Raw genomic sequence first — 57,671 nt, forward strand, 5'->3', positions numbered from 1 at the left:
TGCGGGACGGCACGGAGGTCGTCTACACCGAGTGGATCTCGGGCCGTTCGGCGGTCGGCGTGCACATCCGGGTGGGCGCCCGCTGGCCGCTGCACGCCACCGGCGTCGGCCTCGCGTTGCTGGCCCACGACGAACCGGATCTCCAAGAGGCCTACTGCGCGGGCCCGTTGGCGTCCTTCACGCCGTACACGATCACCGGTCCGGTACGGCTGCGGAGGGTACTGGCCGAAGTGCGGCGCGCCGGCGTGGCGGTGAGCGACCGTCAGGTCACGGACGACGCGCTGTCGGTGGCCGCTCCGGTGCGCGGGCCGGGCGGTGCGGTGGTGGCGGCCGTATCGGTCGTCGTGCCCCAGGTCGACGCCCAGGTACCGGCGTTGATCCCGGCGGTACGGCTCGCGGCGCGCGGGATCTCGCGGGCGCTGGGGTGGCGGCCGGAGCCGACCAGCAAGCCCGGGCCCTGGCGGCGATGAGCTCGGAGCACCGCCGTATCACCGCCCTGCTCACCGGGCTGCAGACGCTCGCCCGTGGCGACGCCCACGCGCTGCCCGGACGCACCCGGGTCGTCGTGGGCGAACTCCTCGACACCGCCGTCGCCCAGGCGGCCCGCCGCCATCCCACCACGACCTACCGGTTGACGGCCGACACCCGCACGCCCGTCCAGGTGGACGGCTGGCCGGTGGGTCTGCGCCTGGCCGTCGACAACCTCCTCGACAACGCGGCCCTGCACGGCCGCCCCGGCGGTGACGTCGAGGTCCGGTTCACCCGGGACGCCGGCACGGTCCGGATCGGCGTCGGCGACGACGGTCCGGGCATCCCCGCCGATCAGCGGCACGCCATGACGGAACGCTTCACCCACGGCGCCCGCACCCGCTCCCCCGGCTCCGGCCTGGAGGCGACGCTCGCGCTCCCGGCGGCGGAAGGGGACGGGCCGGACGGGGAGCCGACTCAGGACTGAATGCCGGCCATCGCTTCACCCGTCCTGCCCGTCCCGCCCGTCCCGCCCGTCTCACCCGGCCAACCCCGCCAGCATCCGCCGGTCCCGAGGCGCCGCCTTCCGGTCGAGTCGGGCGTCCAGCAGTCGCCGTGCCGTCGCACCGCCCCGCGGATACGAGCGCGTACAGCAACGTCTCCTCGACGACCTCGCGTTGGGCCGCGCTGCCGCCCACCTTGCGCAGGACCGGAAGCAGTGCGTCGAGGCCGTGGGCCGCGTCGTGGAAGCGGTGTTCGACGAGGGCGGCGAAGGCCTCGCAGAGCGGGGCGATGACCTCGCGCTGCACCGGGTCGGCCCCCGCCGCGTGGTCGCGCAGGCGGCGCAGCGCCGGGAGGTCACCGGCGGCGGCGAGGGCCACCGCCGCGTGCAGCGCGGTGAACGCGGTCGCGGGCCGCTCCAGGACCTCGCAGGCCACGGAGTCCAGTACGTCCGAAGTCGGCAGCTCCCCCTGCCAGTTGCCGCTGAGCCGGGCCCGCCACAGCAGCGACCCCGAGTCGACCAGCGCGCGCACCCCGGTCACCCGGCCGGGCGCCAGCTGGGCGAACCAGCGCCTGCGGACGGCGGCCGGGTCGTCCAGCGCGAGTTCGTGCAGGGCGATGTGCCAGGAGAAGTGGGCCCGGTGGACCGCGCCCCGGCCCTGTCCGGACACCCAGCCGTCGAGCCAGTCCCGGCCCGCCTCGTGGGCGCCGGACTCGTAGTGGACGTGGGCCGGCGCGTGCACGGCGTGACCGGAGGCGGGTTCGACTCCCGATGCCCGGTGGGCGAGTTCGCCCGCCTCGTGCAGCCGGCCCTGCTCCTGGCGCAGGAACGCGAGCAGCGAGGTGTGGAACCAGTGCCCGTCGTAGGCGGGGGACGTGCGCTCGACCAGGCGGAGCGCGTAGTCGTCGTCCAGGTCGGTGGCCCCGGAGAAGGCGATGGTGGGTACGGCGGCGGCGAGGGCGAGCGCGTCGGCGGGGTGGGCGTCGAGGTGCCGTATCAACGCTCGGTCCCCGTCGGTGGACTGGACCCGTCGCGTGATCACGTCCACGAAGGACCGCTCCCGCTCGTCGGCCCGCTCCTGGGCGCAGCGCTGGGCGTCGGCGAGGGCGCGGGGTACGTCGACGGCGGCCCCGCACTCGTGGCCCAGGAGGGCCAACGCCGCGTGGCCCAGGGCGAATCCGGGGTCCAGGGCGACCGCGCGGGCGAAGGCGTCCTCGGCCCCGGCGCGCACTTTGAGGACCCGGTCGAGTCCGCTGCGGTATGCGGTGGCGGCCTCGGCGTGGGTGGAGAGCGGGAGTCCGAGTCCGTCGACGGGCCTGCGGCGGGCGGTGCGGCGGGCCGGGGGTGCGAGCAGTCGCCGGGCCAGGGCGGCGGCCTGGACGCGGATCTCGGGGATCGCGGTGGTCTCCCAGAGTTCGCCGCGCCGTGGGGCGCCGAGGGTGAACAGGGGGCGTGCGCAACGGCCCTGGGCGTCGAGGAGGCGTCCGTCGCGGGTGGCGACGCCCATGCCGAGCGGGCCTGGCACCGCCATTCCCGTCGCGAACAGGCGGCGCCACAGCGGGTCTTCGAGCCGTTGCCCCGGGCCGGTGCAGTCGATGGCCCAACCGACGTGCAGTGTCCGGCCGTTGGAGAGTGTGACTGTCAACCGCCCGCCGTTCTCGACGACTTCGGTGATCGTGCCGGTGTGCACCTGGAGGCGTCGTGCGGTGCGGGCCCGGGTGACCGATTCGGCGGTGGCGGGGGCCATGCGGTGCCGGTGGGTGTTCCAGATCGCGCTCTCGTGGGCGAGGAACTCCCCGCGTTCTGCGGGGGTGAGGCTGTGCCAGAGGCGCGCGGTGTGCGGGCGGAGGCTGTCGAGGGCGGGCCGCCAGTCGCCGTGGGTGCGCACGGAGCGGCCGACGTGCCGGTAGACGGTGCGGCGCAGTCCGCTCAGGGTCAGGTCGCGCGGCCAGCTCGGTGCTTCCATCGGGCCTGCCGGTCCCAACGCGTGCGGCTGCGGCAGGAGTCCGCTGCGGGAGGCGGCGTGCACGGTGCGTTCGGGGCGGTCGAGGGTGAGGGCGAGGTCCACCGCGGTGAGGCCGGTGCCGACGAGGAGGATGTCGGCGGTGTCCTCGCGCACGGCGTCCAACGCACCTGGTGTCCAGGGCGAGTCGACGAAGCGGGGCGAGGAGCGCAGCGCGGGCGGGGCCCAGGCGGCCGTGGGGGCGGCGGGGCCGGTGGCGAGGACGGCGCTGTCGGCGGTGAGGAGTCCCCCGTCGGCGAGGTGGAGTTCCACCGGGCCTGTGGGGGTGCCGGTACAGCTCTCCGCGCGGGTGCGCAGCCTGCGTACGGAGACCGTGCCGTGGGAGCGGACGACGGCCTGGGCGAGGGTGTCGGCGAGGTAGGCGCCGTAGCGGTACCGGGTGGCGAAGTCGGTTCCGCCGACGGTGGGTTCGCCGTGGCGGCAGAGCCAGCGGGTGAAGTGGCCGGGGTCGTCGGGGTAGCAACTCATGCCGCCCGCGGGGACGTTGAGGCGGTGGCGCGGGTCGGGTGTCGCGTACGCGGTGCCGCGGCCGGCCTCCGGGGCCGGGTCGACCAGCACCAGGCCGAGCGGGCTCCGGCGGCGCGTGGCGCTCTCGCACAGCTGGACGGCGGTCAGGGTGCCTGCCGCGCCCGCCCCGACGATCGCCGTGGTGGGCCGCTTGCGGACTTCGGTCACGCATACCTCCGGCGTGGTCTGCCGCGGAGCCGCCGAAGCGGAACTCCGCCTTCAGTTCCTTCCTCACTATTCCGACCGGACAGGTGGGGAAGCCATGGCGGGACGGGGATCTCACCGGATACTCAGGGCACCGGTCGGCGCGTTCATACTCTGTTCACACTCGTGGAGCGTCCGACAACCGTGGTTTCAGGCCTTCTTTCAGGTTCTCTTCACAGGAATCTCAGGTTGGGGCCCTGGGATTCAAAGATTCAACCCATGGAAGTGACGCAGGATGCAACGGCACTGGTGATCTCGTCGCGTACGGCCAGGGGGTGTGCGCGGCATATGGAAGAAGGCCTGCCGTGGGCGTGTCGCACATATCCAACCGGTCCGAGAAGCCGTCGGAGAGGTGGTCCCGGCGTGGGATCCTCACCGTGCTCGGGGTGGTGCCGGCGGCTGTGCTGACCGGTTGCAGCGGCTCGGCGGGCGCCGCGGAGAGCGCCTCGTCCGGCGGTGCGTCGGCGAAGGCGTCGGTGAAGGCCGCGAAGACGCCGACCGTCACGGTCTCGCCCGCCGACGGCACGAAGAAGGCCGATTTCTCGGCCCCGGTCACGGTGACGGTGACCGACGGCACGTTCGCCACGGTGAAGGTGACCGGCAACGACGGCTCCACGCTCGCCGGGACCTTCAACGCCGCCAAGACGAAGTGGACGTCCACGAAGAACCCGTACTCGGGCACGAAGTACACGGTCGCCGCGCAGGCGCAGGGCGCGGCCGCGAAGACCGCGACCTTCACCACCAGGTCGCCCGGCGAGACCTTCGTCGGCTACTTCACCCCCGAGGCGAACTCGACCTCCGGCGTCGGCATGCCGGTGTCGATCAACTTCACGCACGCTGTCAAGGACCGCGCCGCCGTCCAGAAGGCGATCACGGTCACCGCCGAACCCGCCGTCGAGGTCGTCGGCCACTGGTTCAGCGACACCCGCCTCGACTTCCGCCCCGAGACGTACTGGGCGGCCGGCACGAAGATCACGCTGAGCCTGCGCCTGAAGGACGTCGAGGGCCAGGACGGCATCTACGGCATCCAGTCCAAGGACGTCACGTTCGACATCGGGCGCGAGCAGATCAGCACGGTCGACCTCGCCGGCAAGGAGATGGTGGTCAAGCGGGACGGCAAGACCCTCGCCACCTACCCGGTCAGCGGCGGCAACGCCCAGCACACCACCTGGTCCGGGATCATGGTGATCAGCGAGCGGTTCAAGCAGACCCGCATGGAGTCCTCGACGGTCGGGCTCGGCGACGAGTACGACATCTCCGACGTCCCGCACGCCCAGCGCCTGACCACCTCCGGCACCTTCGTGCACGGCAACTACTGGGCGTCCACCGCGGTGTTCGGCAACGAGAACACCAGCCACGGCTGCGTCGGCCTGCACGACGCCAAGGGCGCCAACGACAGTTCCGTGGCGGGCTACAAGTTCTACGACAGCTCGATGCTCGGCGACGTCGTCATCGTGAAGAACTCCGGCGAGAAGACCGTGGCGGCGGACAACGGCCTCAACGGCTGGAACCTGTCCTGGGCGGACTGGAAGGCGGGCAGCGCGGTCTGAGGCAGTACCGCAGGAGAACGCCTGTCCCGTGGGAGAGGCGACCTCATCCGCCGCCCGAGCGGATCCACGGCCACCTGACGAAGCAGACCACGACAGGTGCGACGAGCATGGCCAGCATCCACAGTCCCACGCCGGCCGGCGAGTAGATGTAGTACTGCCACCCCTCGGGCAGAGTCGCCGGCGCGAGTACGAGCACGGTCAGCGCGACCCACGTGGCCAGCACCGATGCCAGCATGCGCACTGCCGTCATCCTCCTCGCCCCTCTCCTGGACCGCCCGGTTCCCGGGGACGAACAATACGACCCGTGGCCCGTCCGCCCACGGCACCCCTCGCGACCCGCCCACCGTCGGCCGCTCGGAAACCTCCTCTTTCACCCGCATTCATCGCCTTCATCACCTGAACTCCCGCAGACCGAAAGGACTTTCCCGGCTTCACCTCTTGACGGCCGGAGTGGCTAAGAGCACATTGACCGCGCACCCCACTGCGTGAGAGCGCTCTCAAGCAGCGGGCGCGGCACCCGCACCCCACTCCGTATCCGAGAGGCACCCATGAGTGAAACCTCCGGCACGCAGCGCAGACCCCGTCCCCTCCGGCGTGTTTTGATCGCCGCCCTCAGCACCCTCGGCCTGGCGATCGCCACCGCCACGGCCTTCACCCTGCCCGCGGACGCCTCCGCGCCCACGCCCCCCACGGGCTGGACGCAGGTCTTCCTCGACGACTTCAACGGCACCGCGGGCACCGGCGTCTCCACCGCCAACTGGCAGTACGACACCGGGACTTCGTATCCGGGCGGCGCCGCCAACTGGGGTACCGGCGAGGTCGAGTCGATGACCTCCTCCACCAACAACGTGGCGCTCGACGGCAACGGCAACCTGTTGATCACCCCGCGCCGGGACTCCTCGGGCAACTGGACCTCGGGCCGTATCGAGACCAACCGCACCGACTTCCAGCCGCCGGCCGGCGGGAAGCTGCGCGTCGAGGCCCGCATCCAGATGCCGAACGTCACGGGCTCGTCGGCGCTCGGCTACTGGCCCGCGTTCTGGATGCTGGGCGCGCCCTACCGGGGCAACTACCAGAACTGGCCCAGCGTGGGCGAGTTGGACATCATGGAGAACGTCCAGGGTCTCAACACCGACTGGGCGACGATGCATTGCGGCAGCAGCCCGGGCGGCCCCTGCAACGAGACGACCGGCATCGGCGGCAACACCGCCTGCACCGGCACCACTTGCCAGGCAGGCTTCCACACCTACGCCATGGAGTGGGACCGCTCGACCAGCCCCGAGCAGATCCGCTTCTACCTCGACGGCGTCAACTTCCACACCGTGAACGCCAGTCAGGTCGACGCGACGACCTGGGCCAACGCCACCAACCACGGCTTCTTCATCATCCTGAACGTGGCGATGGGCGGCGGCTTCCCGGCGGCGTACGGCGGCGGCCCGACCAGCGCCACCGACCCGAACCACCCGATGACGGTGGACTACGTCCAGGTGCTCCAGGCCACGGGCAGTGGGAGCGGTACCACGACCCCGCCGACCGGCAACCGGGACGCCTACGGCGCCATCCAGGCCGAGTCGTACGACAGCCAGTCCGGCACGATCGCCGAGACCACCACGGACACGGGCGGCGGCCAGGACATCGGCTCGATAGCCAACGGCGACTGGGCGCTCTACAAGGGCGTCAACTTCGGCTCCACGGCGGCCACCCAGTTCTACGCCCGGGTCGCGAGCGGTGCGGCGAGCGGGGTCAGCGGTCTGGTCCAGGTACGCCTGGACAGCCCGACCGCGACACCGGTCGGCAGCTTCGCGCTGGCCAACACCGGGGGCTGGCAGTCGTGGAAGACGGTCCCGGCCAACATCAGCTCGGTCACCGGCACCCATGACGTCTATCTCACGTTCAGCAGCGGCCAGCCGGCGGACTTCGTGAATGTGAACTGGTTCGACTTCGGGCACTGACACCGACTCGCCACGGGGGCAAGGGGTTTCACGCGTGTGCGTGGGGCCCCTGCTCCGTCAGCGCGATCATGTGGTGCATGACGGCCACGGGAAGGGCCGGATTCCGGGCGGCGTCCAGGGCGCTGCGCTTGTCGAGGAGCAGCGGCACCAGGGAGGTTGGGGGCAGGACCGGATTGCGCCGGGCCGCACGGTGTACCCGTACCACGTCGTCGTGGGCCAGCCCGGCGGCGGATTCGGGGGACAGTCGCGGATCCCCCGCCGCGCGCGCCCGTACATCGGCGTCGGGGTCACGGCCGGACCGTTCGACGAGTTCACCGGTGGACGCGGGATCGTCGAGTGCGAGGAGACGTATGCGTGGCCGCGGGTCGTCGGCGAAGCGCAGCAGGCCGTCGCGGGGGAAGTCGGGGTGGTTGCGGGGACGGCCGGGGAAAGAGAAGCTGCCCGGCCACCAGGACCACACGTCGAGGAGCAGGTCTCCGGGTGCGTCGTCGCAGGACTCGGTGAGGAAGAGCCGTACGACGCGGTCCTCGTCGTGGGCCGGCAGGTCCACGACGTCGGGGGGAAGGCGTAGGGCGCGGGCCACGCTGCGGCGGATCAACAGGTTGGCGGACGAGGCCAGTTGCCTCATGGCGGCCGGGTCGTCGTACAGGGCCGCGATCCACCACAGGGCGTAGCTGCGGTCGTCCGCCGTGATGTCGGGGACGGTCTCGGCCATGGCGGCGATCTCGGCCGGTGTGGCGGGCGGGCGGGAGTCGGGTGACGACGGGCGGCCCACGCCGACGCGTGCGCCGCGTCGTCGGCTGTCGTCGTGCTCCTCCGCCATCTCGGCCAGCACCCCGTGGAGGGGCAGCCCGGCGGTGGCGGCCAGGAGCCGGTCCCACTGGTCGCGCGAGAGCTTCCCGCTCTCCGCGGCCCTCCCCCAGACGTTTCTCGACGGATGGACCACGGCCGCGTCCAGCACGTCGGCCGGAAGATCCGCACGGTACAGAAAGCTCGCTTCTCCGGCGTCGAAGAGGCTGAGCATCGCGTCCGTCGGGGCGGCCGGGTTCAGGCCCAGTCCCGACAGCCAGTCCCGGGCGACGCGCTCGGTGGGCCGGAAGCCCTCGGACAGCACGGACCAGACATCACTCATGCGTCACCGTAGCTCCGCCCGGAACCCCGCCGGCGTCACATCCGTGTGCTGCTGGAAGAACTTGGAGAAGTTCGCCGCGTCGGGAAAGCCGACTGCCGCGCCGACCCTGCCGATCGGCAGGTCCGTGTGGGCCAGCAGCCGTTTCGCCTCCAGGACGACCCGCTTGTCGATGAAGCCCTTCGGGGTCTCACCCGTGGCGGCGCGGACCGCGCGGACGAGGGTGCGGCGGGAGTAGCCGAGGGCGTCGGCGTAGGCGCTGACGCTGTGGTTGGTGGCGAAGCCCTTCTCGACGGCGTCGCGGAAGAGCGTGAACGTCGTGTCGGCCTGTTGCCGGGCCGCCTCCGCCGAGCTGGCGGCGAGATGCGCGAGCCGTAGCAGGAAGGCTGTCAGGGAGTGTCGCAGGACCGACGTGTGCAGGCTCAGCGGGAGCGTCTCGGTGTCCTCGTACTCGCGTTGGAGCTGGCCGAGGGAGGCGCGGAGGGCGGCGAGGCGGGGTTCGTCGGGGCGCAGGAGGGGCGGGAGGTCGTAGCGGTAGAGGCCTGTCGCCTCGACCGTGGCGCGGGGGAGGAAGCCGGGCTGCATGGCGAGGGCGGTGCCGCGGTACTCGTCGGGCCGGGAGAAGCGGTGGACCTGGCCGGGGCGGATCCACAGGATGTCGCCGGCGTCCGCCTCGTACTCGGCGAAGTCGATCATGTGGCGGACCGGGCCCTCGTCGAAGAGCATCACCACATGGAAGTCGATGCGGTGGACGCGGTGCAGGGGTGCGTCGGCGTGCCAGGCGCGTCCGGGGCTCATCGGGCCGACCTGCATGCCCACGCCGCAGACGCTCAGATCGACAGGGAAGGGAAACGTTCTGATCACGTCGCCGTCACCCGCGACGCCTTGGATGGTTCTGTCCGCCATGTCCTTCTCGTGCCGCCTCAGTACGGGTTCCGGTGTCCCACTTTCACCACAGGCTGGCACACCGACACCTTCCCTCGTAAAAGTCAGACTTTTAGATTTGAAGGCGTCCGAGCAGTTCTGCCGCTCTTACCGAGGACTTCTTGAAGATGAACGCGCACACACCCGACAGCTTCGAGTGGACCGATCTCGACCGTCGTGCCGTCGACACCGCCCGTGTTCTGGCCGCTGACGCGGTGCAGAGGGTCGGCAACGGGCACCCGGGCACGGCGATGAGCCTGGCCCCCGCCGCGTACACGATCTTTCAGAAGGTGATGCGTCACGATCCCGCGGATCCCGAGTGGACCGGCCGTGACCGCTTCGTCCTCTCCCCCGGCCACACCTCGCTGACGCTGTACACGCAGCTGTATCTCGCCGGGTACGAGCTGGAGCTGGACGACCTGAAGGCGTTCCGGACGCACGGTTCGAAGACGCCTGGTCACCCCGAGTACGGGCACACGGCCGGTGTGGAGACCACGACCGGCCCGCTCGGACAGGGTGTCGCGAACGCGGTGGGCATGGCGATGGCCGCCCGCTACGAGCGCGGTCTGTTCGACCCCGAGGCCCCCGAGGGCGAGTCGCCCTTCGACCACACCATCTGGGCGATCGTCTCCGACGGCGACCTGGAGGAGGGCATCTCCGCCGAAGCCTCCTCCCTGGCCGGTCACCAGCGGCTCGGCAACCTCGTCTTCGTCTACGACGACAACCACATCTCCATCGAGGGCGACACCGCGACCGCCTTCTCCGAGGACGTGCTGAAGCGGTACGAGGCCTACGGCTGGCACACCCAGCGCATCGAGCCCGGCGCCGACGGCGACATCGACCCGCACGCGCTGTACACGGCGCTGAAGACGGCGCAGGCCGAGACCGGGCGCCCCTCGATCATCGCGATGCGCACGATCATCGCCTGGCCAGCGCCGAACGCACAGAACACCGAGGCCGCCCACGGCTCCGCGCTCGGCGCCGACGAGGTCGCCGCCACCAAGCGCGTCCTCGGCTTCGACCCGGAGAAGTCCTTCGAGGTCGCCGACGAGGTTCTCGCGCACAGCCGCCGGGCCCTGGACCGGGGCGCCGAGGCGCACTCCGCGTGGGACAAGCAGCTCGACAAGTGGCGCGGTGCCCAGCCCGAGCGCGCGAAGCTCTTCGACCGGATCGTGGCCGGTCAGCTCCCCGAGGGCTGGAAGGACGCCCTCCCGGTGTTCGAGGAGGGCTCCTCGGTCGCCACCCGTGCCGCCTCCGGCAGGACCCTCCAGGCGCTCGGCGCGGTCCTGCCCGAGCTGTGGGGCGGCTCCGCCGACCTGGCCGGCTCGAACAACACCACCATCGACAAGACCTCGTCCTTCCTCCCGAAGGGCAACCCGCTCCCGGAGGCCGACCCGTACGGCCGTACGATCCACTTCGGCATCCGCGAGCACTCCATGGCGGCCGAGATGAACGGCATCGCCCTGCACGGCAACACCCGCGTCTACGGCGGCACCTTCCTGGTGTTCTCCGACTACATGCGCAACGCCGTCCGCCTCTCCGCGCTGATGCAGCTCCCGGTGACGTACGTCTGGACGCACGACTCCATCGGTCTCGGCGAGGACGGCCCCACCCACCAGCCGGTCGAGCACCTCGCCTCGCTGCGCGCCATCCCGGGCCTGAACATCGTCCGCCCCGCCGACGCCAACGAGACCGCGATCGCCTGGGCCGAGATCCTCAAGCGGCACGCCACCAGGCCCGCCCCGCACGGCCTCGCGCTGACCCGTCAGGGTGTGCCGACGTACGCGCCCAACCCCGATGCGGCGCGCGGCGGTTACGTCCTGCAGGACTCCTCCACCGGGACCCCGGACGTCGTGCTCATCGCGACCGGTTCCGAGGTCCACCTCGCGGTCGGGGCGCGCGAGCGGCTGGAGGCGGAGGGTGTGGGCACCCGGGTGGTGTCGATGCCGTCCGTGGAGTGGTTCGAGGAGCAGTCGCGCGAGTACCGCGACAGCGTCCTTCCGCCGTCCGTGAAGGCCCGCGTTGCGGTCGAGGCCGGGATCGGTCTCACGTGGTACCGGTTCGTGGGTGACGCAGGACGCATCGTCTCCCTCGAACACTTCGGCGCCTCCGCCGATGCCAAGACCCTGTTCGCCGAGTTCGGTTTCACCGCCGAGAACGTCGCCGCCGCAGCTCGGGAATCCCTTGCCGCCGCGCGCGGTTGATCCGATCGCCAGAAAGAAGATGATCACAGTGACCGAAGTGACCGCCACCGCGGGAACACTCAAGCGCCTGTCCGACGAGGGCGTCTCCATCTGGCTGGACGACCTGTCGCGCAAGCGGATCGAGTCCGGCAACCTCGCCGAACTCGTCGACACCAAGAACGTCGTCGGCGTCACCACCAACCCGTCGATCTTCCAGGCCGCCATCGGCTCCGGTGAGGGCTACGAGGAGCAGCTCGCCGACCTCGCCGTACGCAAGGTGACGGTCGAGGAAGCCGTACGGATGATGACCACGGCCGACGTCCGCGCCGCCGCCGACATCCTGCGCCCGGTCCACGAGGCGACCGGCGGCCGGGACGGCCGGGTCTCCATCGAGGTCGACCCGCGCCTCGCCCACCACACGGCGGCGACCGTCGCCGAGGCCAAGCAGCTGTCCTGGCTGGTGGACCGCCCCAACGTGATGATCAAGATCCCGGCGACGAAGGCCGGTCTCCCCGCCATCACCGAGGTCATCGGCGAGGGCATCAGCGTCAACGTCACGCTGATCTTCTCCCTGGAGCGCTACCGCGAGGTCATGGACGCCTACCTCGCCGGCCTGGAGAAGGCGCAGGCCGCCGGCATCGACCTGGCGACCATCCACTCCGTCGCCTCCTTCTTCGTCTCCCGCGTCGACTCCGAGATCGACAAGCGCCTGACCGCGCTCGGCACGGACGAGGCCCTCGCCCTCAAGGGCAAGGCGGCGCTCGCCAACGCACGGCTCGCGTACGAGGCGTACGAGGAGGTCTTCGCGGGTGACCGCTGGACCGCCCTCGCGGGCGCCAAGGCCAACAAGCAGCGCCCCCTGTGGGCCTCGACCGGCGTGAAGGACCCGTCCTACAAGGACACCCTCTACGTCGACGAGCTGGTCGCGCCCGGCACGGTCAACACCATGCCGGAGGCCACGCTCAACGCCACCGCCGACCACGGTGACATCCACGGCGACACGGTGACCGGCGGCTACGCGCAGGCGCGCGCCGACCTGGACGCCGTAGAACGACTGGGGATCTCCTACGACACCGTCGTCAAGCAGCTGGAGGACGAGGGCGTCGCCAAGTTCGAGGTTGCCTGGCAGGACCTGCTGGACGCCGTCGCGAAGTCGCTGAGCGGGAAGGGGGTCGACGGGGAATGAGCGCGGATCTTCCCACAACGACAACGGCCGAGCAGGGACTCACCGTCGAGGACATCGCGGACGCCCTCGTCACCGACTGGGACAACCCGCTGCGTGACGAGCGCGACCGCCGGCTCCCCCGTATCGCGGGCCCGTCCGGTCTGGTCATCTTCGGTGTCACCGGTGACCTGTCCCGCAAGAAGCTGATGCCCGCCGTCTACGACCTGGCCAACCGCGGCATGCTGCCGCCGGGCTTCTCCCTCGTCGGGTTCGCCCGGCGGGACTGGGAGGACCAGGACTTCGCGCAGGTGGTGCACGACTCCGTACGCGAGCACTCCCGGACCGAGTTCCGCGAGGAGGTCTGGCAGCAGCTCGCCGAGGGGATGCGGTTCATCCCGGGCGACTTCGACGACGACACCGCGTTCAAGCAACTGCGCGCGGCCGTCGACGAGTTGGACACCTCGCGCGGTACCAGCGGCAACTACGCGTTCTATCTCTCCGTACCGCCGAAGTTCTTCCCGAAGGTCGTCCAGCAGCTCAAGAAGCACGGTCTCGCGACGGCCGGCGAGGGTTCCTGGCGGCGCGCGGTCATCGAGAAGCCGTTCGGGCGCGACCTGAAGAGCGCGCGTGAGCTGAACAAGATCGTGCACGAGGTGTTCGACCCGGACCAGGTGTTCCGCATCGACCACTACCTTGGCAAGGAGACCGTCCAGAACATCCTGGCGCTGCGCTTCGCCAACCAGATGTACGAGCCCGTCTGGAACCGGTCCTACGTCGACCACATCCAGATCACGATGGCCGAGGACATCGGCATCGGCGGGCGGGCCGGCTACTACGACGGCATCGGTTCGGCGCGTGACGTCATCCAGAACCACCTGCTCCAACTCATGGCGCTGACCGCCATGGAGGAGCCGATCGCCTTCGACGAGGAGGCGCTGCTCACCGAGAAGCTCAAGGTGCTGAAGTCGGTGCGGCTCCCCAAGGAGCTGGGCGAGCACACGGTGTTCGGGCAGTACGCGGAGGGCTGGCAGGGCGGCGAGAAGGTCGTCGGCTACCTGGAGGAAGACGGCATCGACCCCAAGTCGAAGACCGACACCTACGCGGCCGTCAAGCTGGAGGTCGACAACCGCCGCTGGGCCGGCATCCCCTTCTACCTGCGCACCGGCAAGCGGCTCGGGCGGCGCGTCACGGAGATCGCGGTCGTCTTCAAGCGGGCCCCGCACTCCCCCTTCGACTCCTCCGCCACCGAGGAGCTGGGCCAGAACGCGATCGTCATCCGCGTACAGCCCGACGAGGGCATGACGGTCCGCTTCGGCTCGAAGGTGCCGGGCACCTCGATGGAGATCCGGGACGTCTCCATGGACTTCGCCTACGGCGAGTCGTTCACGGAGTCGAGCCCCGAGGCGTACGAGCGGCTCATCCTGGACGTACTGCTCGGCGACGCCAACCTGTTCCCGCGCCACCAGGAAGTGGAAGAGTCCTGGAAGATCCTCGACCCGATCGAGGAGTACTGGGCACAGAACGGCAGGCCCGCGCAGTACTCCTCGGGCAGTTGGGGTCCCGAGGAGGCGGACGAGATGCTCGCACGAGACGGACGGAGCTGGCGCAGGCCATGAAGATCGACCTGAGCGACACCACGGCAAGCAAGATCAACAAGGCGTTGGTACAGGGTCGCCGCGACATCGGCACCCCTGCCGTGGGCATGGTCCTGACGATGGTCATCGTCACGGACGAGGAGAACGCCTACGACTCGATCAAGGCGGCCGAGGAGGCCTCGCACGAGCACCCCTCGCGCACCCTGGTCGTCATCAAGCGGCACGCCCGCACCCCGCGCGACCGCACCAACTCGCACCTCGACGCCGAGGTCCGGGTCGGCGCCGACGCGGGCACCGGCGAGACGGTCGTGCTGCGGACCTACGGCGAGGTGTCCGACCACGCCGACTCCGTGGTGCTGCCGCTGCTGCTGCCGGACGCGCCGGTCGTCGTCTGGTGGCCGGGGGACGCGCCCGAGATCCCGGCGAAGGACCCGCTGGGCGCCCTCGCGCAGCGCCGGATCACCGACCTGTACGCGGCGGCGAACCCGCTCGAAGCACTGGACTCCCGCGCCCGTGCCTACGCGCCCGGCGACACCGACCTCGCCTGGACCCGGCTCACCCCGTGGCGCTCGATGCTGGCGGCGGCCCTCGACCAGGCCAAGTCCAGGATCACCTCGGGTGCCGTGGAGAGCGAGGCCGAGAACCCGGCCGCCGAGCTGCTGGCCCGCTGGCTGGAGGCCCGACTCAAGGTGAAGATCGACCGCGTGGTCACCGACGGGCCGGTCATCACGGCCGTCCGGCTGGGCACCGGAGCCGGCGACATCGTCATCGACCGCCCCGACGGCCCCCTTGCAACGCTGTCCCTGCCCGGGCAGCCCTCCCGCACCCTCGCGCTGAAGGTCCGCACCACCTCCGAACTCATCGCCGAGGAGCTGCGGCGCCTCGACGCCGACGAGATGTACGCCATCGCCCTCCGGGCCGAGGGCACCAAGGAGACCCCTGCTCATGTCTGACTCCCCCAAGCTCGTGCGGCGGCCCGAGTGGGCCGCGCTGGAGGACCACCGCGCGGGTCAACTGCACCCGCAGCTGCGTGAGTTGTTCGCGGCGGACCCGGGGCGCGCGGAGCGGTACGTGGTCGCCGTCGGCGACCTGCGCATCGACTACTCCAAGCACCTGATCACGGACGAGACCCTCGCCCTCCTCCAGGAACTCGCCACCGCCACCGACGTGTTCGGGCTCCGGGACGCGATGTTCCGCGGCGAGAAGATCAATGTGACCGAGGACCGCGCGGTTCTGCACACCGCGCTGCGCGCCCCGCGTGACGCGGACATCCAGGTCGACGGCGAGAACGTCGTCCCGGCCGTGCACGCGGTCCTCGACAAGATGGCCGGCTTCGCCGAGCGTGTCCGCTCCGGCGAGTGGACCGGGCACACGGGCCGTCGTATCCGCAATGTCGTCAACATCGGCATCGGCGGCTCGGACCTCGGTCCGGCCATGGCGTACGAAGCCCTCCGCGCCTTCACCGACCGCGAGTTGACGGTCCGCTTCGTGTCGAACGTGGACGGCGCCGACCTGCACGAGGCCACCCACGACCTCGACCCGGCGGAGACGCTGTTCATCGTCGCGTCGAAGACGTTCACCACCATCGAGACGATCACCAACGCGACATCCGCCCGGACCTGGCTCCTTGAGGGCCTCGGGGGCGATGACAAGGCCGTCGCGAAGCACTTCGTGGCCCTGTCGACCAACGCCGGGAAGGTGTCGGACTTCGGCATCGACACGGACAACATGTTCGAGTTCTGGGACTGGGTCGGCGGCCGCTACTCCTACGACTCGGCCATCGGGCTGTCACTCATGATTGCCATCGGGCCGGACCGCTTCCGGGAGATGCTCGACGGTTTCCACCTCGTCGACGAGCACTTCCGCACCGCGCCCGCCGAGTCCAACGCGCCCTTGCTCCTCGGCCTGTTGGGCGTCTGGTACGGCAACTTCTTCGACGCCCAGTCGCACGCGGTACTGCCGTACTCGCACTACCTCTCCAAGTTCACCGCCTACTTGCAGCAACTGGACATGGAGTCCAACGGCAAGTCGGTGGACCGGGACGGGAATCCGGTGGAGTGGCAGACCGGGCCGGTGGTGTGGGGCACCCCGGGGACGAACGGGCAGCACGCCTACTACCAACTCATCCACCAGGGCACGAAGTTGATCCCGGCGGACTTCATCGGCTTCGTCAACCCGGTGGCCGAGCTGAGTGACGGGCTGAAGGCGCAGCACGACCTCTTGATGGCCAACTTCTTCGCCCAGACACAGGCGTTGGCGTTCGGCAAGACGCCCGACGAGGTGCGCGCCGAGGGTGTGGCGGAAGAACTGGTCCCGCACAAGACCTTCAAGGGCAACCACCCCACGACCACCATCCTGGCCCGCGAGCTGACCCCCTCCGTGCTCGGCCAGCTCATCGCGCTCTACGAGCACAAGGTGTTCGTGCAGGGCGCGGTCTGGAACATCGACTCCTTCGACCAGTGGGGCGTCGAGCTGGGCAAGGTCCTCGCCAAGCGCGTCGAACCCGCCCTCACCGAAGGCGCCGACGTACCGGGGCTCGACTCCTCCACCGCCGCGCTCGTGGCGACCTACCGGACTCTCCGTAATTCGCAGAATTCCCAGGAAGTGAACTGACATGCAGCTCGGACTGATCGGCCTCGGCAAGATGGGCGGCAACATGCGCGAGCGCATCCGCCGCGCGGGCCACACCGTCATCGGCTACGACCGCAACCCCGAGATCTCCGACGTGAGCGACCTGGCCGAACTGGTCGACAAGCTCGAAGCGCCGCGCACGGTCTGGGTGATGGTCCCGGCCGGCGCCCCGACCCAGTCGGTCGTCGACGAGCTGGGCGGCCTGCTCCAGCCCGGCGACACGGTGGTCGACGGCGGCAACTCCCGCTGGACGGACGACGAGAAGCACGCCGAGGAGCTGGGTGCCAAGGGCATCGGCTTCGTCGACGCGGGCGTCTCGGGCGGCGTGTGGGGCCTGAAGAACGGCTACGCCCTGATGGTCGGCGGCGATGCCGAGAACATCGCCAAGGTCCAGCCCGTCTTCGACGCCCTCAAGCCCGAGGGCGAGTTCGGCTTCGTGCACGCCGGCAAGGTCGGCGCCGGGCACTTCTCCAAGATGGTCCACAACGGCATCGAGTACGCCATGATGCAGGCCTACGCCGAGGGCTGGGAACTCCTGGAGAAGGTCCACTCCGTCACCGACGTCCGCGAGGTCTTCCGCTCCTGGCAGGAAGGCACCGTCATCCGCTCCTGGCTCCTCGACCTCGCCGTCAACGCCCTCGACAGCGACGAGCACCTGGACAAGCTCAAGGGCTACGCCGAGGACTCCGGCGAAGGCCGCTGGACCGTCGAAGCGGCCATCGACAACGCCGTACCCCTGCCCGCCATCACCGCCTCCCTCTTCGCCCGGTTCGCCTCCCGCCAGGAGGACTCACCGCAGATGAAGATGGTCGCAGCCCTGCGCAACCAGTTCGGCGGCCACGCCGTCGAGACCAAGTAGGCGCGCCGTGGGGGATCTTCTGCTGGTCCGCCACGGCGAGACGGAGTGGAGCGTGTCGGGGCGGCACACCAGCTGGACCGACCTGCCCCTCACCCGGCACGGCGAGGAAGAGGCCAAGTCCCTCGCCCCGCTCCTGGCCGGCCGGACCTTCGCACTCGCCCTGACCAGCCCGCTGGACCGCGCGATACGCACCGCCGAACTCGCGGGCATCACCGGGGCCGCACCCGACCCCGACCTGCACGAGTGGGACTACGGCGGCTACGAGGGCGTCACCACCGTCGACATCCACCGCAGCCGCCCCGACTGGTACCTGTGGACCGACGGCGTGCCGCCGGGCCCCGCCGGACACCCGGGCGAGTCCCCGGACGAGATCGGCGCGCGCGCCGACCGGGTGCTGAAGCGGGTGGACTCGGCGCTCGCCGACGGTGACGTGGTCCTGGTGGCGCACGCCCACTTCCTGCGCGTCCTCACGGCGCGCCGGCTGGGCCTGCCGGCGGCGGACGGCCGGCTGTTCCAGCTGGCGACCGGCACCGTCAGCCGACTCTCCACCGAGCACGACCGCCCCGTCGTCGCGGAGTGGAACACCCGACCGTAGCGGCACAACTCCCCGGCCCGGACCGCGCGTTGACGTGCGGCCGGGCCGTCGTCGTCCTCTGTGCCCACGACATCCGCCGGGCTAGAGTCCCCCTTGATGGAGATCAACGATCTGACACCGGCCGAGGAACAGGTGTGGCGGGCCTTCCCGTTGGGCGAGTCCGTGGACTTCCGTACGGCGGAGGACGAGGACATCGCCCTCGGTGGCGACTGGGGGCCCGAACGGACCGTGCGCGCCTCGGTGTTGCGGGCGCTGCTGCTCAACGGGCCGCAGGAAGCAGGGGAGATAGCGTCCCTCAGTCTGGCGGGCGCCCGGATCACCGGCCGGCTCGACCTGCAGTACGCGACGGTCGACCACCCCGTGCGGCTGCGCTACTGCCACTTCGACGAGGTGCCCCGCTGCTACGCGGCCCGGCTGCGCGAACTCAATCTCGGCGACTCCTTCCTGCCGGGACTGACCGCGCACGCGATGCGGGTGGACGGCGTGCTGCGGCTGACCCGGGCCCGGTTCCGCGGTGTGGTGCGGCTCGCTGAGGTCAAGGTCGCCGGGAGTCTGTTCATGGAGGGCTCGGAGATCATCGCCCCGGACGCCGAGGAGCCGGTCCTCCAGCTCAACCAGGCCTCGGTCGGCGACGATCTCCGGGCGGCCGGACTGCGCACCCAGGGGCAGATCAGGCTCAGCGGCGCGAGTGTCGCCGGGTCGGTCAACCTCAACACCGCGCACCTCTCCCACCCCGGGCACTCCGCCATCGACGCCGAGGTGCTCGTCGTCGCGGGCAACATCCTGTTCCGGTACGCCCGGGTGGAGGGCTGGGTCGGACTGCGCGGCGCCCGGATCGCGGGCCGGCTCGACCTGTCGTACAGCACCCTGTCGAACCCCGGCAGCTCCGTGCTGCTGGCGAGCAGCGCCACCATCGGGGAACTCTGGCTGCGGGAGAGCCCGCCCGTCGAGGGCGGTGTCGTGCTGCGCAGTGCCCAGATCGACGTGCTGCTGCTGGAGCCGCAGGTGGTGCCGGGCCAGGTGCACCTCACCAGCCTCGTCTACACCTCGCTCATCCCCCACGAGCCCGCCGAGCGCCGCCTGACCATGCTGGAGCAGGACGGCGACGGCTATGTCCCGCACGCCTACGAGCAGTTGGCCGGCGCCTACCGCCGCACCGGCGACGACTACGCCGCCCGCCGCGTCCAGCTCGCCAAGCAGCGCCGCCTGCGCGGCACCCTCCCGCGGTACGGCCGGATCTGGGGCTACGTCCAGGACGTCACCGTCGGCTACGGCTTCCGCCCGCTGCGCGCCTGCGCCTGGCTGCTGTCGCTGCTGGCCATCGGCTCGATCGCCTACGGCCTCCATCCCCCGGACGCCCTCAAGCCGTCCGAGGCCCCGCACTTCAACTCGGTGTTCTACACCCTCGACCTGCTGCTGCCGGTGATCTCCTTCGGCCAGGAGGAGGCGTTCGCACCGACCGGCTGGTACCAGTACCTCGGCTACGCCCTGATCATCACCGGCTGGATCCTGGCCACGACGGTCGTCACCGGTGTCACCAGGACCGTCAGCCGCCAGTGAGCCGCCGACCGTTGACAGCTGACGTTTCACGCAAGAACATCGGCCCGAACAAGCAGAAACGAACAGCACTGTCGGCCACCCGGGACATCCGTCCCCCGGCGAGCACGTGGCACGACGCCAACGGGGGTAGGACGGTGAAGAGGCCGGCGACCGGCCTTCGTGAACCTGCGCGCGCGGGGCGCCGACAAGGCATCGCGGCCCTGCGCCGCCCGGAGGGGTCTCCGCGTGTACCGGCCGATTTCAGGGGCGGCCGGTGCACGCGGACCCGGGGCTGACTATCGTTGCCCGATCACATGCGCGAAAGGTGGTCGAGGGACGTGGCGGGGGCCGAGTGGATACGGGTGCCGGTCGGCGACGACGCCGGGCGATGGGCCACACGGGGGCGCAGTCGCAAGGTGCTGTTCGTCGTGCACAACGTGACCTCCGCGACCCGGCTCCTCGACGTACTGCCGCTCTTCCACGACGACTTCCGGGTGCAGTTGCTGGTCACGTGCACGGGATCGTCGGCGTTCCGGGCCGGGGTGGCCGAGTTGCTCGCCGAAACGGGGGTGCCGGTGGTGCCCTGGGAACAGGCGACGTCAACATCGGTCGACTTGGCCGTCTCCGCGAGCTTCGGCGGTCAACTCCGGGCACTTACAGGCGTATTGGCCGTGATGTCCCATGGTGTCGGATACACTAAGAGGCTGGGGACACCCAACACCCAACACCCAACACCCGGCGGCAAGGCGGCGGAGGTCGAGGTTCCGGTCTTCGGGTTGTCGCCCGAGTGGCTGCTCGACGACAGCGGGCGTCCCGTCGCCGACGCGCTGGTGCTGTCGCACCCCGAGCAGCTGGCACGGCTGCGTGCCGTCTGCCCCGAGGCCGCGCCGACCGCCGTACTGGCCGGTGATCCCTGCTGGGACCGCATGCTCGCGGCGCGCCCCTGCCGGGAGCGCTACCGGCGGGCGCTCGGCGTCGGGCGGGCGCAGCGCCTGGTGGTGCTCAACTCCACCTGGAACCCGGAGTCCCTGTTCGGCGACGGACCGGCCTCCGGCGACGACGTGCTGCCGTCCCTGCTCCCCCGGCTGACCTCCGAACTCCCCGTCGACGAGTACCGTCTCGCCGCCGTCCTGCACCCCAACATCTGGTACGGCCACGGCCCGGGCCAGATCCGCGCCTGGCTCGACCGCGCCCGCCGAGCCGGACTCACCCTCGTCGACCCGCTGCACGGCTGGCGCCAGGCACTGCTCGCCGCCGACGCGGTCATCGGCGACCACGGCTCGGTGACCTACTACGCCGCCGCCCTCGGCACCCCCGTCCTCCTCGGCGCCGCACCCCTCGCCGGCCTCGCCCCCGACGCCCCGGTGCACGCCTTCGTCGGTACGGCACCCCGTCTGGACCCCGCACTCCCGCTGCGCGCCCAGCTGACCCGACTCATCGACACCCACAGCCCGTTGCCCACCCCGGCCGCCTTCACCAGCTCCGTACCCGGCGAGTCGGCCACCCGCCTCCGGCGCCTCTTCTACGGCATCATCGGCATCCCCGAACCGGACGCGCCCGCGCTGCTCGAACCGCTCCCGCTCCCGCCGTTCGAACCCGCCGCGCACACGGTCCCGCTGCGGGTGCTCACCCGGCTGCTGGGCAGCACCGAGATCTCCGTCGTCCGGTACGCGGGCCCCCACCCGGCGCCCGGCAGTGCGGGCGAGTCCCACACGGCGGTGCACGAGGACACCCGCGAACAGGACCGACTGTCCCTGGCAGACGTGGTGTTCCGGCACGGGACGGCGGACGATCCGCGCTTCGGGTCACCCGCGCTCTGGACCACGGAGGTCCTCGCCCGGCACCCGCGATGCGCCCTCGCCGTCTACGTCACCGACCCCGGCGCGTGCACGGCCCGCACCGCGGACGGCACCCTGCTGCTCCTGCGGACCGAACCGCCGTCGGACGCCGACCCGGTCGCCTGCGCCTCGGCCCTGCACGCCTGGCTGGCCTCCGGCAAGTCGCTGCACGAGGCCGTGGCGCAGGGGCTGACCGTGCACACGGGCGGGGCCGTGCACCGGGTGCGGGTCATCCCCGGCTAGATGTCGCAGCGCTCGCGCAGGAGGCGCAGATACGACAGGTGCTGTTCCGCCTTCTCGTCGCGCAGGGCGCCGGCCGCCTCGTCGATCAGGGCGCGGGCGGCCGTGAACTCGCCCTCGTTCAAGCGGGTTTCGGCGAGGTCGGTGAGGGTGCGGGCCGTGTTGTAGGCCTCGCCGCTCGCGCGGAAGAAGGCCAGCGCGTGTTCCAGGCGGGCGACGGCCTCGGCGGGGCGGCCCAGGCCGCGCAGCGCCCGGCCGCGGTGCCGTTCCAACAGGGCGCGGGCGCGCGGCAGATCGGCGGCGCCCTCGTCTTCGGGGCCGATGCCGTCCAGGATGCCGTAGGCCTCGTCGAAGGCCGAGTACGCCTCGGTGAACCGCCATTGACGCAGCCGGAGCAGGCCGAGGAACTCGACGGCGGAGGCGTGGCCGCGCACATGTCCGGCCGCCCTCTCGTCCCGCGCGGCGGCCAGCGCCTCCGGTTCCGCCTCCTCCCAGCGCCGCAACTCCATGAGGCTGTGGGCGAGTTGGGCATGGAGGGCACCGGCGCCGCGGGTGCCGGGGAAGTGGGCGTCCGCCGTCCGCGCCCCGGTGCGCAGCGCGGGCAGCAGTATGTCGTGGTGGCCGGCCTTGAGCTGGAGCGGCCACAGGGTCTGGCCCAGCAGGACGACGGTGTCCCAGTCGCCGAACTCCTCGGCGGCACGCACCGCTTGGACCAGGTTGGGGGCTTCGGCGGCGAGTGCGGCGACGCCCGCTCCCCGGTTCTCGTACGACAGCGGGGTGGCCGCGGACGGGACGCGCCAGCTCTCGGGCAGCGCCGCCTGCGCGGCGGCGAGGCCGAGGTGCACATAGTGCTGGACGGTGCGGGACACGGCGGCGGAGCACGCGGCGATGCCGTCCGTGGCGGCGGCGGTCCGTTCGGCGTGGGCGCGGACGGCGGGCCGGTAGCGGTGGCGGCCGTCGTCGGTGCGCTCGACGAGGAGGGCGTCGGCCAGTTCGCCGAGGAGCCGGGCTGCCTCGGGTTCGTCGGTGTCGGCCGCGCGCGCCGCCGCGGCGGCGTCGAGGGCGGGCCAGTCGTACAGGCCGGTCAGGCGGTAGAGGCGGGCCGCGTCGGGGGCCAGCAGGCGGTACGAGTCCTCGATGGCGGAGGTCACCGGGTCGGTGTCCGGTCCGGCGGTTGGCTGCGGTGGGGCGGTGAGCCGGGGTGCGGCGGCGCGCAGGGCGTAGGGGGAGCCGGCGCAGCGGTCCAGTACGGCGGGCAGCGTGGCGCGGGCGGCGGTGAGCGCGGGTCTGCCGACGAGTTCGGTGAGGAGTCGCCTCGCGTCCCGGCGGGTCAGCGGGCCGACCGGGATCCGCAACGCGTCGAGGCCGACGAGGGGATTGTGCGCCACGACGAGGGTGACGACGTCCGCGGCCGAGGCGAGCAACGGCTGTACCTGGGCGCCGGATTGGGCGTGGTCGAGGACCACGAGGGCGCGGCGGTCGGTGAGCGAGGACCGGAACAGGGTCGCCCGGTCGGCGGCCGAGGGCGGTATCTCCTCGTCGGGCAGGCCGAGTTGGCGCAGCAGGGTGGTCAGGACCGGCTCGGGGCCGAGGGTGCGCAGGTCGGCGTAGAGCTGTCCGTCGGGGAAGCGGGCCGTCTGCCGTGCGCCCCAGTGGTGGGCGAGGGTGCTGGTGCCGATGCCCTCGGGTCCGTGCAGGAGCACCAGCCGCGGGCGTCCGCCGAAGGGGCGTGTCGCCTCCTTGTCCAGGAGTTTCAGGGCCTCTTGACGGTCCGTGAAGGAACGGGGTGCCGGCGGGAGGCAGTGCCGTCCCGGTCCCGTGATCCGGCCCGGGGTGCGCACGCCGCGCGCGAACCGGGTCCAGATCAGGGCGAGTTCGGGGTCGTCGTGGACGCGGTCGTGGACCATGCGGGCGACGGCGTCGAGTTCGTCGGGGGTCGCCGGTGCGGGCACCTCGCGGCCGGCGAAGCGGCGGACCAGTCCGCCGGCCGACTCCCAGGCCAGCTTGCCGGCCTCGCTCGCCATTCCGGAGCCGACGGCCCCGAACACCGCGGCGATGGCGCTCATGGACACCGGATCGATCACCTCGTGCACTCCCCCGTCGTCCGCACGCCGTCGTGTTGCGGATCAACCTTAGCGTCGGGGAAGGGAGGTGACGATCGGTCACCCCGGGTTGGTGCCCTTCGGGATCCCGTACGCCCGCTCCACCCGCAGCCGCAGCACCAGCCGCCGGTCCCGGACCATGGCCGCCCGGTAGTCGTCCCAGTCGGGATGCTCGCCGAGGACGTCACGGTAGAGCTGGATCAGCTCCTCGACCGTGTCGTCGTGCGGGTCCGCCGCCACCGGTGTGAGGTCGGCCGTGCCCTCGGCGACCGTGTACGCCCACCGGTCGGCGCTGGTCACGTGGTACGAGGCGCGGGGGTCGCGGCGCAGGTTGCGGGTCTTGGCGCGGTCGTCGGTGATCGAGACGCGGATGGTGCGCTCGTCGGGGTAGTAGGCGTGGCTGACGTTCGAGAGCTGGGGCCGGCCGTCGCCCTTGAGGGTGACCAGCACCCCGCCGTGGCCGTCGGACAGCAGCTGAAGGAGAGGGGCGTCGTCCTGTGTCGTGTCCTGAGTCATACCTGCGACAACGGGCACGGCGCGTCCGCCATTCCCGGGTAGACACTGTCTACGGCCGACTGGTAGACAGTGTCTATGAGCGATTCGGAAGCGGCGGGACTGCGGGACCGGCTCGTCGACGTCGGCGTGGAGCTGGTGGCGGGCGAGGGGGCGCAGGCCCTCACCCTGCGGGAGATCGCCCGGCGGGCCGGTGTCTCGCACGGGGCGCCGCGCCGCTACTTCCCCACCCATCTGGAGCTGCTGTCCGCGATCGCGCGGCGCGGCTTCGCCGGCCTGGGCGAACGGGCGGCGGGGGCGATCGGGGACGGTACGGCGAGCCCACGCGCGCAGTTGACGGCGCTGAGCCGCGTCTATCTGGAGTTTGCGCTCGACAACCCCGGCATGTACGAGCTGATGTTCCGTCACGATCTGCTGGAGAGCGGGCACTTGGGGCTTCGGGAGACCAGCCTGCCGTTGTTCGGCGTGCTGGTGGACCTGGTCGGGCGGGCCCGTCCCGATGTGGACGCCCGCCGGGTCGCGGGCGCGTTGTGGGCGAACCTGCACGGCCTCGCCCAGCTCTGGCGCTGGGGCAGCCTCCAACTCGCCACCGGCGCCGACGACTTCGTACCCCTGCTGCGGTCCGTCCTCGACGCGCACCTCGGTCCGGAGGAGGCCCGGTGACCGCGCATCGGCGGCTCGTCCTGGCGAGCAGTGTGGCGGGGGCGGCGATCGTCGCACTGGACGGGACCGTCCTCACCGTCGTACAGCCCACGTTGCAGCGGGAGTTGGGGGCGTCGCCGGCGCAGGTCCAGTGGACGAGCACCGCGTATCTGGTCGCCGTGGCGAGCCTGTTGGTGCCGGCCGGGCGGATCGGGGACCGGTACGGACACCAGCGGGTGTTCGCGCTGGGCATGCTCGGCTTCGGGGTCGCCTCGGCCGGGGTCGGGCCGGCGCCCGGTGTCGGCTGGGTGATCGGACTCCGGGTCGTGCAGGGGGTGTTCGGGGCGCTGCTCCAGCCGGCCACGCTGGGCATGCTGCGGGCCGCGTTCCCGCCCGACCGCCTTGCCATGCCGATCGCCGTACGGACGAGTGTGATCGGGGTGGCCGCGGCGGCCGGACCACTGGTGGGCGGGGCGTTGGTGAGCGCGGTGGGCTGGCGGGCGGTGTTCTTCCTCCATGTCGTGCCCTCGCTGGTGTTCGGCGTGCTCGCCCTCACCGTGCGGGGGCCCGAGCGGCGGGAGTCGCACGGCGTGCGGTTCGATCTGGCCGGGGCCCTGCTGCTGGCGCTGTCCCTCGCCGCGCTCATCCAGGCGCTGGCGGATCCGCGCGGTTCGGCCGCCGGGCTGTCGGTGTCCGTGCTCGCCGGCTTCGCCTTCGTACGCCATGAGCGCCGGACGGAGCAGCCGCTGCTGCCGCCGGACGTCGTCGGGTCGGCGGCGATCCGCGGCGCGCTCGGCATGCTGCTCGCGGCCTCGGCCGCGTTCTCCGGAACGCTGTTCGTCGTCACCTATGTCCTCCAGGACGCGATGGGGCTCAGCCCCTTCCAAAGCGCCCTGCGGGGGCTGCCGTTGGCGGCGGCGATGGTCCTCGCGGCACCCGTGTGCCCGTTGGTGCTGCGCCGGGCCGGGGCACGTCGTACCGCCGGAGCGGCGATGGTGGTCGTGGCGCTGGCCGTTCTCGTGCTGTCGCGGGCCTCGGGCACGGTCGTGGTGTGCGGGGGATTCGCCCTGCTGGGGGCCGGGTTCGGGACGGTGATGGTGGCGGCCACGCAGGTGGTGGTGCGGGCGGCGGCCGTGGAGTCCGCCGGGGTGGCGGGCGGGCTCAAGCAGACCGCGGTGAACGTGGGTCCGACGCTGGGCATCGCCGCGGGAAGCGCGCTGATGGCCGCGAGCGGCTCCACGGCGGCCCTCTCCGTCCTCGCCGGATTGGCCCTGACCGGTGCTCTCGCGTGCCTCGTACTGCCCGGCCGGACAGTCGCGTCGCTCACACATCACGGCGTTACAGGAGACCGCGCAGGTGTTCCTGCGCGACGATGAGTTCCGAGGTGTCCGGGGCCGGGTATGCGGGACCCCACCTCGTGAACGCAATTCGGAGGAGAGCCATGGCACAGCTGCGACAAGAGGTCGACCCGGACGAGGTCGGACTGGATCACAAGGCGCTGGACCGCCTGGACCAGCACTTCGCCCACTACGTCGACGTGGAGCGCCTGCCGGGCTTCCTGGTGTCCGTGGCCCGCGGCGGCCGTGTCGCCCACCTCACCGCCCACGGGCACCGGGATGTGGCGGCCGGGCTGCCCGTCACGCCGGACACCTTGTACCGGATCTACTCCATGACCAAACCGGTCACCGCGGTCGCCGCGCTGCTCCTGATGGAGGAGGGCAAGCTCTCCCTGGACGACCCGGTCGCCGACCACCTCCCGGCCTTCGCCGACCTGCGGGTCTACGACAGCGGCTCCGGCGCCGACCTGAAGACCCGGCCGGTCGAACAGCCGATGCTGATCCGGCACTTGATGACCCACACCTCGGGCCTCACCTTCGCCTTCTACCACTCGCACCCCGTCGACGCCCTCTACCGGGAGGCGGGCCTGGAGTCGTCCGTGCCGGCCGGTGCCAACCTGGCCGAGACGATGGACGTGTACGCGAGCCTGCCGCTCCAGTTCGAGCCGGGCACGCAGTGGAACTACTCCGTCTCCTCGAACGTGCTGGGCCGGGTCGTCGAGGTGGTGTCCGGGCAGCGGCTCGACGAGTTCTTCGCCGAGCGGATCTTCCGCCCGCTCCGCATGCCGGACGCCGGCTTCCGGGTACCGGACGAGAAGGCGGGCCGGCTGGCCGAGTTGTACGGCGACGCCGACGGCGGCGGGATCGAGCCGATCCTCGGGCTGCCGCTGCGGGGCGGCCGGCCACGGTTCCTGTCGGGCAGCGGCGGGCTGGCGGCGAGCCCGTACGACGTGCACCGGTTCGCGGAGTTCCTGCGGCGCCGGGGCGAACTCGACGGCGTCCGGCTGCTGGCCCCCGAGACCGTCGACCTGATGGCCAGCAACCACCTTCCCGGCGGCGCCGACATGCGCGCCTTCGGCAGCCCCGCCCACCAGGAGCCGGGCAACGACGGCATCGGTTTCGGCCTCAGTGTCTCCGTGGTCGTCGACCCCGAGCGCACCCAGGCCCCGGCGGGGCTGGGCACGTTCGGGTGGAGCGGGGTCGCGACGACGACGTTCTGGGTGGACCCGAGCCGGGACCTGACCGTGCAGTTCATGACCCAGCTGCGGCCGAAGTCCTCGCTGAAGATCATGCCCGAGCTGAAGCAGCTGCTGCACGAGGCGGTCACGGACTGATCCGCGACCGCCCGCTCACTGATCCACCCGCAGGGTGAACTCCAGCCCCTCCCCCGCCAGTTCGCTCAGCCACTCCCGGGACCGCGGTGCCGTCTCGGCCGCCCGGTTCAGGCCGGACGGCAGGTCGTCGGTGAGGATGTGACGGACGGCGAGGGACAGGGGGCGCGAGACACAGCGGGCCATCGCGCTCTCCTCCTCGTCGCCCACCAGGTCGAGGAGGTAACTGCCGGACCAGGTACGGCCCGTGTCGCCGCGGACGTCCAGGGACACGGCGAGGACGACCCGGTCGTGGTCGGCCTCCGTGGTGGGGTAGGCGGCCGCCAACTCCCTTGCCAGCGCGGCGATCCTGGTGTCGTCGCCCGCCTTCAGCTCCTCGAACACCGGCTCCCAGGCCCGCAGCCAGCCCTCGAGCCGCAGCGTGCCCCGCACGAAGGTCCGCGGCTGCCAGGCCGCGGGCAGCCCGTACTGCTCGATGAAGGGCACGCTGTCCCGGTTCGGATAGACCTCGAAGGTCTCGCCGTCGACGACATGCGGCCGGGTCCCCTCCCAGGGCCGCTCGGCGACGGTCTCCGCCCCGTCCTCCAGATAGCGCGCCGGTGACCGCAGCGCGCCCAGGACTCCGGCGGGCGCCCAACTGAAGCGGTACCGGAAGTCGTTGGGCACCGCGGGGACCCCGCCGCAGTACGAGGTGAGGCTGTAGGAGGCCGCCGTGTCCGCACCGATCGCCTCCTGTGCGCGGGCGATCAGGCCGTGCGCGAAGAGATGGTCGATACCGGGGTCGAGTCCGGCCTCGGTGAGGACGACGATGCCCGCCTTCTCGGCGGCCGGTACCTGTTCGAGGACGGCGTCCGACACATAGCTGGAGCAGGCGAAGTGGGCCCGCCGCCGGACACAGGCGGCCAGCAGCGCGGCGTGTTCGGGGGCGGGCAGCATGGAGACGACGACGTCACCGGGGACCAGTTCGGCGGTGAGCGCGGCGGGGTCGAAGGCGCGCGGTTGCGCGCGTCCCGTCAGCCCCAGGTGGTCGAGGGCCCGGGCCGCCCGGTCCTCGGTGCGGTGCCACAGCCTTACCCGGCCGGCCGCGCCGCACAGCAGGGCGAGCCCGCTGCCCGTGGACAGCCCGGCGCCGATCCAGTGCACGGTACCGCTCGCGCGCACCACGTCAGACATGGCCCGACTCCCCGTCCGCCACGGCGATTCCGAGTTCCCGGGCCTTCGTGCGGAACAGATCCAGGCAGCGAACCCACGCCCCGCCGGTCCCGAAGTCCACGAGCTGGGGCAGCAGGGCGGCCGAGAAGTCGGTGCTGGACTCCTTGGGCAGGAGGGACGGCAGGTTGTCGATGGCGATGAGGTCGAGCGGGGGCCGTTCGTGCAACTGCCGTACCGGGGCGTCCCATTCGGTCGTGCGGTCGTAGACCGGCAGGACGTTGAGGGGCGAGCCGACGTCGCAGGTGACGTCGGAGACGGTGCGGAGGCGGCGGCTCGGGTCGTCGAGGTCCCGCGCGCGCAGGAAGGGCGGGACGGGGGTGGTCGCCAGGACGCAGTTGACCAGGACGTCGTGGGCCAACAGGGCCGGGCGGTCCAGGTTCTGGGTCTCCGCCAGGTCCCAACTCGTCGGCTCGATCCCGGCCGCGCCGAACGCGGCCCGCGCTCCCCGGCCGCTGCGGCCCAGCGCGCCGATCACCAGCGCTCTGAACTCCGCGTCCCCGGCCGCCAGTTGGAGCGTCTCGTCCAGTTCCTCCTTCGAGGTGGGCGTGAGGGGTGCGCCCAGTCGGCCCCGGTGCTGGAGGACGGCGAGGGCCGCGCCCAGGTAGCCGGCCCAGAAGCCGAACGCGGCGAGGCGGCGGCCGGTGTCGTCCACCAGGTATTCGAGGTCGAGGAGCGCGCCGCCGCCGGTGCCGAAGCGGCGCAGCCGGTCCGTCGCGCCGGGCTGGCCCTTGTAGGCGTGACCGAAGAAGATATGACGGTGTGTCAACTCCGTCGGTTCGTCCGGGAGTTCCTTCAGGCCGAGGATCACCGCGTCCTTCGGCGCCGACACCCAGGAACCCGCCGGTACCGCTTTCGCGCCGACCGCCTCGTACTCCTCGACCGGGAAGATCCGCTGCGGGGACTCCTCGACCGTCAGGGTCACGCCGCTCTCGAGGAGCCGGCGGGCGTCGGCGGGGACGACCGGGGTGCGGCGTTCGGTCGTGCGGGTCTCGTGGCGCAGCCACAGATGCAGCTCGGTCATACCAGGTTGTCCTCCGGGCGCGGGGCGTCGGCCGCGAACCGGCCGGCGCTCAGGGGGCTGACGTCCACGAAGGGTACGCGGCCGAGGTACAGGTCGCGGATCACCTCGCCGACGGCCGGCGCCTGGAGGAAACCGTGGCCGGAGAAACCCGTCGCGTACAGGAAGCGGGAATGCGAAGTCGCCTCGCCGATCAAGGCGTTGTGGTCCGGCGTGTTCTCGTACAGGCCCGCCCAGCCGCCGGTGCGGCGCAGGTCGAGGAGGCCGGGAGCGCGCCGCCGCATGGCCTCGGCGAGACGCGGGATCCAGCGGTCGTGGGTGTCGGTGGCGAACCCGGGACGCTCGTCCGGGTCGGACATGCCGACGAGGAGGCCGGGGCCCTCGGTGTGGAAGTAGAGGCTCGTCGTGAAGTCGATCGTCATGGGGAGCGTGGGCGGCAGCCCGGGGACGGGTTCCGTGACGGCGATCTGGCGGCGCAGCGGCTGCACGGGAAGGTCCACGCCCACCATCGCGCCGATGGCCCTGGACCAGGCGCCGGCCGCGCAGATCACCGTGTTCGTGTCGATGCGGCCGAGTGTCGTGATCACGGCGGTGACGTGGTCGCCGTAGGTCTCGATGCCGGTGACGTCGGTGTGGCGCAGGATCGTCGCGCCGTGCGCGCGGGCGGCGGAGGCGTAGCCGTGCACGACGGCCTCGGGGGTGCAGTGGCCGTCGTCGGGCGAGTAGGCGGCGGCGATGAGGCCTTCGGTTTCGATCAGCGGGGAGAGGCGGCGGGCCTCGGCGGGGTCGATGATGCGGCTGGGCACGTCGAGGGAGTTCTGCAGCCGGACGCCCGCCTCGAAGGAGGCGACGTCCTCGGGCCTCGACAGCAGGAACAGATAGCCGACGCGATGTAACCCGATGTCGTGGCCGGTGTCCTCCTCGAAGCGGTCGAAGGCCTCCAGGCTGCGGGCGCCCAGCTGCACGTTGAGCCCGTCGGAGAACTGCGCCCGTACCCCGCCTGCCGCCTTCGAGGTGGACCCGGCGGCGAGTTCGTCCCGTTCGACCAGGACCACGTCTCTGACGCCGGCCCGGGCCAGGTGGTAGGCGATGCTGGTACCGATGACCCCGCCGCCGATGACGACGACCTCGGCCTGACGCTTCACGGGCGCTCCTTCTGTGCCGCGCCGGTGACGGCCCGGGCCGCGGCAGCGTCCTGGATGCCGGGTCCGGCGCCGTTGTGGGGGACGTGCGGTTCAGCGACCCGGTCGCCGGAGAGGAAGAGGACGTAGTCGGTCATTCCCTCTTCCTGTCCGGACTCCGCCCACCGGAATCAGGACCAGTGCGCCACCGCGTCCAGATGGGGCAGGTGGTGGTCGAGACGCTCCCGCTTGGTGCGCAGGTAGGTGATGTTGTTCTCGCAGGGCGGGATCAACAGCGGTACCTCTTCGGTGACTTTGATGCCGTGTTCCAGCAACGCCTCGCGTTTGCGCGGGTTGTTGGAGAGCAGGCGGACGCTCGCCACGCCCAGGTCGTGCAGGATCTCGGCGGCCACGCCGTAGTCGCGGGCGTCGACCGGCAGGCCGAGGGCGAGGTTCGCCTCGACGGTGTCCAGGCCCTCCGCCTGCAGCGCCATCGCGCGCAGCTTGGCGAGCAGGCCTATGCCGCGGCCCTCGTGACCCCTCAAGTAGACGACTATGCCCCGGCCTTCGGCGACCACGGCCCGCATCGCCGCGTCCAGCTGGTCGCCGCACTCGCAGTGCTGCGAGCCGAAGGCGTCGCCCGTCAGGCACTCCGAGTGCAGCCGGGTGAGTACGTCGTCCGTGCCGATGTCGCCGTAGACCAGGGCCACTTGCTCGTCACCGCGGTCGTGGTCCAGGTAACCGATCGCCTGGAATTTGCCGTACACGGTGGGCAAGGGAGCATTCACGACGCGTTCCGCGCCCCTGGGCTGCGCGGACTTCTGCTTGCCGAGTACGCCAATGTTTTCTGTCATGATCTGGTTCCTAAGCAGAGACGAAAGGCCGTGAAACAATGAATGGTTCGGGCTCACGGACGGCGGCATACGGACTGGTGCCGGCGGACACCACGGAGGACGTACGGGCTAGGGAGGCAGGTGTCTCAGCACAGGTCGCGGTCCTTCCGGTCGGCAGTTTCGAGCAGCACGGCCCGTATCTTCCGCTGGCGACCGACACCCTCGTCGCCTGTGCCGTGGCCCGGGAGATCGCCGCGGCGTACCCGGTACACCTGCTCCCGCCGGTGACGATCGCCTGCTCGCAGGAGCACGCGGCCTGGCCGGGGACCGTCAGCATCTCTTCCGTGACCCTTCATGCGGTGGTGCGGGACATCGCGGACTCGCTCCGCCGCTCGGGGGTCGGGACCCTGGTGGTGGTCAACGGTCACGGCGGAAACTATGTACTGGGCAACGTCGTTCAGGAGTCCTCCGCGCGCGGTGAGCGGATGGCGCTGTTCCCGGCCGCCGAGGACTGGGAGGCGGCGCGGGAGCGGGCCGGGGTGCTGACCTCGCTGCTCACCGATATGCACGCGGGGGAAATCGAGACCTCCATTCTTCTGCACGCTCATCCCGAATTGATCCGTCCCGGTTATGAGACCTCCGATTTCGTCGCCGACGACCGTCGCCATCTCCTGACGCTCGGTATGGCCGGCTATACCGAGTCGGGCGTCATCGGGCGCCCGTCCCTCGGCTCGGCGGAAAAGGGGAAGGCCTTGCTGGCGAGCCTCGCCGATTCCTTCGGCGCGTATTTCTCGCTGCTGACCGCGGACTCCTGAGCAGGTGCCGGGTCCGGTACGGCGGTGCCGGGCCCGGCGGTGCGCAGGCCGGTGTACCAGCGGGCGACCAGGACGAACAGGCCGGGCAGGGCGGCGGCGAAGCTGAGCACGCCGTAGATGACGGCGACGGACAGGCCGCTGCTCGCGCCGAGGCCCGCGGCACCGAACGCCCAGGCGGTGACGCCCTCGCGGGGGCCCCAGCCGCCGACGTTCAGCGGCAGGCCCATGGCGACCAGCGCGAGGACCGCGATGGGGAGCAGCCGGCCGACGGTGGCGGCGGACCCGGCGGCGTGCGCGGCGACCACGAACATCGCGAGGTGGCCGGCCAGGATGACCAGCGAGGAGAGGGCGACGCCGGGCCAGTTGGCGCGGGAGAAGAGTCCGGCGCGCACCTCGTCGAGGGTGGTGCGCAGGGCGCGGCCCCGGCGGGAGGCGGAGGGCGGACGGTTCATCCGTACGGCGGCCACGACGGCGAGCGCGCCGACGGCGGCGAGCAGGACGAGCGGGGCGATGCTGCGGGCGTCGGCCATCACCGGGGAGTCCAGGCCCAGCAGGACCGCCACCCCGACCACGGCCAGCGCGATCTGGCCCGCGACGCGTTCGAGGACGACGGTGCGGACGGCGCGGCCCATGTCGCCGGCGCTCTGTCCGTGCCGTACCGCGCGGTGGACGTCGCCGAGGATGCCGCCGGGCAGGGCCGCGTTGAGGAACAGGGCCCGGTAGTAGTCGGCGACGGCCGGACCGAGCGGCAGTTCGATGCGCAGCCCGCGCGCCACCAGCGCCCACCGCCAGGCGCTGAACACCGTGGTGACGACCCCGATCGCGAGCCCGATCAGCAGGGTCGGTGCGTCGATGCGGCGCAGGCCGTCCACGAAGACGCCGGTGCCCAGGCGCCACAGGAGGACGCCGAGGATGGCGATGCCCGCGACCGAGCCGAAGTGGGTGCGTACCGCGCGGGAGTTCACCCGGGTCAGGATCGCGCGCAGGACGCGGCGGGCCCCGGACGCGCGGTCGGCGGTGGGCCGGGGTGCGGCGACGATCACTCCGATACGGTCGCCGGAGACGGCCGCGCTGTGCAGCGGCGGGGTGTGCGCGGGCCGCCTGCGGACCTCCTCGACGGTTGCCCGGTCGCGCAGTTCGACTGCGACCGGCGCGGGCCGCTCCACGCGCACCCGGCGCCGTGTGGTGCCCGGTCGCGGTGCGACCGTCCTCATCGTCTCGACGCTCATGACGTCCCCCCTGTGGGCCGGGCCAGCGCCAGCAGGTCGCTGTGGTGGACCAGCACGGTCAACTCCCCCGCCGCGCAGGCCGCGAGGCGTTCGCGCAGATAGCGGTCGGCGCGTTCCTTCAGTTCCGGGCGTTCCTCGACGGCCGCGCCGACCCAGCCGCGCAGCCACTCGGCGGTCAGCGCGAGGTCGTCGGGGCCCAGGCGCCAGGCGCTCGGGTGGACGCGGACCGTGGCACCGTGCGCGGCGAAGGCCTCGCAGGTGACGGTGACGGCGTCCGGGCCGAGGAGTCCGTCGCGCCGCTGGTGGGCGTTGAACGCGTCGGCGATCTCGGCGTCCATCGGGTCGGCCGGGGTGAGTTCGACCCGTCCGGCGACGGAGAGGGTCAGCAGCGCGGGGCAGCCGGCGCCGACACACGCGGTGACGAGCGCGTCGACCTCCTCGCGGGTGAGGACGTCGAGGAGCGCGGAGGCCGTCACGAGGGAGGCGCCGACCAGCGCGTCCGGGGTCAGCCGGGCCACGTCGCCGCGCCGGGTCTCCACCGTGACGCGGCTGCCGTCGGCGGCGGCGCGGGGGGAGGCGACGGCGGCGAAGTGCAGGAGGTAGGGGTCGCGGTCGTGCAGGATCCAGTGCTGGGCGCCGTCGAGGCGGGGGGCGAGCCAGCGTCCCATCGAGCCGGTGCCGCAGCCCAGGTCGTGGATGACGACCCCGGACCTGCCGGGCAGGTTGGCGAGCCGGATGCGCAGCGGGTCGAGGAGTTCGGGTGCCCGCGCTACGGCGTCGGCGCCCTCCCGCAGCTCCAGCCACTCGGGCGCGTAGCGCGGCGGGTCGTCGGGGCCGACGTCCCGCAGCCGTACGGTGGCCCGCTCGCCGGGGCGGGTCGCGGGTCCGGCGCCGGGGATCACGGCACCGTGCCCGGCCTGCTCGCCGGCATCGGCTGAAACGGTCCCCACCATCACGTCCTCCGGCCCCGGCTGGTCAGCCGTCGCGTCCTTCGCCTCGGGCTGCGCCGGGGCCACCAACATCCCCAGCGGTACGCCCCTGGGTCCCGGCTGCGCCGGAATCCGTCCGGTCTTGCCGCTCGCTCCAGCGGCCCGCGCGGGCTGCGTGGACTGCGTATTCCTCATGCCGCCCTCCGGGATTCGCTGGGGAGCCGGGTGAGTACACCGGCGAGACTGCGGGCCGTGGTGGCCCACCCGTCCAGGGCCGCCCGCCGACCACGCGCCGCCGCCTTCAGCCGGCGACGCACATCCGCCTCGCCGAACCAGCCGCGCAGTTCGGCGGCGAGGGCGGCGGGGTCCTCCGGCGGGACGAGGATCCCGGGCACCCCGCCGTCGGGGGCGCGGCCGACCGCCTCGGGCAGCCCGCCGACGTCCGTGGCCAGCACGGGGATGCCGCGTGCGAGGGCCTCGGTGACGGCCATGCCGTAGGTCTCGGCGTACGACATGAGGACCATGAGGTCGGCGGCGGCGTAGCTGGCGTCGAGCTGGGCGCCGGCCTGCGGGCCCGCGAGGTGCAGCCGGTCCTGGAGGCCGTACTGCTTGATGAGGCCGCGCAGGTGGTCGACGTACTCCGGGTCGGTTCCGAGGCCGCCGACGCAGGTGCACGTCCAGGGCAGGTCGGCCGCTGCGGCCAGGGCCTCGATCAGCCGGTGCTGGCCCTTGCGCGGGGTGACGGCGGCGACGCACAGGAGGCGGGAGACGCCGTCGGTGCCGGAGGCGAGGGGGGCGATGTCGGCGCCGGGGGTGGCGACATGGACCCGGTCGGGGGCCAGGCCGTGGTGGGAGACGAGGCGGCGGACCGCCCAGTCGCTGGTGCCGATGACCGCGGACACCGCCCGCAGGACCGTGCGCTCCTTGGCGTCCAGTTCCGCGGCGACGGCGGCTTCGAGGCCGGTCTCGTCGCCGAGCGGGAGGTGGACGAGGACGGCCAGGCCGAGCCGGTCGGCCTCCGGGACGACGATCTCGGGGACTCCGCAGGCCACGAGCCCGTCGAGGAGTACGGCGGCGCCGTCCGGCAACTCGCGCAGCACCCGGGCGAGTTCCGCGCGAGCGGTCGCGCCGGGCCGGGGCCACTCGCCGTCGACGGCGTGCTTGTGGACCTGCCAGCCGAAGCCGGGGAGGTCCAGGCTGACCCGCCGGTCGTAGGCGTTGCCGCCGCTCGGCGCAGCCGGGTCGTCGACGCCGCCCGGCATCACGAAGTGCACGGTGCGCAGGGACATGGGGATGATCTCGGCATTCCGGGAGGCCGCGCGCTGTGCGGGCAGGAATCCCAGCGAGGGGGCGCGGTCGATGGTCACGTCGCTCACAGGGCACGCTCGTAACTCGCCCAGGCGACGTGCGACTCGTGCAGGGTGACCTGGAGTGCGGCCAGGCCGCGGGCGCCCTCGCCCAGCGCGCCCTTCTCGATCCGCTCGGCGAGCCGGTCGGCGATGACCTTCGCGAGGAACTCGGTGGAGGTGTTGACGCCCGCGAAGTCGGGCTCGTTGTCGAGGTTTCTGTAGTTCAACTCGCTGACGACGGCGCCCAGTTCCTGGGTGGCCAGTCCGATGTCGACAACAATGTTGTCGTCGTCCAGCTCTGCGCGCCGGAAGGTGGCGTCCACCAGGAACGTGGCTCCGTGCAGGCGCTGCGCGGGGCCGAACACTTCGCCGTGGAAGCTGTGGGCGATCATGATGTGATCGCGGACGGTGATGCTGAACAACGGACGACCCTCCAGGTGCGGCGCGTCTGGTCCCCCGGCTGATCCCTGCCGGGGGATGCCGTGTAGTACGGCTGCACGCCTCCCCCTGTTCAGCCCTCTCTCACTCTTTTCTCAGGTCAGACGCTCTTGTCGTAGCGGATTGAACGATTCTCAACCGATGTCGGCGTATCGGACCCGGTGACACAGGGCCGGAATCTCCCCGGAGGCGAGCCTCGGCAGCAGGTCCGGCAGCTCCTCGAAGTCGCTCTCCCCGGTGACCAACGCGTCGAGGGCGGGGTCGGCGAGGAGGTCGAGGGCGAGGGCGAGCCGGTCGGCGTAACTGCGGTCGGCCCGGTTCGGGGAGACGGTGCCGACCTGGCTGCTGCGGATGACCAGACGGCGGGAGTGGAAGGCCTCGCCGAGCGGGAGGCTCACCTTCCGGTCGCCGTACCAGCTCAGTTCGAGGACGGTGCCCTCGGGAGCGAGGAGTTCCAGCGCGCGGGCGAGGCCCTGTTCGGTGGCGCTGGCGTGGACGACGAGGTCGCGGTCGCCGAGCGCGTCCGCCGGGAGCGCGAAGCCGACGCCCAGGGCCTCGGCGGTCTTCGCGCGCGCCGGGTCGGCGTCCACCAACTGGACGCGCACGCCCGGGAAGCGGGCCAGCAGCGCGGCCACCGAACACCCGACCATCCCGCCGCCGACCACCGCGATCCGGTCGCCGATCAGCGGCCTCGCGTCCCACAGGGCGTTGACGGCGGTCTCCACGGTCCCGGCGAGGACGGCCCGCCCGGCCGGCACCGAGTCCGGCACCGGTGTCACGGCGCTCGCGGGGACGACGTAGCGCGTCTGGTGCGGATAGAGGCAGAAGACGGTACGGCCGAGCAGCGCGGCCGGGCCCTCCTCCACCACTCCGACGTTGAGGTAGCCGTACTTGACCGGGCCCGGGAAGTCGCCGTCCTGGAAGGGGGCCCGCATGGTCGCGTGCTGGCTCTCGGGGACGCCTCCGCGGAAGACCAGGGTCTCGGTGCCGCGGCTCACGCCCGACCAGAGGGAACGGACCAGCACCTCGTCCTCGGCGGGGTCCGGAAGGGTCACGTCACGTATCTCGCCGTGACCCGGAGAGCCGACCCAGAACGCCCTCGCGGTGCGCTTCATCGGATTCCTCCTGAACGATCGGGAAGCTGTTCACGTACGGGTAACCACAGGCCGCGCACAGTACGCGGCGTTGATCGACTCTGTCATATGGCCGGAGGGTGTGCGGTGGCCCTGAACAACACATACGAAGCAAGGCTGGTCCAGCAGGAGACCGCTGTGGGAGCGGGCGTTCAGATCCTGTTGCTGGCGTTGCTCGGTACGGCGATCGGGATGGGCCCGGCGGGCTGGCTGACCGGCCTGGCGTTCGCGATCGCCACCTGGGCCGTGCTCTCCCAGGCCCTGCACAAGACCCGGACGCGGTCGTTCGGCCCGGCCAACCGGGTCACGCTCGGCCGCGCCATCCTGGTCGGCGGGGTGACCGCGCTGGTCGCGGACTCCTTCGAGAGCTCGCCCCCGGTCACCCTGCTGGTCGGACTGACGGCGGTGGCCCTGATCCTGGACGGCGTCGACGGCAAGGTCGCCCGGCGCACCGGCACCTCCACCGCGCTGGGCGCGCGCTTCGACATGGAGGTCGACGCGTTCCTGATCCTCGTCCTGAGCGTGTACGTGTCGACGCAGCTCGGCCCGTGGGTCCTGCTGATCGGCGCCATGCGCTACGTGTTCGTGGCCGCCGCCCGCGTCTGGCTGTGGCTCAACGCCCCGCTGCCGCCGAGCACCGCCCGCAAGACGGTCGCCGCCACCCAGGGCATCCTTCTGCTGCTGGCGGGCTCGGACCTGCTGCCGCACACGGCCAACCTCTCCGTGGTGGTGCTCGCGCTGGGCACGCTGATGTGGTCCTTCGGCCGCGACATCCTGTGGCTGTGGCGCACCTCCCGCATCGAGGAGGTTCCGGTGGAGGAGAAGCTGCTGGAACTGGTCTCGCAGTAGGGACGGTTGCGCCGAAGGGCCCGGATCACTGGTGATCCGGGCCCTTCGGCGTGCTACGGCATGTGCTCTACGACTGCGGGGACCGGCTGCGTACGATCGCGAACGCCCCTGCCGCGAGGCCGAGCACGCCCACGATCAGCCCCGCGATGCCGAGACCGCGGGCGGTCGAGTCGCTGCTGGAACTCGACGAGGAGGCGGACGTCGTCTTCGTTGCGGTGGCCGCCGCCGAGGCCGAGGCGGCCGGGGTCCCGTCGCCGTCCTCGCTCGCCTTGGCGGTGAGCTTGAGGACGGGCGCCGGGTTCTCCGGCTCGTCGGCGCCCGCCGCGGCCTCCTCGATCCAGCGCACGACATTGCCGTCCGAGTAGGTCTGGAGCGTCTTGAACGTCAACTGGTCGGTGTCCTCGGGCAGTTGGCCGAAGGCGACGTTGAAGTCCTCGAACTGTCCGGCGCCGATCTTCCCGCCGGTCCAGGTGATCTCGGAGACGGCGTCGGTGATGGTGCCGTCGTCGGTCTTGACCGGCGTCTTGAGCTTGCTGGTGGTGACCTTCGCGGTCCAGCCGTTCTGCGGGGTGACCAGCACGCCGAGGACGGGGTGGTCGGTGGGCAGATAGACCTGGACCTTGGTGGTGGAGGCCTTGTCCTCCTCGTTGGGGACGCGGAAGGTCAGCACGCCGTCCGTGGCTCCCTTGGCGTAGCTGTCGGGGTGGACGGTGACGTGCGCGGAGGCGACGCCGGCGGCGGCCAGGACTCCGGCGGTGGCGAGCGCGGCGACGGTGCCTGCGCGGCGCAGGGTGGTGCGGTATGCGGACATGGTGAGGTGATCTCCGTACGGGAAAGGGAAGTTGGCTGGTCAGACCGGGTACGGGATCGGGTCCGGTGGCCCTCTGCGGCTGACCGCGTGCCGCAGGAGGAGCTGACGGAAGGGGGCCGCGTCGGCGCCGGTGCGTCCGGGACCCACCGTGCGCGCGGGCAGGGGTGCGGGGGCGTCCCGCCACCAGGCCACCAGTCCGGGTACGAAGGCGACGGCCCAGCGCAGCAGCGACCACAGCGCGGCCTCCCCGCGCCGCAGCCACCAGGCCGCGACGAGGGCGGCGACGACATGCGCGGCCACGGCGTGCGGGGTCATCGCCTGCGTCTGCCGCATGGGGTCCATGGTGTCCCCCGACATGTGCGCCATCCCCGCCATCGCCATCCCGGCCCGGGGCCGCGCGAGGTCGAAGCCGAGGTGCAGGCCCGCCTGGGTGGCGAGCATGGCGGCACCGATGCCAGGCAGGGACCGCTCCCGCCCGCCGAGCAGGAACCCCATGCCGAACACGACGAGGAACCCGGCGCCGTCCGCCCACAGCGGGGGCGTCGCGCCGGTGGCGAGCCCGTGTCCGGCGGCAGCCAGCAGCACACACACCGCGGCGAACACCGCGGCACGCAGGCTCCGTACCGCCGGGGATGCGCTCATGGTGACGGATCCTCCCACGGGCCGCTGCCGCCGTTGCCGTCGATGGCTGTTTAGGGGGCAGCTCATATCTGGTTCATGGCTTGGTACGGCGGTGACGCGTGGGGCGTTCAGTCCGGGTGGGCAGACTCCTGCGGGCATGCGCCGATTTACGGGGATTCGGCGGCCGGTACGGCAGCCACCCCTGTTGGCCGCTCCCGATTTGACAGACCTGCGGCCGACCCCTAAAAACTAGCCACATGACATTCGTTTTCAAAACCACGAAAGCAGCGGACCGGTAGTGCGCGTCGCGTTCGTCGGCAAGGGCGGCAGCGGCAAGACCACGCTGTCGGCCCTCTTCGCCCGCCGACTGGCCCACTCCGGCGCCCCCGTGCTCGCCATCGACGGCGACATCAACCAGCACCTGGCCGAGGCACTGGCCCCCGGTACCGAACCGGACACCGCCCCACCCCTGGCCGACCGCCTGACCGAGCTCAAGGACTTCCTGCGCGGCACCAACCCGCGCATCGCCTCCCCCGAGGCCATGATCAAGACCACCCCGCCGGGGCGCGGATCACGCCTGCTGCGCCTGCTCGGCGACGACGAGGTGCACGCCCGGCACGTGGTCCGTGCGGGTGACGTACCGCTGATGGCGACGGGCGAGTTCACGGAGAGCGACCTCGGGGTCGCCTGCTACCACTCCAAACTCGGAGCGGTGGAGCTGTACTTGAACCACCTCGTCGACACCCCCGGCGAGTACGTGGTGGTCGACATGACGGCGGGAGCCGACGCCTTCGCCTCCGGCCTGTTCACCCGCTTCGACCTCACCTTCCTGGTGGCCGAACCCACCCGCAAGGGCGTCTCCGTCTACCGCCAGTACCGAGACCACGCACGGGAGTTCGGGATCCGGCTCGCCGTGATCGGCAACAAGGTGACCGGCGAGGACGACCTGCTCTTCCTCAAACAGGAGGTGGGCGACGACCTGTTGACCCACCTGGTCCACTCCCCCGCCGTCCGCGCCGCCGAACAGGGCCGGACGCAGGGCGAGTTGGAGCCGCACAACGTGCACGCCCTGCGTCTGCTGCGCGAGGCCGTGGACTCCTGCCCCCGGGACTGGCCGACCCTGCACCGTCACGCCGTCGAGTTCCATCTGCGCAACGCGCGGGCGTGGGCGGACCGGGTGACAGGGCTGGACCTGGCCGCCCAGGTGGACCCGGGCTACGTACCCGGCCCGCCCGCACTGACCTGACGACCACCCCACCCCATCACTCCCGACTACCCGACAGGACACCCCTTTTCATGTCTCTCGACGTCTCCCCGAAGCTCCTCGCCGAAGCCGAGCACGGCACCCTCCGCGAGGCGGACTTCGTGGACACGGTCCGCACATCCCTGCCGTACGCCTACGTCCTCGTCGCCGGCCTCGCCGCCGAACTCCACGACGGCACGGCGGAGTTCACCGACAACCAGACCCCGCCGCCGTCCGAGAAGGAACGCGGTCAACTCCTGCGGGCGTTGGCCAGCGACGCGATCCGGGGCAGCCTGGAGCGCCACTTCGGGGTGGCCCTGGCCTTCCAGAACTGCCACCGGGTGGCGGCGTTCCGGCCGACGGCGCGGGACGGCGAGACCTATGCCAAGTTCACTTCGCTGCGGTCCCAAGTACTGAACCAGTCACCGGAGTTCAGGGACTGCTGACCGGCAGCACCAGCGCGACGAACCGCTCGGCGTCGTCCAGCCACGGCATGTGTCCGGCGCCGGGCTGGATCACGAACTCGGCGTTCGGGAACAGTTCCGCGTACCGGGCCATCACATGCGACGGAGCGGAGATGTCGAACTCCCCGGCGAGAACGCGCACCGGGGAGGTGAAGCCGGCCAGCGCCGCGCGGGTGTCGGCCGGGCTGAAGGCGCCTTCTGCGGCGTAGACGGCCGCGGCCTCCGCGTTCTTCTCCTTCGCGTCGGCCTCCTCGAAGGCTCGTGCCGTTTCGTCCCAACGGGCGTGGGCGAAGGGCGAGATGGCCTGCCAGGAGCCGGGGGTGGCCCGGCCGGCGGTGATCTCCTCCAGGGCGGCGAACGCGGGTCCGAACCACGGTTCGGACCCGCGCAGCCGCGCGACCTGGAGCCGGTTCTCGGCCGAGATCTGAATGCCGACCGCGTAGACGCTGGGGGTGACCAGGGTCAGCCTGGCCACCCGGTCGAGGTGACGGGCCGTGTACAGCGCGGCCAGGTTCGCACCGGCCGAGTGCGCGAGCAGGTCGATCCGGTCCAGGCCGAGGTGTTCGCGCAGGGCCTCGACGTCGTCCACGAGACGGTCGCAGCGGTACGACGCCGGGTCCCGCGGCACCTCCGACGCGCCCGTGCCCCGGAGGTCCAGCCGGATCAGCCGCCGGTGGGCTGTCAGGCCGCCGAGGGTGCCGAGATAGGCGGAGTCCCGCATCGGTCCGCCGGGCAGGCAGACCAGGGGCGGGCCGTCGCCGGAGGCGTGCGCGGCGAGGCGGGTTCCGTCGGGGGCGGTGAAGGTCGGCATGGGCGTGAGCGTGTCAGGGGGCCGGATGTGCGGCAACCCGATTCCGGGGCGCGGTGCGTCCGGCCACCGGATTGCCGTAGGGCGAACGGGCCGGTCCGGTTCCGCGCTCCGGACCGGCCCAGCTGTCACTTCTTCTGCTCGACCCGCACCCAGTCCACCTCCGCTTGCACTCCCCCGGCCGCCACCTTGTCGACGCTCGACTGCGGCAGCCCCCAGTACGGCGTGGTCACCTGGTTCCAGCCGGCCGGATACGCGCCGCCCAGGGCGAGGTTGAGGATGACGTACTGGTTGTGGTCGAAGACCCACTGCCCGCGCGTGGATTCGAGTTTGTTGCGGGTGGTCTCCTGGACGAGGTTGTCGTCGACGTAGAAGCGCATCGCGGTCGGCGTCCATTCGACGGCGTACGTGTGCCACTGGTCGATCGTGCCGGCGTTCGGGAAGGTCTGGCGGGCGCCGATGTTGCCGTCGGCGGAGTAGCCGGGACCGTGCAGCGAGGTGCTGGTCCAGTTCGCGTAGCCGATGTTCTCCATGATGTCGGTCTCGCCGGAGGCCGGCCAGGACACGGACGGGTTGTCGACGTTGCTGCCGAGCAGCCAGAAGGCGGGCCAGAATCCGTCGCCGACCGGGAGCTTCATGCGGGCGCTGACCTTGCCGTACGTGAAGTCGAACTTGGTGTTGGTGTCGATGCGGCCCGATGTGAAGTCGTAGGTGCCGCCGCCCGCCTGGGCGCAGCCCTTGCAGTACTTCGCCGCGAGGATCAACTCACCGTTCTGCGTGCGGACGTTGTCCGTCGAGTCGACGTACGCCTGGGACTCGCCGTTGACCGGGCCCATCTCCGTGCCGGTTCGCACGACCCGCCACTTGGAGCGGTCCAGGGCGGCGGAGGTGAAGTCGTCGAAGAACGTCGTCTGGTACGTGCCCGACCGGTCGCCGGGGAGGGCCGGGTAGGCCGCCGTCGCGTTGCCGCCGGTGCCCCAGACCTGGAACTCGTAGAGCGAGTAGCCGAATTGGGCCGTGGAGGGGGCCGGGTTGTAGAAGGAGCGGCGTTCCTTGCCGAGCATGCGGACATAGCGGCCGGTGACCGGCTGGGGCAGGGTCACCGTGTCGTGGCGGCCCGTCGCGTCGGCGGGGGCCTGGACGTTCGCGCGGCGGGCCGCGATGTCTGCGGCGGAGGGTTCGTAGACCGTGCGCCAGGTGGTGTTGTCGTCCGAGACCTGGAGCAAGTAGTCGACGGCGTAGGCGGATTCCCAGTAGAAGTCGACCGTGTCGATCGTCGAGGTCGCGCCGAGGTCGACCGAGACCCAGCGGTCGGCGTTCCAGTCGCTGGACCAGCGCGTCGCGTCGTCCTTGAGATTGGCGGGCCAGCCGCCGTCGGTGACGTACGCCGGTGAATTGCCGTTGTGCTGGTAGTAGTTGGAGTACGCGGGGTGGTTCAGGGCGAGGTTGGTGCGGGTCGTGGACGCGGGGGCCGGTTCGCCGCCGTAGACCTTGAAGGAATAGAGCGAGTAGCCGTAGGGCGTGGCCCGTTCCAGGCCGCGCAGTCGGATGTAACGGCCCGTCACCTCCTGGGGGTACGTGCTCGTGGTGACCGAGCCGCCGGTGCCCGCCGTCTCCGTGTAGAACGGCGTCCAGTCGGTGCCATTCTTGGAGATCTCCAGGACGTATCTCTTGCCGTAGGCCGTCTCCCAGTCGAGGGTGACGCGGTCGACGCGGAGGGTGGTGCCGAGGTCGAGGCGGATCCAGGCGTCGTCGGCGAAGTTGCTGGACCAGCGGGTGGCGCCGTCGCCGTCGAAGGCGAGGCCGGGGGTGGTGCCGGCGTTCTCGCTGCCGGAGGCGGTGACGGCGGCCGGGTTCGCGGCGTAGGCGGCTGCCGCGCGGTCGGTGTCCCAGGTCGCCGCGACGGCGGCCTGCGGGGCGGGGGCGGCGAGGGCCGGGGTGGCGAAGAGCAGGGTCAGCGCGGTGAGCGCCGTGAGCAGGGTGCGGGTTGGCATGCGGGTCTCCTTGAGGGGCGGATCTCCTTCTGGGGGTGCTCGTGCTGACGTGCACATGACATTCACGGGACCGATGGGGCTGATGGGGGTGATGGTGCCCCGGTGGGCGCGGGCTCCCCCGCCCGCACCCACCGGGGCGGTCTCGGTCAGGCCGCGCGCCGGGCCCGGCTGCGGTGGTCGCGGATGATCTCCGCGTACCGGTGGCCGGAGCCCTTGATCGTGCGGACCTGGGTGTCGTAGTCGACGTGGACCAGTCCGAACCGCTTCTCGTAGCCGTACGCCCACTCGAAGTTGTCGAGCAGCGACCAGGCGAAGTAGCCGGCCAGCGGGGCGCCCTTGCGGGCCGCCGAGGCGCACGCGGCGAGGTGCTGGACCAGGTAGTCCTGGCGCTCCGGGTCGTCGACGGTCCCGTCGGGGCGTACGACGTCGGGGAACGCGGAGCCGTTCTCGGTGACGTAGATCCGGCGCGGGTCGTACTCCTCGGTGAGGCGCAGCAGCAGGGTCTCGATGCCGGAGGCGTCGATCTCCCAGTCCATGCCGGTGCGCGGGACGCCGAGGCGGCGTACGGCGCGGGTGTAGGGCGCGGGGCCGGTGGGGTCGTCGGCGACGGTCGCCGGGAAGTAGTAGTTCAGGCCGAGCCAGTCCAGCGGGGCGGCGATGGTCGCCAAGTCGCCGGGCTGTTCCGGGAGTTCGACGCCGTAGGTCTCCACCATGTCGGCGGGGAAGCCGCGGCCGTGCACCGGGTCGAGCCACCAGCGGTTGACATGGCCGTCCTGTCGGCGGGCCGCTTGGACGTCCTCGTCGCGGTCGCTGGCGGGGTACACCGTGGAGAGGTTGTTGACGATGCCGACCTGGGCGTTCGGGGCGGCGGCGCGGATCGCCCGGGCGGCGAGGCCGTGGCCGAGGAGCAGGTGGTAGGAGGCGCGGACGGCGGCCGTCAGATCGGTCCAACCCGGTGCCATCTTGCCTTCCAGGTGGCCGATCCAGGCCGAGCAGGAAGGCTCGTTGAGGGTCGTCCAGTGGGTGACGCGGTCGCCGAGGCGTTCGGCGACGACCGAGGCGTACGCGGCGAAGTGCTCGGCGGTGGCGCGCTCGGGCCAGCCGCCGCGGTCCTGGAGCGCCTGGGGCAGGTCCCAGTGGTAGAGGGTGACGGACGGGGTGATGCCCGCTTCCAGGAGTCCGTCCACCAACTCGTCGTAGAACGCGAGGCCCTTGGGGTTCACCGGGCCGTCGCCGCCGGGGAGCACCCGGGGCCAGGCGATCGACAACCGGTAGGCGTTGGCGCCGAGTTGGCGCATCAGGCCGATGTCCTCGCGCCAGCGGTGGTAGTGGTCGCAGGCGACGTCGCCGTTGTCGTCGTTGTCGATCTTGCCGGGGGTGTGCGAGAAGGTGTCCCAGATCGACGGCGAACGCCCGTCCTCGGCGACGGCTCCCTCGATCTGGTACGCCGCGGTGGCCGTGCCCCACAGGAAGTCGTGCGGGAGTGCGGCGAAGTCGATGGTCACTGAAGTCCCTTTACGGTCAGCGGAGTTGGTCGGGTGGGTCACTTGACGGCGCCCGCCGTCAGTCCGGCGACGAGATAGCGCTGCAGCAGCAGGAAGCCGGCGACCACGGGCACGCTGACGACCAGCGAGGCGGCCATGATCTGGTTCCAGTACACGTCGTTGAGCGTGGAGTAGCCCTGGAGTCCGACTGCAAGGGTGCGGGTGGAGTCGTTGGTCATGACGGAGGCGAAGAGGACCTCGCCCCACGCGGTCATGAAGGCGTAGACGGCGACCGCGACGATGCCGGGGATCGCGGCCGGTACGACGACCCGCAGCAGCGCGCCGAGCGGACCGCAGCCGTCCACCAGCGCCGCCTCGTCCAGGTCCTTCGGGACGGAGTCGAAGTAGCCGATCAGCATCCAGATGGAGAAGGGCAGCGAGAAGGTCAGATACGTCAGGATCAGGCCGCCGCGCGAGCCGAACAGGGCGATGCCCGTGGCGTTGCCGATGTTGACGTAGAGGAGGAACAGCGGGAGCAGGAAGAGGATGCCCGGGAACATCTGCGTCGACAGGACGGTGACCGTGAAGACGCGTTTGCCGCGGAACTCGTAGCGGCTGACGGCGTATGCGGCGAAGACCGCGATGACCACCGAGCAGACCGTCGCGGCGACGGACACGATCAGCGAGTTCATGAAGTACTTCGCGAGCGGGACCGTCGACCAGATGTCGATGTACGGGCGGATCGTGAGCCCGCTCGGCAGCCAGCGGAACTTGCCCGTGACGTCCGAGAGCGGTTTCAGGGAGCTGGAGAGCATGACGTACACCGGCACCAGGACGAAGCCGGTGAGCAGGGTGAGGAAGATCCGCCGCGACCAGACGAAGGAGCGGGGCGGGGCCATGGGCGAGGTGGGGCTAGACATCGGCGGTTTTCCGTCCGCGTGAGGTGAACACGAGATACACGCCGGTGACGACGAGCAGGAACAGGAGCAGCAGGACCGACATCGCCGAGCCGGTGCCGAAGTTCCAGGTGACGAACGACGCCTGGTAGATGTGCACCGAGATGAGGTCCGCGGCCTCGGGGGCCGACCTGCCGAACAGGACGTACGGCGTGTTGAAGTCGTTGAACGTCCACAGGAACAGCACCAGGACCAGCACCTGGTTGACCGGGCGCAGTGACGGCAGGGTGATGCGGCGGATCTGCTGCAGGCGTCCTGCGCCGTCGATCGACGCCGCCTCGTACAGCTCCTTGGGGATGTTCTGCAGGCCCGCCATCACGATGAGGAAGGCGAACGGCCAGCCCTTCCACACCGAGACGATCAGCAGCGCGTAGAAGCTGTTGTCGCCGATCAGCCAGAACGACGGCTTGTCGGTGAGGTGCAGCTGGTCGTGCAGGACGTGGTTCACCAGGCCGTTGTCGTGCTGGAACATGAACACCCAGGTGATGACGGCCGCGTAGACCGGCAGCGCGTACGGGATCAGAAAGAGCGCTCTCAGAAAGCCCCGGCCGCGGAACGTGTCCTGCATGTAGATCGCGGCGACCGTGCCGATCAGCCAGCAGAAGCCGACCGAGAGCAGCGTGAAGCCGACGGTGACGAAGAAGGAGTGGAGGAGCGCCTTGCCCACGGGGGCGTCGAAGTCCACCGACACCTTGTAGTTGTCGAAGCCGGACCAGGGCGCGGTGCCCCAGTCGCGGATGTAGAACTGGGTGAGCTCCTTGAAGCTCATGACGATGCCGATCACCATCGGCACCAGGTGGACCAGGAGTTCGAGGACCAGCGCGGGCAGAAGCAGCAGATACGGCAGTCCGATACGGCGGATCCGTTCGCCGCGCCGCCGGCGCGGGCCGGGGGCCGCCGGGTCGGAAGGGTTCTTCCGCACGGCGGCCTCCGGGGTGACAGTGCTCGTCACAGTCGCACTCACTTCGCCGGCATCTGCTGCTGGGCCTTTTCGAGCTCCGCCTTGACGGAGGCCGTGGTGACCGCGCGTCCGGCGGCGGCGTCGGCGAACAGGTTCTTGACGGCCGTACCGACCGCCGTCTCGAACTGCGACTCGTCGGCGACCTGCGGCAGGGCGGCGGCGCTGGTGGCGAGGGTGTTCTTCAGGACGGAGTTCGCCGGGGTGTTGAACGCGGTGTCCTCCTGCGCGGCCTTCACCGGCGGGATGGAGCTGTAGGCGGTGTTGAGGATCTTCTGCTCGGCGTCGCTCGTCATGAACTTCACGAACTTGGTGGAGCCGTCGAGGTTGTCGGTGTTCTTGAAGACGGCCAGGTTGATGCCGGCCACCATCGAGTTGGTCTGCGCGCCGGTGCCCGGGGTGCCGGACTGCACGGGTATCGGGGCGATGCCGTACGCGCTGTCGCTCATGCCCTGCGACTTGAGGTTGGCGGACGCGGACTGCCACATCAGCATCGCCGTCTTGCCCTTGGCGAAGTCGCTGACGGACTGGTTCTGCGCGTACTCGGCGTTGCCGACCGGGATGACCTTGTCCTTGGCCATCAGGTCGACGTACTGCTTGACGGCGGTCACCACACCGTCATTGGTGAAGTCGGCCTTGCCGTCGGCGGTGAAGAAGTCGGCGCCGTGCTGCTTGGCGAAGACGAAGGTGTGGTGGATGTTCTCGGAGACGTTGGCGCCCTCGGCACCCAGCGCCTGCTTGCCCTTCGCCTCGATCTTCTTTCCGTCGGCGACCAACTCGGCCCAGGTGGCCGGGGGTTGGGAGATGCCCGCGTCGGCGAAGATCTGCTTGTTGTAGTAGAGCGCGTAGGCCATCGAGTACAGCGGGACGGCGGCCGGGTCCTTGCCGGTGGCGCCCGTGGAGCCGAGCGCGGAGTCGACGAAGCGGTCCTTGCCGCCGATCTTCGCGAAGTTGGCCGCGTTCCACGGCAGGAAGGCTCCGGTGGCCTGGAGGGAGGCGCTCCAGGTGTTGCCTATGTTCAGGACGTCGGGGCCCTGGCCGGAAGTCGTCGCGGTCAGGATGCGGTTGAGCAGGTCGGACCAGGGCACGACCTCCAGCTTCACCGTGATGCCGGTCTGCTTCTTGAACCTGTCGAGCTCGGGCTGCAGGACCTTCTTGTCGATCGCGATGCTGGCGCCCTGGTTGGAGGCCCAGTAGGTGAGGGTCTTGGGCGAGTCGTTGGATCCCCCACCCGTGGACGAACCGCCTCCGCAGGCCGTGGCCGCCAGGGCGATTGACATGGTGACGGCGCCTACGGCCGCGGCTCGGATGCTGCGCATACTCCGGGTGTCCCTTCAGGGAATGCACTCACGACTTAATTTAGGACGTGAGTTAAACCTCGGAAGCCAAAGGCGTCAAGAGTTTGGACGCCACTCGTCGAACTCGGTCGTACCTCTTGACGGCCGCGTTCACGGACCTGAAGCATTCCCCCGCGAGAGAGCGCTCCCAACCCCACCGGCGTTCATTTCATGAACAAGGAGAGCCGCGACATGTCTTCAGTTCCCCGCAGAACCGTCCTCGGCGCAGCCGCTGCTGTGTCCGCCCTGGCCGGGCTGCCCGCAACTGCCTCCGCCACCCCCGCAACTCCCGCCGCGAACAAGCCACTCGCCCTGCCCGGCGGCGGCGACCTCGGTCCGAACGTCATCGTCTTCGACCCGTCGACGGCCGGCATCCAGGCCAAGCTGGACCAGGTCTTCGCCCAGCAGGAGACGGCCCAGTTCGGCACCGGCCGCTACGCCTTCTTCTTCAAGCCCGGCACCTACTCCGGGCTCAACGCACAGCTCGGTTTCTACACCTCGATCGCGGGCCTCGGCCTCTCCCCCGACGACACCACCATCAACGGCGACGTCACGGTCGACGCGGGCTGGTTCAACGGCAACGCCACCCAGAACTTCTGGCGTTCGGCGGAGAACCTCGCGCTCGTCCCCGTCAGCGGAACCAACAGGTGGGCCGTGGCTCAGGCGGCCCCCTTCCGTCGTATGCACGTGCGCGGCAGCCTCAACCTCGCGCCCAACGGCTACGGTTGGGCCAGCGGCGGCTACATCGCCGACAGCCGGATCGACGGCCAGGTCCAGCCGTACTCGCAGCAGCAGTGGTACACCCGGGACAGCGTGATCGGCAGCTGGCTCAACGGCGTCTGGAACATGGTCTTCTCCGGCGTGCAGGGCGCCCCCGCGCAGGGCTTCCCGAACCCGGTGTACACCACCCTCGCCACGACACCCGTCTCCCGCGAGAAGCCCTTCCTCTACCTCAACGGCACCGAGTACCGCGTCTTCCTCCCCGAGAAGCGCACCAACGCGAGTGGCGTGACCTGGGGCAACGGCACCCCGCGCGGCACCTCGCTGTCGCTGTCGCAGTTCTACGTCGCCAAGCCCGGCGTCACGGCCGCCACCCTCAACCAGGCGCTCACCCAGGGACTCCACCTCCTGCTGACGCCGGGCATCTACCACCTCGACCAGCCGATCCAGGTGAACCGCGCCAACACCGTTGTCCTGGGCCTGGGTTACGCAACTCTGGTCCCCGACAACGGAGTCACGGCCCTCAAGACCGCCGACGTCGACGGCGTACGACTCGCGGGCTTCCTGATCGACGCGGGCACGGTCAACTCCAACACCCTGCTGGAAGTGGGCCCTTCGGGCACGACGACGGACCACTCCGCCAACCCGACCACCGTCCAGGACGTGTTCGTCCGCATCGGCGGCGCCGGCGCGGGCAAGGCCACCACCAGCATGGTCATCAACAACCGGCACACCATCGTCGACCACACCTGGCTCTGGCGCGCCGACCACGGCACGGGCATCGGCTGGGACACCAACCGGGCCGACTACGGCCTCGTCGTCAACGGCGCCGACGTGCTCACCACCGGCCTGTTCGTGGAGCACTTCAACAAGTACGACGTGCAGTGGAACGGCGAGCGGGGCCGCACGATCTTCTTCCAGAACGAGAAGGCGTACGACGCCCCGAACCAGGCGGCCATCCAGAACGGCTCGATCAAGGGGTACGCGGCCTACAAGGTCGGTGACAACGTGACCGTGCACGAGGGCTGGGGCCTGGGCAGTTACTGCTACTACAACGTCGCCCCGACGATCGTGCAGCACAACGGCTTCGCCGCGCCGAACCGGTCGGGTGTGAAGTTCCACGACCTGCTGGTCGTCTCGCTCGGCGGGCAGGGCCAGTACGAACACGTCATCAACGAGACGGGGGCGGCGACTTCGGGCACGTCGACGATCCCGTCCACGGTGGTGTCGTACCCCTGAGGTCGTGGTGGGTGCGGGCCGGAGCTCCCCCTCCGGTCCGCACCCGCCACCGTCACCCCCGTGGCGTGATCTCCGCCATCGGCGACCAACCCCCGCCCTCCGTCTCGACGTTGATGATGTCGGGCGTCGCGGCGACGACGTCCGGCATCCACGCGATCGCCGCCTTGAAGTGCTCGGAGCCGACGTGGGCTGCGCCGGCCTCCGGGGAGGCGAACGCCTCCAGCAGGACGAAGCGGTTCGGGTCGACCGCGTCGAGCGACCACTCGAAGAACAGGTTGCCGGGCTCGGCCCGGGTCGCGGCGGTGAAGTCGGCGACCCGGTCCAGCCATTCGTCGCGGTACTCGGGGCGGACGGGGAACCGTACGGCGATGAAGATCATGCGGTGCTCCTCGGTTGTCGGGTCGGCACGCGGAAACGTGCCGACCCGAGCGTGCCTCCCACGGGCAGGCGGCGGGAGGTGCCCCACCGTGGACACCTCCCCTACGGGAACGTGCACCGGGCGGTTCACTACCGCGCCCGGCGCCGGCGCACACCCCGTCGGGGTCCGAGGAACGTCCCTCGGACCCCGCCTCCGTCTCCGTCTCCGGCTCCGTCTCCGACTGCCGCTGCCGCTGCCGCGCAACCGCCCTGCCCGACCCGCGAGTTCGACGTACGGACAGGTGTCGTCCAAGCCCACGTTCCGACACCTGCGGCGCACCGCGTCCCGCGTCGGGGCGTGCCCGGCCCACAGCCGAATGCACAACCACCGTGCATGGGCGGCGAGTTCACCCCAGGCCCGCCTTCCCGAGACCTGGGAACGGGAAGCGGGAGGCGCCCCGGACCGGGACACCTCCCGCCCGGGCACCGCTGCCGGGCCATTGCCCCGCACCCCACCGGCACGCACTCCGTCACCCGCGCGGGGAACGGCCCCAGCGACCGGCGGCGGAAGGCGCCCCGCATGGAGACGCCTCCGCCCATACGCCGCTACCGGGCCATCGCCACTCCGCCCGGCACCCGTGCGTACCCCGTCGGCCGGGCCGTGAACGTGCCCCGGCCCTGGGTGCGGCTGCGCAACCTCGTCGCGTAGCCGAAGAGTTCGGCCAGGGGCACGGTCGCCGTGACGAGCGCGGAGCCCGTGCGGGTCGTCGAGCCGGTGACCCGGCCGCGGCGGGCGGCCAGGTCGCCGAGGACGCCGCCGACCGCGTCGCCGGGCACGGTGACCGTGACCTCGGCGACCGGTTCGAGGAGGACCGTCGTACAGGCGCGCAGGGCCTCGCGCAGGCCGAGGCGGCCGGCCGTGCGGAACGCCTGCTCCGAGGAGTCCTTCACATGGGTCGCCCCGTCGGTCAGCGTGACGCGCAGCCCGGTCACCGGGAACCCGCCGACCGGCCCCTCGGCGAGGGCGTCCCGGCAGCCGGCCTCCACCGAGCGGACGTACTCCTGCGGCACCCGCCCGCCGACGACCGCCGAGCGGAACTCGAAGCCCGAGCCGGTGCCGTCGAGCGGTTCCACGTCCAGTACGACGTGCGCGAACTGGCCCGCGCCGCCGTCCTGTTTGACGTGCCGGAACACGAACCCGGACACCCCGCGCACCACCGTCTCCCGATAGGCCACCCGGGGACGGCCGACGCCGACCTCGACCCCGGTGGCCAGGCGGATCTTCTCCACCGCGACCTCCAGGTGCAGTTCGCCCATGCCGGACAGGACCGTCTGGCCGGTCTCGGCGTCGGTGCGCACGACCAGCGAGGGGTCCTCCTCGGCGAGCCGGGCGAGGGCCGACGCCAGCCGGTCGGTGTCGGTGCTGCGGCGCGCCTCGACCGCCACGGAGACCACCGGGTCGGCGACCGCGGGCGGTTCGAGGACGAGCGGGGCGTCGGGCGCGCACAGGGTCGAGCCGGCGCGCACGGACTTGAGTCCGGCCACGGCGACGATGTCCCCGGCGACCGCCCGCTCCAGCCGTTCGTGCCGGTCGGCCTGCACCCGCAGGATGCGCCCGATCCGCTCGGTGCGCCGCGTGCCCGGATCCCACACCGTGTCCCCCCTCTCGATCGTGCCCGAATAGATCCGCAGATACGTCAGCCGCCCGGTCCCCGCCGCACTCACCTTGAACGCCAGTGCGCAGAGGGGCACTTGAGGGTCGGCCGCCCGCTCCTGTTCGCCGCCGTCGTACGTTCCCCGTACCGGGGGCACGTCCAAGGGCGAGGGCAGATACGCCACCACGGCGTCCAGCAGCGGTTCGATGCCCCGGTTGCGGTAGGCCGAGCCGCACAGCACGACCACACCCTCGCCGGTGCGGGTCAGGTCGCGCAGTGCCGTGCTCAACGTCCCTGCGGACAGGGTGGATTCGGCACAGAACTCCTCCAGCGCGCCCGGATGCAGTTCCGCCACCGCCTCCTCCAGCAGCCGCCGACGCCGCCGCGCCTGCGCCAACAGGCCTTCCGGCACCGGGACTTCGGCCACCGGACCATCCGCGTCCGCCCACACCAGCGCCCGCAGGCGCAGCAGGTCGACGACTCCGGTGAAGCCGTCCTCCGTGCCGATCGGCAACTGCACCACCAGCGGCGCCGGATGGAGCCGTTCCCGGATGGAGTCGACGGCCGTGTCGAGGTCGGCGCCCGCGCGGTCCAGCTTGTTGACGAACGCGATGCGCGGCACGCCGTACCGGTCGGCCTGGCGCCACACCGACTCGCTCTGCGGCTCCACGCCCGCGACGGCGTCGAAGACCGCGATCGCGCCGTCGAGGACGCGCAGCGAGCGCTCCACCTCGTCGGCGAAGTCGACGTGTCCCGGCGTGTCGATCAGGTTGACGCGGTGGCCGTCCCAGGCGCAGCTGACGGCCGCGGCGAAGATGGTGATGCCGCGGTCGCGTTCCTGGGGGTCGAAGTCGGTGACGGTGGTGCCGTCGTGGACCTCGCCGCGCCTGTGCGTGGTGCCGGTGAGGTAGAGGAACCGCTCGGTGACGGTGGTCTTGCCGGCGTCGACATGGGCGAGGATGCCCAGGTTGCGGACGGCGGTGAGCGGGTTGGTGACAGGGCGTTCGGTGCGCACGGCCCGTGGCCTTTCGAGAGTGATTCCGTGCAGGGCGGCGCGATTCCCGTACGAGGAAAGAGAGTTGACGTGTAGTCAGATGCTCAGATGCTCGTCACGGGTGTCCGGTACCGGCCGCGCGGCGGGTACCGGAGGGACGAGGACAGGAGCATCACGGCGGTGCGGTCACGCACGGCGGGCTCCCCTCACTCGTCGACGGTTGTGGCGAGTGTAGGGAAGCCCGGGGTGGTGGGGCACGGGATTTATCGGGGGCGGGCGGTCAGGCGCAGGTGGGTACCCCGTCGAGCCAGGCCGGGCCCTTGATGTAGATGTTGGTCATCCAGGCCTTGTAGTCGGGCAGATAGGCCCAGGCGTCGTTGGTGTAGCCGTCGGAGGTGACGACCTCGGCGTGCTTCTGGCACTCGACGCGGATGCTGGTCGCGTCGGGGAAGGCGTAGACGCGGCCGGCACTGACGGAGGGGGCCGTCTTGGTCCAGACGCCGGTGCCCCAGGTCTGGAAGACATGCCCGGTGACGGCACCGGTGTTGACACGGACGGCGCCGAAGTAGTCGCCGCCCAGGCGGACATCACTGACCATCAGATGCGTGCCGGACTGCTTCGCCTCGACCATCCTGCCCGCGCCGAGGTAGATCGCGATGTGGTGCAGGTCCACCGAGGTGCCGTAGGCGAGCAGGTCGCCGGGGAGCAGCGGGGCCGTTCCCTGGGCGGCGGTGAAGCGGGCGGCCGCGCGGGGGGTGTAGTACTGCCGGCTCGCGTCGCCGTTGAGGATGTCGGAGCCGGCGGACTGCGCGTAGGCGTAGCGGACCAGGCCCGAGCAGTCGAAGCCGAGCCGCTCGGGGTCGTGTTCGCTGGCCGGGTCGGTGGGGTCGACCTGGCCGTAGGTGGCGCCGGGCCGGTCGCCGTGGCCGCCGCCCCATGTGTACCAGGTGCCCGCGTCGACCTGGGCGCAGGCGGCGGCGATCGCGCGCTCGGCGGCGGCCGAGCCGCCGGGGGCGAGGACTCCGCAGCCGCTCGCCGCCGGGGCGGCCGGGGCGGCGACGGCCGCGGGTGTCCAGAGCAGGAGGGCGAAGACCCCGATGAGTGTGCCGATGATTCCGGTCCGCCGGAGCATGCCGGGTCCCCCGTTTTCTGTGGTCCGTGAGTGGTTGTCGCCCAGCCTGCCGAGCCCGGCCCGGCCGGTCGAGAATCCGGCCGCACCCCAGCCCGAAGGGCAACGGGAAACCCTTGGGAAACCTCCTCCCACCAGCGGCACTTGATGCTTCGCACTCACGGCTTCGCACAGCCGGAGGCGCGGGACACGGGCAGTCCCGGCATCAGCTCGCCGCGCTCCCGCGGGCCAAGTGCCTTGCGCAGCCGGCAGATCCGGGCGAGGCGCGTGCCGGGGTCCAGGTCCCACAGGCGGACGGTGCCGTCGTTGCTGCTGCTCGCGAGGGTCCGCCCGTCCGGGGCGAACACGACGCCCCACACCGCGTTGGTGTGCCCGGTGAGCGTGGCCCACGGCCGCCGCCCGGACACGTCCCACAGGCGGACCGTACGGTCGCTGCCGCTGCTGGCGAGGAGGCGGCCGTCCGGTGAGAAGGCGATGCCGCGCACCGATCCGGTGTGGCCGCTCAGGGAGGCCGCGAGCCGGCGGTGGCGGACGTCCCACAGCCGGACGGCGCCGTCGTTGCCGCCGCTCGCGAGGGTGTTGCCCTCGGGGCTGAAGGCCACGCCCCTGACGGCGCCGGTGTGTCCGGTGAAGGTGGCGAGCCGGCGGTGCGTGGCCGTGTCCCACAGCCGTACGGTCAGGTCGTCGCCCGCGCTGGCCAGGGTGCGGCCGTCGGGGCTGAACGTGATGTCGTTGACGGAGTCCGTGTGGCCGTCCAGGACGGCGAGTTGTCGGTGGGTCGGCACGTCCCAGAGGCGGATCGTGCGGTCGGCGCCCGCGGAGGCGAGGGTGCGGCCGTCCGGCGCGAACGCCACCGAGAAGACGTCCCCGGTGTGCCCGGTGAGGGTGGCGAGCGTGTGCCGGGCTGGAACGTTCCAGAGCCGGATCGTGCCGTCGGAGCCGGCCGACGCGAGGGTGCGGCCGTCCGGCGCGAACGCCACCGAGAAGACGCTCTCGCGGTGGCCGGTGAACGTCGTCACGACCCGGCGCCGGGCCACGTCCCACAGCCGTACGGTGTGGTCCGCGTCGGCGGTCGCGAGGAGTCTTCCGTCCGGGCTGTACGCGGACTGCGAGACCTCGGTGAAGGGGCGCGGTGTCAGCACCGGGCCGCGCAGGTCCCACAGCACCACGGACTGGTCGAACCCGCCGGTGGCCAGCGTCGTCCCGGTGGAGTTCACGGCGACGGACATCACGTAGTCGGTGTGCCCGGTGAGGATCGCGGCCGTCCGTCCGGTGCGCACGTCCCACAGCCGGGTCGTGCCGTCGCCGCCCGCGCTGACGACGGTGGCGCTGTCGGGCGTGTAGGCGACGGCGTTGACGTCGTCGCTGTGTCCGGTCAGGGTCGCGGTGGCCCGGTGCGAGGCCACGTCCCACAGCCGTACGGTCCGGTCGACGCCCCCGGAGGCCACGCTCCGCCCGTCCGGTGCGAACGCCACCCCGAGCACTTCGTCGGTGTGCCCCCTGAGGACGGCCAGGGAGCGGGCCCGGTCGGTGTCCCACAGGCGCACGGTCCGGTCGGAGCCGCCCGAGGCGAGGGTCCGTCCGTCGCGGGCGTAGGCCAGCGTGTTGACCCGTCCGGTGTGCCCGACGAGCCGGACCCCGGACGGGTGGCTGCCCTCGGTGTCCCAGAGTTGGACCGTTCCGTCGTCGGCGGCGATCGCGAGCGTACGGCCGCGCGGGTCGAAGGCGAGCGCGCGGGCGCCCCTGGTGCCGGCCGGGAGCAGGGTCCGCAGCCGGTGGTCGGCGGTGCCCCAGATCCGGACCGGCCCGTCCGAGGACGTTGCCGCGAGCACGGTCCCGTCGGGGCTGAAGGCGACGGACCGCACGCGACCGGGAACGGGGAGCGTGGCGGTCGTACGGTGGTCGCTCGTCCGGCGCAGTTGGACCGCTCCATGCGCGCCGGCCGTGGCCAGCAGCGTGCCGTCGGGGGTGAAGGCGACCGCGTTGACCGGGCCGTACCGGCCGACGAGGCGGGCGGAGAAGGCCTGGGCCTGGGTGCTCAGCAGGGCTCCGCGCGCCTCGGGGGTGGCGTCGGTGCGGTAGGCCTCCTCGGCGAGCAGCATCGACGCCTCGGGCCGGCCGCCGGCCAGGGAGGTGGACTGGACGG

47 protein-coding genes and 2 pseudogenes (2 of these 49 running past the window's edge) are annotated in these 57,671 nt (G+C 71.5%); 21 read left to right on the forward strand and 28 right to left on the reverse strand.

Translation table 11 applies throughout. From position 1 onward, the window contains the following. Together OH768_RS09715 and OH768_RS09720 are read left to right on the forward strand one after the other, a co-directional pair. On the forward strand, positions 1–470 hold the 3' portion of the coding sequence (locus tag OH768_RS09715; RefSeq protein ID WP_406452067.1) for an IclR family transcriptional regulator. Its footprint begins 328 nt before the window's first position; the window shows 470 of its 798 coding nt (coding positions 329–798); its start codon lies beyond the left edge, outside the window; its stop codon occupies positions 468–470. Continuing rightward, complete coding sequence (locus OH768_RS09720) at positions 467–955, forward strand: sensor histidine kinase (protein ID WP_406452069.1); 489 nt, start codon at positions 467–469, stop codon at positions 953–955. Before OH768_RS09715 ends, OH768_RS09720 begins: the two co-directional genes overlap by 4 nt. Positions 956–1,006: 51 nt before the next feature. Here OH768_RS09720 and OH768_RS09725 read toward each other — a convergent pair. Further along, positions 1,007–3,735 (reverse strand): annotated as a pseudogene (locus OH768_RS09725) (FAD/NAD(P)-binding protein). A 274-nt stretch (positions 3,736–4,009) separates the two neighbouring features. On the opposite strand from OH768_RS09725, the gene OH768_RS09730 reads away from it, so the two are divergent. Continuing rightward, positions 4,010–5,254 (forward strand): Ig-like domain-containing protein, encoded by a 1,245-nt coding sequence (locus OH768_RS09730; protein WP_406452071.1) that lies wholly within the window; start codon positions 4,010–4,012, stop codon positions 5,252–5,254. 43 nt (positions 5,255–5,297) lie between these two features. On the opposite strand, the gene OH768_RS09735 is transcribed toward OH768_RS09730, so the two are convergent. Then, positions 5,298–5,504, reverse strand: coding sequence for a hypothetical protein (locus tag OH768_RS09735; protein ID WP_406452073.1), 207 nt, complete (start codon positions 5,502–5,504; stop codon positions 5,298–5,300). Positions 5,505–5,802: 298 nt separating this feature from the next. Between OH768_RS09735 and OH768_RS09740 the strand changes: the two genes are divergently transcribed. Then, positions 5,803–7,206, forward strand: coding sequence for a glycoside hydrolase family 16 protein (locus OH768_RS09740; RefSeq protein ID WP_406452075.1), 1,404 nt, complete (start codon positions 5,803–5,805; stop codon positions 7,204–7,206). A gap of 28 nt (positions 7,207–7,234) precedes the next feature. Here the strand turns inward: OH768_RS09740 and OH768_RS09745 are convergent, their stop codons facing one another. Next, entirely contained in the window at positions 7,235–8,338 is a 1,104-nt protein-coding gene (locus tag OH768_RS09745) for a hypothetical protein (RefSeq protein ID WP_406452077.1), read from the reverse strand. A gap of 3 nt (positions 8,339–8,341) precedes the next feature. Further along, a complete protein-coding gene (locus OH768_RS09750) occupies positions 8,342–9,241 on the reverse strand; it encodes a helix-turn-helix domain-containing protein (protein WP_406452079.1) in 900 nt (299 codons plus the stop codon). Between the two features lie 146 nt (positions 9,242–9,387). On the opposite strand from OH768_RS09750, the gene tkt reads away from it, so the two are divergent. From tkt to OH768_RS09795, 9 genes are all read left to right on the forward strand, one after another. Continuing rightward, a complete protein-coding gene (gene tkt, locus OH768_RS09755; protein WP_406452081.1) occupies positions 9,388–11,463 on the forward strand; it encodes a transketolase in 2,076 nt (691 codons plus the stop codon). 19 nt (positions 11,464–11,482) lie between these two features. Next, positions 11,483–12,628 carry a transaldolase gene (tal, locus tag OH768_RS09760; protein WP_406452083.1) on the forward strand — a complete coding sequence of 382 codons (1,146 nt, stop codon included), beginning with the start codon at positions 11,483–11,485 and terminating at the stop codon, positions 12,626–12,628. Continuing rightward, entirely contained in the window at positions 12,625–14,223 is a 1,599-nt protein-coding gene (gene zwf / locus OH768_RS09765) for a glucose-6-phosphate dehydrogenase (RefSeq protein WP_406452085.1), read from the forward strand. Before tal ends, zwf begins: the two co-directional genes overlap by 4 nt. Further along, positions 14,220–15,155: a glucose-6-phosphate dehydrogenase assembly protein OpcA gene (gene opcA / locus OH768_RS09770; RefSeq protein ID WP_406452087.1), complete on the forward strand. Its 936-nt coding sequence runs from the start codon at positions 14,220–14,222 to the stop codon at positions 15,153–15,155. The genes zwf and opcA overlap by 4 nt, the downstream gene beginning before the upstream one ends. Then, positions 15,148–16,815, forward strand: a complete 1,668-nt coding sequence (pgi, locus tag OH768_RS09775) for a glucose-6-phosphate isomerase (protein WP_406452089.1) — start codon at positions 15,148–15,150, stop codon at positions 16,813–16,815. Before opcA ends, pgi begins: the two co-directional genes overlap by 8 nt. Position 16,816: 1 nt before the next feature. After that, entirely contained in the window at positions 16,817–17,692 is an 876-nt protein-coding gene (gene gnd / locus OH768_RS09780; protein ID WP_406452091.1) for a phosphogluconate dehydrogenase (NAD(+)-dependent, decarboxylating), read from the forward strand. Positions 17,693–17,699: 7 nt separating this feature from the next. After that, entirely contained in the window at positions 17,700–18,287 is a 588-nt protein-coding gene (locus tag OH768_RS09785; protein WP_406452093.1) for a histidine phosphatase family protein, read from the forward strand. 96 nt (positions 18,288–18,383) lie between these two features. Further along, positions 18,384–19,847, forward strand: coding sequence for a membrane-associated oxidoreductase (locus tag OH768_RS09790; protein WP_406452095.1), 1,464 nt, complete (start codon positions 18,384–18,386; stop codon positions 19,845–19,847). A 293-nt stretch (positions 19,848–20,140) separates the two neighbouring features. Then, complete coding sequence (locus OH768_RS09795) at positions 20,141–21,907, forward strand: hypothetical protein (protein WP_406452097.1); 1,767 nt, start codon at positions 20,141–20,143, stop codon at positions 21,905–21,907. On the opposite strand, the gene OH768_RS09800 is transcribed toward OH768_RS09795, so the two are convergent. Then, a complete protein-coding gene (locus tag OH768_RS09800) occupies positions 21,904–23,970 on the reverse strand; it encodes a tetratricopeptide repeat protein (protein ID WP_406465206.1) in 2,067 nt (688 codons plus the stop codon). The two genes, OH768_RS09795 and OH768_RS09800, sit on opposite strands and share 4 nt — an antisense overlap. Before the next feature lie 96 nt (positions 23,971–24,066). Then, complete coding sequence (locus OH768_RS09805) at positions 24,067–24,522, reverse strand: PPOX class F420-dependent oxidoreductase (protein WP_406452099.1); 456 nt, start codon at positions 24,520–24,522, stop codon at positions 24,067–24,069. A 75-nt stretch (positions 24,523–24,597) separates the two neighbouring features. Here OH768_RS09805 and OH768_RS09810 point away from each other — a divergent pair, with 75 nt between their 5' ends. The 3 genes from OH768_RS09810 (at position 24,598) to OH768_RS09820 (ending at position 27,832) form a co-directional block, all read left to right on the forward strand. Continuing rightward, a complete protein-coding gene (locus tag OH768_RS09810; protein WP_406452101.1) occupies positions 24,598–25,182 on the forward strand; it encodes a TetR/AcrR family transcriptional regulator in 585 nt (194 codons plus the stop codon). Further along, positions 25,179–26,537 (forward strand): MFS transporter, encoded by a 1,359-nt coding sequence (locus OH768_RS09815; protein WP_406452103.1) that lies wholly within the window; start codon positions 25,179–25,181, stop codon positions 26,535–26,537. The genes OH768_RS09810 and OH768_RS09815 overlap by 4 nt, the downstream gene beginning before the upstream one ends. A 65-nt stretch (positions 26,538–26,602) precedes the next feature. Further along, complete coding sequence (locus tag OH768_RS09820) at positions 26,603–27,832, forward strand: serine hydrolase domain-containing protein (RefSeq protein WP_406452105.1); 1,230 nt, start codon at positions 26,603–26,605, stop codon at positions 27,830–27,832. 15 nt (positions 27,833–27,847) lie between these two features. Here the strand turns inward: OH768_RS09820 and OH768_RS09825 are convergent, their stop codons facing one another. The 5 genes from OH768_RS09825 to ribA are packed head-to-tail and all read right to left on the reverse strand — an operon-like array spanning position 27,848 to position 32,034. Next, positions 27,848–29,002 (reverse strand): saccharopine dehydrogenase family protein, encoded by a 1,155-nt coding sequence (locus tag OH768_RS09825; RefSeq protein WP_406452107.1) that lies wholly within the window; start codon positions 29,000–29,002, stop codon positions 27,848–27,850. Continuing rightward, positions 28,995–30,062 (reverse strand): saccharopine dehydrogenase, encoded by a 1,068-nt coding sequence (locus OH768_RS09830; protein ID WP_406452109.1) that lies wholly within the window; start codon positions 30,060–30,062, stop codon positions 28,995–28,997. The genes OH768_RS09825 and OH768_RS09830 overlap by 8 nt, the downstream gene beginning before the upstream one ends. Then, positions 30,059–31,204: an NAD(P)/FAD-dependent oxidoreductase gene (locus OH768_RS09835; protein WP_406452111.1), complete on the reverse strand. Its 1,146-nt coding sequence runs from the start codon at positions 31,202–31,204 to the stop codon at positions 30,059–30,061. Before OH768_RS09835 ends, OH768_RS09830 begins: the two co-directional genes overlap by 4 nt. Continuing rightward, positions 31,201–31,338 carry a hypothetical protein gene (locus OH768_RS09840; protein WP_406452113.1) on the reverse strand — a complete coding sequence of 46 codons (138 nt, stop codon included), beginning with the start codon at positions 31,336–31,338 and terminating at the stop codon, positions 31,201–31,203. Before OH768_RS09840 ends, OH768_RS09835 begins: the two co-directional genes overlap by 4 nt. 33 nt (positions 31,339–31,371) lie before the next feature. Then, positions 31,372–32,034 carry a GTP cyclohydrolase II gene (gene ribA, locus OH768_RS09845; RefSeq protein ID WP_359609727.1) on the reverse strand — a complete coding sequence of 221 codons (663 nt, stop codon included), beginning with the start codon at positions 32,032–32,034 and terminating at the stop codon, positions 31,372–31,374. A 38-nt stretch (positions 32,035–32,072) separates the two neighbouring features. On the opposite strand from ribA, the gene OH768_RS09850 reads away from it, so the two are divergent. Further along, positions 32,073–32,828, forward strand: coding sequence for a creatininase family protein (locus OH768_RS09850; RefSeq protein WP_406452115.1), 756 nt, complete (start codon positions 32,073–32,075; stop codon positions 32,826–32,828). Positions 32,829–32,974: 146 nt separating this feature from the next. Here OH768_RS09850 and OH768_RS09855 read toward each other — a convergent pair. From OH768_RS09855 to OH768_RS09875, 5 genes and pseudogenes are all read right to left on the reverse strand, one after another. Beyond that, positions 32,975–34,057: pseudogene (locus OH768_RS09855) on the reverse strand (YbhN family protein); the annotation flags it as partial. Further along, positions 34,054–35,181 carry a trans-aconitate methyltransferase gene (locus OH768_RS09860; RefSeq protein WP_406452117.1) on the reverse strand — a complete coding sequence of 376 codons (1,128 nt, stop codon included), beginning with the start codon at positions 35,179–35,181 and terminating at the stop codon, positions 34,054–34,056. The gene OH768_RS09860 and the pseudogene OH768_RS09855, both read right to left, overlap by 4 nt. Continuing rightward, positions 35,178–36,362, reverse strand: a complete 1,185-nt coding sequence (locus OH768_RS09865) for a glycosyltransferase family 4 protein (RefSeq protein WP_406452119.1) — start codon at positions 36,360–36,362, stop codon at positions 35,178–35,180. Before OH768_RS09865 ends, OH768_RS09860 begins: the two co-directional genes overlap by 4 nt. Then, on the reverse strand, positions 36,359–36,757 hold the full coding sequence (locus OH768_RS09870) for a 6-carboxytetrahydropterin synthase (protein WP_019073017.1): 399 nt from the start codon (positions 36,755–36,757) through the stop codon (positions 36,359–36,361). The genes OH768_RS09865 and OH768_RS09870 overlap by 4 nt, the downstream gene beginning before the upstream one ends. 150 nt (positions 36,758–36,907) lie before the next feature. After that, positions 36,908–37,888, reverse strand: a complete 981-nt coding sequence (locus tag OH768_RS09875) for a zinc-binding alcohol dehydrogenase (protein ID WP_406452122.1) — start codon at positions 37,886–37,888, stop codon at positions 36,908–36,910. Positions 37,889–37,993: 105 nt separating this feature from the next. On the opposite strand from OH768_RS09875, the gene OH768_RS09880 reads away from it, so the two are divergent. Beyond that, positions 37,994–38,755: a CDP-alcohol phosphatidyltransferase family protein gene (locus OH768_RS09880; RefSeq protein ID WP_406452124.1), complete on the forward strand. Its 762-nt coding sequence runs from the start codon at positions 37,994–37,996 to the stop codon at positions 38,753–38,755. A gap of 67 nt (positions 38,756–38,822) precedes the next feature. Here OH768_RS09880 and OH768_RS09885 read toward each other — a convergent pair whose 3' ends face one another. Both OH768_RS09885 and OH768_RS09890 read right to left on the reverse strand, forming a co-directional pair. Beyond that, positions 38,823–39,566, reverse strand: coding sequence for a YcnI family protein (locus OH768_RS09885; RefSeq protein ID WP_406452126.1), 744 nt, complete (start codon positions 39,564–39,566; stop codon positions 38,823–38,825). A 39-nt stretch (positions 39,567–39,605) separates the two neighbouring features. Beyond that, on the reverse strand, positions 39,606–40,208 hold the full coding sequence (locus OH768_RS09890; protein WP_406452128.1) for a hypothetical protein: 603 nt from the start codon (positions 40,206–40,208) through the stop codon (positions 39,606–39,608). A 277-nt stretch (positions 40,209–40,485) separates the two neighbouring features. Between OH768_RS09890 and OH768_RS09895 the strand changes: the two genes are divergently transcribed. Together OH768_RS09895 and OH768_RS09900 are read left to right on the forward strand one after the other, a co-directional pair. Continuing rightward, positions 40,486–41,433, forward strand: coding sequence for an ATP-binding protein (locus OH768_RS09895; protein ID WP_406452130.1), 948 nt, complete (start codon positions 40,486–40,488; stop codon positions 41,431–41,433). A gap of 50 nt (positions 41,434–41,483) precedes the next feature. After that, on the forward strand, positions 41,484–41,876 hold the full coding sequence (locus tag OH768_RS09900) for an SCO5389 family protein (protein ID WP_406452132.1): 393 nt from the start codon (positions 41,484–41,486) through the stop codon (positions 41,874–41,876). Here OH768_RS09900 and OH768_RS09905 read toward each other — a convergent pair. From OH768_RS09905 to OH768_RS09930, 6 genes are all read right to left on the reverse strand, one after another. Further along, positions 41,863–42,705 carry an alpha/beta fold hydrolase gene (locus OH768_RS09905; protein ID WP_406452134.1) on the reverse strand — a complete coding sequence of 281 codons (843 nt, stop codon included), beginning with the start codon at positions 42,703–42,705 and terminating at the stop codon, positions 41,863–41,865. The genes OH768_RS09900 and OH768_RS09905 overlap by 14 nt on opposite strands. A gap of 125 nt (positions 42,706–42,830) precedes the next feature. After that, entirely contained in the window at positions 42,831–44,696 is a 1,866-nt protein-coding gene (locus OH768_RS09910; protein ID WP_406452136.1) for a discoidin domain-containing protein, read from the reverse strand. A gap of 146 nt (positions 44,697–44,842) precedes the next feature. Then, entirely contained in the window at positions 44,843–46,201 is a 1,359-nt protein-coding gene (locus OH768_RS09915; protein ID WP_406452138.1) for a GH1 family beta-glucosidase, read from the reverse strand. A gap of 38 nt (positions 46,202–46,239) precedes the next feature. Continuing rightward, complete coding sequence (locus tag OH768_RS09920; RefSeq protein ID WP_359609705.1) at positions 46,240–47,100, reverse strand: carbohydrate ABC transporter permease; 861 nt, start codon at positions 47,098–47,100, stop codon at positions 46,240–46,242. Continuing rightward, a complete protein-coding gene (locus tag OH768_RS09925; protein ID WP_019073032.1) occupies positions 47,093–48,088 on the reverse strand; it encodes a carbohydrate ABC transporter permease in 996 nt (331 codons plus the stop codon). The genes OH768_RS09920 and OH768_RS09925 overlap by 8 nt, the downstream gene beginning before the upstream one ends. Before the next feature lie 8 nt (positions 48,089–48,096). Continuing rightward, a complete protein-coding gene (locus OH768_RS09930; protein ID WP_406452141.1) occupies positions 48,097–49,413 on the reverse strand; it encodes an ABC transporter substrate-binding protein in 1,317 nt (438 codons plus the stop codon). A 210-nt stretch (positions 49,414–49,623) separates the two neighbouring features. On the opposite strand from OH768_RS09930, the gene OH768_RS09935 reads away from it, so the two are divergent. Beyond that, the gene (locus OH768_RS09935) at positions 49,624–51,390 is read left to right on the forward strand and encodes a coagulation factor 5/8 type domain-containing protein (protein ID WP_406452143.1); all 1,767 of its coding nucleotides are present in this window, start codon (positions 49,624–49,626) and stop codon (positions 51,388–51,390) included. A gap of 52 nt (positions 51,391–51,442) precedes the next feature. On the opposite strand, the gene OH768_RS09940 is transcribed toward OH768_RS09935, so the two are convergent. The 4 genes from OH768_RS09940 to OH768_RS09955 form a co-directional block, all read right to left on the reverse strand. Further along, positions 51,443–51,769, reverse strand: coding sequence for a putative quinol monooxygenase (locus OH768_RS09940; protein WP_406452145.1), 327 nt, complete (start codon positions 51,767–51,769; stop codon positions 51,443–51,445). 584 nt (positions 51,770–52,353) lie between these two features. Further along, the gene (gene fusA / locus OH768_RS09945) at positions 52,354–54,417 is read right to left on the reverse strand and encodes an elongation factor G (protein ID WP_406452147.1); all 2,064 of its coding nucleotides are present in this window, start codon (positions 54,415–54,417) and stop codon (positions 52,354–52,356) included. 259 nt (positions 54,418–54,676) lie between these two features. Then, complete coding sequence (locus OH768_RS09950) at positions 54,677–55,528, reverse strand: NlpC/P60 family protein (RefSeq protein WP_406452149.1); 852 nt, start codon at positions 55,526–55,528, stop codon at positions 54,677–54,679. A gap of 155 nt (positions 55,529–55,683) precedes the next feature. Beyond that, a protein-coding gene (locus tag OH768_RS09955) for a helix-turn-helix domain-containing protein (protein WP_406452151.1) crosses the window boundary here: on the reverse strand, positions 55,684–57,671 show its 3' portion. Its footprint extends 1,861 nt past the window's final position; the window shows 1,988 of its 3,849 coding nt (coding positions 1,862–3,849); the start codon falls outside the window, past its right edge — the gene reads right to left on this strand; the stop codon is at positions 55,684–55,686.

Source organism: Streptomyces sp. NBC_01622 (genome assembly GCF_045209635.1).
Classification (GTDB): Bacteria; Actinomycetota; Actinomycetes; order Streptomycetales; family Streptomycetaceae; genus Streptomyces.

Coding starts and splice junctions, on each gene's coding strand:
- OH768_RS09720 (WP_406452069.1), top strand. CDS start 467: ATGAGCTCGGAGCACCGCCGTATCACCGCCCTGCTCACCGGGCTGCAG.
- OH768_RS09735 (WP_406452073.1), bottom strand. CDS start 5,504: ATGACGGCAGTGCGCATGCTGGCATCGGTGCTGGCCACGTGGGTCGCG.
- OH768_RS09740 (WP_406452075.1), top strand. CDS start 5,803: ATGAGTGAAACCTCCGGCACGCAGCGCAGACCCCGTCCCCTCCGGCGT.
- OH768_RS09745 (WP_406452077.1), bottom strand. CDS start 8,338: ATGAGTGATGTCTGGTCCGTGCTGTCCGAGGGCTTCCGGCCCACCGAG.
- OH768_RS09750 (WP_406452079.1), bottom strand. CDS start 9,241: ATGGCGGACAGAACCATCCAAGGCGTCGCGGGTGACGGCGACGTGATC.
- tkt (WP_406452081.1), top strand. CDS start 9,388: ATGAACGCGCACACACCCGACAGCTTCGAGTGGACCGATCTCGACCGT.
- tal (WP_406452083.1), top strand. CDS start 11,483: ATGATCACAGTGACCGAAGTGACCGCCACCGCGGGAACACTCAAGCGC.
- zwf (WP_406452085.1), top strand. CDS start 12,625: ATGAGCGCGGATCTTCCCACAACGACAACGGCCGAGCAGGGACTCACC.
- opcA (WP_406452087.1), top strand. CDS start 14,220: ATGAAGATCGACCTGAGCGACACCACGGCAAGCAAGATCAACAAGGCG.
- pgi (WP_406452089.1), top strand. CDS start 15,148: ATGTCTGACTCCCCCAAGCTCGTGCGGCGGCCCGAGTGGGCCGCGCTG.
- gnd (WP_406452091.1), top strand. CDS start 16,817: ATGCAGCTCGGACTGATCGGCCTCGGCAAGATGGGCGGCAACATGCGC.
- OH768_RS09790 (WP_406452095.1), top strand. CDS start 18,384: ATGGAGATCAACGATCTGACACCGGCCGAGGAACAGGTGTGGCGGGCC.
- OH768_RS09795 (WP_406452097.1), top strand. CDS start 20,141: ATGCGCGAAAGGTGGTCGAGGGACGTGGCGGGGGCCGAGTGGATACGG.
- OH768_RS09800 (WP_406465206.1), bottom strand. CDS start 23,970: ATGAGCGCCATCGCCGCGGTGTTCGGGGCCGTCGGCTCCGGAATGGCG.
- OH768_RS09805 (WP_406452099.1), bottom strand. CDS start 24,522: ATGACTCAGGACACGACACAGGACGACGCCCCTCTCCTTCAGCTGCTG.
- OH768_RS09810 (WP_406452101.1), top strand. CDS start 24,598: ATGAGCGATTCGGAAGCGGCGGGACTGCGGGACCGGCTCGTCGACGTC.
- OH768_RS09820 (WP_406452105.1), top strand. CDS start 26,603: ATGGCACAGCTGCGACAAGAGGTCGACCCGGACGAGGTCGGACTGGAT.
- OH768_RS09825 (WP_406452107.1), bottom strand. CDS start 29,002: ATGTCTGACGTGGTGCGCGCGAGCGGTACCGTGCACTGGATCGGCGCC.
- OH768_RS09830 (WP_406452109.1), bottom strand. CDS start 30,062: ATGACCGAGCTGCATCTGTGGCTGCGCCACGAGACCCGCACGACCGAA.
- OH768_RS09840 (WP_406452113.1), bottom strand. CDS start 31,338: ATGACCGACTACGTCCTCTTCCTCTCCGGCGACCGGGTCGCTGAACCG.
- ribA (WP_359609727.1), bottom strand. CDS start 32,034: ATGACAGAAAACATTGGCGTACTCGGCAAGCAGAAGTCCGCGCAGCCC.
- OH768_RS09850 (WP_406452115.1), top strand. CDS start 32,073: ATGAATGGTTCGGGCTCACGGACGGCGGCATACGGACTGGTGCCGGCG.
- OH768_RS09860 (WP_406452117.1), bottom strand. CDS start 35,181: ATGAGGAATACGCAGTCCACGCAGCCCGCGCGGGCCGCTGGAGCGAGC.
- OH768_RS09875 (WP_406452122.1), bottom strand. CDS start 37,888: ATGAAGCGCACCGCGAGGGCGTTCTGGGTCGGCTCTCCGGGTCACGGC.
- OH768_RS09885 (WP_406452126.1), bottom strand. CDS start 39,566: ATGTCCGCATACCGCACCACCCTGCGCCGCGCAGGCACCGTCGCCGCG.
- OH768_RS09890 (WP_406452128.1), bottom strand. CDS start 40,208: ATGAGCGCATCCCCGGCGGTACGGAGCCTGCGTGCCGCGGTGTTCGCC.
- OH768_RS09900 (WP_406452132.1), top strand. CDS start 41,484: ATGTCTCTCGACGTCTCCCCGAAGCTCCTCGCCGAAGCCGAGCACGGC.
- OH768_RS09905 (WP_406452134.1), bottom strand. CDS start 42,705: ATGCCGACCTTCACCGCCCCCGACGGAACCCGCCTCGCCGCGCACGCC.
- OH768_RS09910 (WP_406452136.1), bottom strand. CDS start 44,696: ATGCCAACCCGCACCCTGCTCACGGCGCTCACCGCGCTGACCCTGCTC.
- OH768_RS09920 (WP_359609705.1), bottom strand. CDS start 47,100: ATGTCTAGCCCCACCTCGCCCATGGCCCCGCCCCGCTCCTTCGTCTGG.
- OH768_RS09930 (WP_406452141.1), bottom strand. CDS start 49,413: ATGCGCAGCATCCGAGCCGCGGCCGTAGGCGCCGTCACCATGTCAATC.
- OH768_RS09935 (WP_406452143.1), top strand. CDS start 49,624: ATGTCTTCAGTTCCCCGCAGAACCGTCCTCGGCGCAGCCGCTGCTGTG.
- OH768_RS09940 (WP_406452145.1), bottom strand. CDS start 51,769: ATGATCTTCATCGCCGTACGGTTCCCCGTCCGCCCCGAGTACCGCGAC.
- OH768_RS09950 (WP_406452149.1), bottom strand. CDS start 55,528: ATGCTCCGGCGGACCGGAATCATCGGCACACTCATCGGGGTCTTCGCC.